This is a genomic window from Streptomyces sp. NRRL S-87, assembly GCF_000719335.1.
Taxonomy (GTDB): domain Bacteria; phylum Actinomycetota; class Actinomycetes; order Streptomycetales; family Streptomycetaceae; genus Streptomyces.
In genome coordinates, this window is record NZ_JOGB01000055.1 from 1 (window position 1) to 44966 (window position 44966).

Annotated in this window: 37 protein-coding genes and 2 pseudogenes; 15 read left to right on the forward strand and 24 right to left on the reverse strand. The window is 75.3% G+C overall.

What is annotated here, in order from left to right; genetic code table 11:
• Positions 1 to 138 precede the first annotated feature (138 nt).
• The 5 genes from IF43_RS0127890 to IF43_RS0127910 all read right to left on the reverse strand — a co-directional run bounded on the left by IF43_RS0127890 (position 139) and on the right by IF43_RS0127910 (position 6256).
• The gene (locus tag IF43_RS0127890) at positions 139 to 891 is read right to left on the reverse strand and encodes an N-acyl homoserine lactonase family protein (RefSeq protein ID WP_051796293.1); all 753 of its coding nucleotides are present in this window, start codon (positions 889 to 891) and stop codon (positions 139 to 141) included.
• Between the two features lie 202 nt (positions 892 to 1093).
• On the reverse strand, positions 1094 to 2116 hold the full coding sequence (locus IF43_RS41825; protein WP_051796295.1) for a hypothetical protein: 1023 nt from the start codon (positions 2114 to 2116) through the stop codon (positions 1094 to 1096).
• Positions 2117 to 2640: 524 nt separating this feature from the next.
• Complete coding sequence (locus IF43_RS0127900) at positions 2641 to 4968, reverse strand: FtsX-like permease family protein (protein ID WP_030206549.1); 2328 nt, start codon at positions 4966 to 4968, stop codon at positions 2641 to 2643.
• A gap of 2 nt (positions 4969 to 4970) precedes the next feature.
• Positions 4971 to 5753: an ABC transporter ATP-binding protein gene (locus IF43_RS0127905; RefSeq protein ID WP_030206552.1), complete on the reverse strand. Its 783-nt coding sequence runs from the start codon at positions 5751 to 5753 to the stop codon at positions 4971 to 4973.
• Positions 5750 to 6256: a PadR family transcriptional regulator gene (locus IF43_RS0127910; protein ID WP_030206556.1), complete on the reverse strand. Its 507-nt coding sequence runs from the start codon at positions 6254 to 6256 to the stop codon at positions 5750 to 5752. Before IF43_RS0127910 ends, IF43_RS0127905 begins: the two co-directional genes overlap by 4 nt.
• Before the next feature lie 168 nt (positions 6257 to 6424).
• Here IF43_RS0127910 and IF43_RS0127915 point away from each other — a divergent pair, with 168 nt between their 5' ends.
• The 5 genes from IF43_RS0127915 to IF43_RS0127935 all read left to right on the forward strand — a co-directional run bounded on the left by IF43_RS0127915 (position 6425) and on the right by IF43_RS0127935 (position 13375).
• Entirely contained in the window at positions 6425 to 7699 is a 1275-nt protein-coding gene (locus IF43_RS0127915; RefSeq protein WP_030206560.1) for an ABC transporter substrate-binding protein, read from the forward strand.
• A gap of 248 nt (positions 7700 to 7947) precedes the next feature.
• Positions 7948 to 9630: a glycoside hydrolase family 13 protein gene (locus IF43_RS0127920; protein ID WP_030206564.1), complete on the forward strand. Its 1683-nt coding sequence runs from the start codon at positions 7948 to 7950 to the stop codon at positions 9628 to 9630.
• Between the two features lie 109 nt (positions 9631 to 9739).
• Complete coding sequence (locus IF43_RS0127925; protein WP_051796298.1) at positions 9740 to 11071, forward strand: ABC transporter substrate-binding protein; 1332 nt, start codon at positions 9740 to 9742, stop codon at positions 11069 to 11071.
• 10 nt (positions 11072 to 11081) lie between these two features.
• Positions 11082 to 12440: an ABC transporter permease subunit gene (locus IF43_RS0127930; RefSeq protein ID WP_107048608.1), complete on the forward strand. Its 1359-nt coding sequence runs from the start codon at positions 11082 to 11084 to the stop codon at positions 12438 to 12440.
• Complete coding sequence (locus IF43_RS0127935) at positions 12437 to 13375, forward strand: carbohydrate ABC transporter permease (protein ID WP_078910514.1); 939 nt, start codon at positions 12437 to 12439, stop codon at positions 13373 to 13375. The genes IF43_RS0127930 and IF43_RS0127935 overlap by 4 nt, the downstream gene beginning before the upstream one ends.
• Positions 13376 to 13435: 60 nt before the next feature.
• Here the strand turns inward: IF43_RS0127935 and IF43_RS0127940 are convergent, their stop codons facing one another.
• Positions 13436 to 14257 (reverse strand): DUF1206 domain-containing protein, encoded by an 822-nt coding sequence (locus IF43_RS0127940; protein ID WP_030206576.1) that lies wholly within the window; start codon positions 14255 to 14257, stop codon positions 13436 to 13438.
• Between the two features lie 386 nt (positions 14258 to 14643).
• On the opposite strand from IF43_RS0127940, the gene IF43_RS0127945 reads away from it, so the two are divergent.
• Entirely contained in the window at positions 14644 to 14967 is a 324-nt protein-coding gene (locus IF43_RS0127945) for a hypothetical protein (RefSeq protein WP_158939524.1), read from the forward strand.
• A gap of 87 nt (positions 14968 to 15054) precedes the next feature.
• Here IF43_RS0127945 and IF43_RS0127950 read toward each other — a convergent pair whose 3' ends face one another.
• The 3 genes from IF43_RS0127950 to IF43_RS0127960 form a co-directional block, all read right to left on the reverse strand.
• On the reverse strand, positions 15055 to 15456 hold the full coding sequence (locus IF43_RS0127950) for an SHOCT domain-containing protein (protein WP_030206583.1): 402 nt from the start codon (positions 15454 to 15456) through the stop codon (positions 15055 to 15057).
• 200 nt (positions 15457 to 15656) lie between these two features.
• The gene (locus tag IF43_RS0127955; protein WP_063753406.1) at positions 15657 to 17486 is read right to left on the reverse strand and encodes a diacylglycerol kinase family protein; all 1830 of its coding nucleotides are present in this window, start codon (positions 17484 to 17486) and stop codon (positions 15657 to 15659) included.
• A 280-nt stretch (positions 17487 to 17766) separates the two neighbouring features.
• Positions 17767 to 19449, reverse strand: a complete 1683-nt coding sequence (locus tag IF43_RS0127960) for an alpha/beta hydrolase (RefSeq protein ID WP_199922798.1) — start codon at positions 19447 to 19449, stop codon at positions 17767 to 17769.
• Between the two features lie 111 nt (positions 19450 to 19560).
• Here IF43_RS0127960 and IF43_RS0127965 point away from each other — a divergent pair, with 111 nt between their 5' ends.
• Positions 19561 to 20367 (forward strand): arylamine N-acetyltransferase, encoded by an 807-nt coding sequence (locus IF43_RS0127965; RefSeq protein WP_234332560.1) that lies wholly within the window; start codon positions 19561 to 19563, stop codon positions 20365 to 20367.
• Between the two features lie 120 nt (positions 20368 to 20487).
• Here IF43_RS0127965 and gap read toward each other — a convergent pair whose 3' ends face one another.
• The gene (gap, locus tag IF43_RS0127970; protein WP_030206609.1) at positions 20488 to 21486 is read right to left on the reverse strand and encodes a type I glyceraldehyde-3-phosphate dehydrogenase; all 999 of its coding nucleotides are present in this window, start codon (positions 21484 to 21486) and stop codon (positions 20488 to 20490) included.
• A gap of 196 nt (positions 21487 to 21682) precedes the next feature.
• A complete protein-coding gene (locus IF43_RS0127975; RefSeq protein ID WP_030206615.1) occupies positions 21683 to 22639 on the reverse strand; it encodes a GlxA family transcriptional regulator in 957 nt (318 codons plus the stop codon).
• A gap of 278 nt (positions 22640 to 22917) precedes the next feature.
• Here IF43_RS0127975 and IF43_RS36990 point away from each other — a divergent pair.
• Positions 22918 to 24563, forward strand: a pseudogene (locus tag IF43_RS36990) (carbohydrate binding domain-containing protein).
• A 74-nt stretch (positions 24564 to 24637) separates the two neighbouring features.
• A pseudogene (locus tag IF43_RS41135) lies at positions 24638 to 24721 on the forward strand (DNA-binding response regulator); the annotation flags it as partial.
• 44 nt (positions 24722 to 24765) lie between these two features.
• Here IF43_RS41135 and IF43_RS0127985 read toward each other — a convergent pair.
• The 9 genes from IF43_RS0127985 to IF43_RS0128025 all read right to left on the reverse strand — a co-directional run bounded on the left by IF43_RS0127985 (position 24766) and on the right by IF43_RS0128025 (position 34890).
• Positions 24766 to 25416, reverse strand: coding sequence for a spherulation-specific family 4 protein (locus IF43_RS0127985; protein ID WP_030206616.1), 651 nt, complete (start codon positions 25414 to 25416; stop codon positions 24766 to 24768).
• A complete protein-coding gene (locus IF43_RS0127990) occupies positions 25413 to 26318 on the reverse strand; it encodes an NAD(P)-dependent oxidoreductase (protein ID WP_030206617.1) in 906 nt (301 codons plus the stop codon). Before IF43_RS0127990 ends, IF43_RS0127985 begins: the two co-directional genes overlap by 4 nt.
• Positions 26319 to 26325: 7 nt before the next feature.
• Positions 26326 to 27039, reverse strand: a complete 714-nt coding sequence (locus tag IF43_RS0127995) for a sugar phosphate nucleotidyltransferase (RefSeq protein ID WP_030206618.1) — start codon at positions 27037 to 27039, stop codon at positions 26326 to 26328.
• 85 nt (positions 27040 to 27124) lie between these two features.
• Positions 27125 to 28126 (reverse strand): GDP-mannose 4,6-dehydratase, encoded by a 1002-nt coding sequence (locus tag IF43_RS0128000; RefSeq protein WP_030206621.1) that lies wholly within the window; start codon positions 28124 to 28126, stop codon positions 27125 to 27127.
• A gap of 112 nt (positions 28127 to 28238) precedes the next feature.
• Positions 28239 to 29675: a hypothetical protein gene (locus IF43_RS0128005; RefSeq protein ID WP_030206632.1), complete on the reverse strand. Its 1437-nt coding sequence runs from the start codon at positions 29673 to 29675 to the stop codon at positions 28239 to 28241.
• Positions 29672 to 31348: a GT4 family glycosyltransferase PelF gene (gene pelF, locus IF43_RS0128010; protein WP_051796307.1), complete on the reverse strand. Its 1677-nt coding sequence runs from the start codon at positions 31346 to 31348 to the stop codon at positions 29672 to 29674. Before pelF ends, IF43_RS0128005 begins: the two co-directional genes overlap by 4 nt.
• 96 nt (positions 31349 to 31444) lie before the next feature.
• On the reverse strand, positions 31445 to 31759 hold the full coding sequence (locus tag IF43_RS0128015) for a hypothetical protein (protein WP_030206636.1): 315 nt from the start codon (positions 31757 to 31759) through the stop codon (positions 31445 to 31447).
• A gap of 574 nt (positions 31760 to 32333) precedes the next feature.
• Complete coding sequence (locus IF43_RS0128020; RefSeq protein ID WP_030206638.1) at positions 32334 to 33830, reverse strand: IMP dehydrogenase; 1497 nt, start codon at positions 33828 to 33830, stop codon at positions 32334 to 32336.
• Between the two features lie 418 nt (positions 33831 to 34248).
• Positions 34249 to 34890: a hypothetical protein gene (locus IF43_RS0128025; RefSeq protein WP_030206643.1), complete on the reverse strand. Its 642-nt coding sequence runs from the start codon at positions 34888 to 34890 to the stop codon at positions 34249 to 34251.
• Between the two features lie 259 nt (positions 34891 to 35149).
• Between IF43_RS0128025 and IF43_RS36995 the strand changes: the two genes are divergently transcribed.
• The 3 genes from IF43_RS36995 (at position 35150) to IF43_RS0128035 (ending at position 39180) form a co-directional block, all read left to right on the forward strand.
• On the forward strand, positions 35150 to 38155 hold the full coding sequence (locus IF43_RS36995) for a S8 family serine peptidase (RefSeq protein WP_324605134.1): 3006 nt from the start codon (positions 35150 to 35152) through the stop codon (positions 38153 to 38155).
• Positions 38152 to 38511 carry a hypothetical protein gene (locus IF43_RS43760; protein WP_324605135.1) on the forward strand — a complete coding sequence of 120 codons (360 nt, stop codon included), beginning with the start codon at positions 38152 to 38154 and terminating at the stop codon, positions 38509 to 38511. Before IF43_RS36995 ends, IF43_RS43760 begins: the two co-directional genes overlap by 4 nt.
• Positions 38512 to 38685: 174 nt before the next feature.
• The gene (locus IF43_RS0128035; protein ID WP_051796311.1) at positions 38686 to 39180 is read left to right on the forward strand and encodes a hypothetical protein; all 495 of its coding nucleotides are present in this window, start codon (positions 38686 to 38688) and stop codon (positions 39178 to 39180) included.
• Positions 39181 to 39360: 180 nt separating this feature from the next.
• On the opposite strand, the gene IF43_RS0128040 is transcribed toward IF43_RS0128035, so the two are convergent.
• Both IF43_RS0128040 and IF43_RS0128045 read right to left on the reverse strand, forming a co-directional pair.
• Positions 39361 to 39753, reverse strand: coding sequence for a hypothetical protein (locus tag IF43_RS0128040; RefSeq protein ID WP_030206649.1), 393 nt, complete (start codon positions 39751 to 39753; stop codon positions 39361 to 39363).
• Positions 39754 to 39869: 116 nt separating this feature from the next.
• A complete protein-coding gene (locus tag IF43_RS0128045; protein WP_030206653.1) occupies positions 39870 to 40514 on the reverse strand; it encodes a GAP family protein in 645 nt (214 codons plus the stop codon).
• Positions 40515 to 40830: 316 nt separating this feature from the next.
• Here IF43_RS0128045 and IF43_RS0128050 point away from each other — a divergent pair, with 316 nt between their 5' ends.
• Positions 40831 to 41730, forward strand: coding sequence for an NAD-dependent protein deacetylase (locus IF43_RS0128050; protein ID WP_030206657.1), 900 nt, complete (start codon positions 40831 to 40833; stop codon positions 41728 to 41730).
• Positions 41731 to 41900: 170 nt separating this feature from the next.
• Here IF43_RS0128050 and IF43_RS0128055 read toward each other — a convergent pair whose 3' ends face one another.
• Together IF43_RS0128055 and IF43_RS0128060 are read right to left on the reverse strand one after the other, a co-directional pair.
• Complete coding sequence (locus IF43_RS0128055; protein ID WP_030206662.1) at positions 41901 to 42182, reverse strand: WhiB family transcriptional regulator; 282 nt, start codon at positions 42180 to 42182, stop codon at positions 41901 to 41903.
• A gap of 101 nt (positions 42183 to 42283) precedes the next feature.
• Positions 42284 to 43336, reverse strand: a complete 1053-nt coding sequence (locus IF43_RS0128060; RefSeq protein ID WP_030206665.1) for a mechanosensitive ion channel family protein — start codon at positions 43334 to 43336, stop codon at positions 42284 to 42286.
• 274 nt (positions 43337 to 43610) lie between these two features.
• On the opposite strand from IF43_RS0128060, the gene IF43_RS0128065 reads away from it, so the two are divergent.
• Together IF43_RS0128065 and IF43_RS0128070 are read left to right on the forward strand one after the other, a co-directional pair.
• Entirely contained in the window at positions 43611 to 43823 is a 213-nt protein-coding gene (locus tag IF43_RS0128065) for a hypothetical protein (protein WP_030206667.1), read from the forward strand.
• 198 nt (positions 43824 to 44021) lie between these two features.
• Positions 44022 to 44846 (forward strand): class I SAM-dependent methyltransferase, encoded by an 825-nt coding sequence (locus tag IF43_RS0128070; RefSeq protein ID WP_030206669.1) that lies wholly within the window; start codon positions 44022 to 44024, stop codon positions 44844 to 44846.
• Positions 44847 to 44966: the final 120 nt, after the last annotated feature.

The window sequence follows — 44966 nt, forward strand, 5'->3', positions numbered from 1 at the left end:
GCGACGCCACCGGCACCGGCGGCACCGTCTCCAAGAAGGACATCAAGAAGCAGGTCAAGGCGGAAGTCAAGGCCAAGCTCGGCAAGTGAGCCGCGCCCAGCCGCCACCGCTTTCCCCCGGGGGCCGCGCCCGGTGACGTCACCGGGCGCGGCGGGCGCCGGAGAGGCCGTCGAGCCCCTCCGGCGCCCCGCCGCGCGCCGGCTCCCAGACCGAGCAGTCGTGGGCGAAGAGCACCCGGCGCGGATCGAAGTCCGCGAGCCGGTCCAGCCACGGCCGGTAGGGGGGCAGCGGCGGCTCCACCCCGTCGAGCGCCGCCCGGCGGGCCAGCTGGTCGGAGGCGAAGTCGGACGCGAAGTCGTGGGCCTGGCCGGCGAGGACGACCGTACCGTCGCCCCGCTCGAGGACCAGTGACTGGTGTCCCGCCGTGTGCCCCGGCGTCGGCACGATCCGGACGCCCGGCCAGATCTCGGCTTCGCCGTCCAGCTCCTCGTAGGTCGCGCCGGGGAAGTCGACGAGCTCCTCGAAGGTGTAGCCGGCACGGCGGGCGGCGGCCAGTTCGACGGCCTGCACCAGGACGGGCGTGCCGGCCAGGAGGGGGTTGCCTCCGCAGTGGTCGAAGTGCAGGTGGCAGTTCACGACCAGCGAGATGTCGTCCGGGGCGGCACCGGCCGCCGCGAGGGCGTCCCGCACGTCCCGGCGGTGCGGACGGTAGTGCGCTTCGGTCTCGGGAGAGGCGTAGCCGATGCCGGTGTCGAAGAGGATCGTTCCGTTGTCGTGGCGCACCAGGTAGGCGAGAACGGGCTCCACCCGCGGTTGTCGGCCGTCCGTCTCCGACGCCGGCCTGACGAAGTACCCCAGATCCAGTCGATGTACCGCAGCACTGTTCCCCATGCGGACATCCTCGCAGGCCGCGGTGCGATCACGTACTCAAGTCACCGCACGGGTCGAACTCGGGTGGGAGGGGCGGCGGTTCACCCGGCCCGGTGTCCGCTGCGGCCGGGACCGGCAGCGCGCCCGCCCCACGGACCCGGGGTCCGTGGGGCGGGCGGGCTTCGGTACTGCGCGCGGCGCTACGTCAGGTACGGTCCGGCGGTCACTTGGCCGGCTTGGCCACCCGGGTGCCGGTGAAGCCGCTCCTGAGGAGCACGGCCGGCGTCGGGGTGGTGTTCTGGGTCCAAGGCTCGTCCCAGATGAAGTTCTGGCCGTTGACGTCGCCGTGGGTCTGCCAGACGGTGCCGGACGTGGTCACGACCTTGACCCACGCGTCGTTGCCCTGGGAGTTGAAGGCGACACCGCACACGCCCTCGGGGTAGTTGGGGTTCGCCGGGTCGGTGGGGGTGCCGACCGCGTTGCTGAGGTCCTGCCAGACGATCGTCCCGCCCGGGGTCGCGGCCCGGCCGGCGTACGTCCGGCCGCCGGTGAGCACCGCCTGGAAGTCCTCGGTGTTGCTGGGGCTGTAGGCGTCGATGTCCGAGCACGGGCCCGCCGCGCCGGAAGCGCCCGTGGCACCCGTCGCGCCCGTCGCGCCGGTCGGACCCGTCGCGCCCGTCGGGCCGGCAGGACCCGTCGGGCCCGTGGCGCCGCCGCCGCCTCCGGCCGGACCCGTCGGACCCTGCGGACCGGTGGCGCCCGTGGCGCCGGTCGCACCCGCGGGACCCGTCGGGCCCGTGGCGCCGCCGCCGCCTCCGGCCGGACCCGTCGGGCCGGTCGGACCCGTCGCGCCGGGCGCGCCGGTCGCACCCGTGCCGCCGCCACCAGCAGGGCCGGTCGGGCCGGTCGGACCCGTGGGGCCGGTCGGGCCGGTGGCGCCCGTGCCGCCGCAGTGGTCGCCGTGGCCGTCCCCGTCGCCGCCGCCCAGGTAGCGGTCCAGCAGCTTCACGTGCAGCGGCTTGCCCTCGTGGTGGCGCGGCTCCTCCTTGCAGTCGTCCCCGTCGCCGCCGCCGGCCGGCCGCACCGCGGCCACGTCAGCTCCGGCCGCCTGCCCCGCCGCCACGGCGATGGGGCTGACGACGCCGACCAGCACGAGGGAGAGCGAGGCCAGAGCGCCGCCCGCCACCCACGTCCGGTGTCGGGGAAGGGGGCCGAGGGGGGCCTTGGTCTGGTGCTCACGACTCATGAAGCGCTCCTTTGGGAAGGTAAGGGCGCACCGGGACCGTCGACGTCCCGGTTGCGGGGACGAGCTTCCCGCGGCGATCACGCGTCATGGACGCAACGCCCCACCGATCGGCCTTCGTTGTCAACACATCGGCCTACACGGTGCCCGCCAATCGGGGCATCCGGTATGCCCGGAATCGTGCACCATTGCGTGAATCCCCTTGTGCGGGCCCCCGTTGAGTCAGCACCCGGGGCGCCGGCGGGCGTCGACGGAGCGTTCGCCGGCGCCCGTGGCAGTACGGCGCTCGGGCTCCCACGCGTCAGGGGCCCGCAACCGGTCCGCGCGGCCGACCCGTTGCGGCCCGGGGCCGGCCGGGTGAACCGCACCGGGACGGCGTGACCCCGGGGACGGCCGGTCGGTTGTTCCGGGCGTCCCGACCACGCCGACCCGCACCCGTCCGCCACCGCGGACGTCAATCCACCAGCTGCGGGGCGAAGTGGTCCCGCAGGCGGCCGATCCTCCCGTCGCGGACGCGGAAGATCTGCTCAGAGGGACTCGGTCAGGGAGTCCGCCAGGCGGCGGCGGGCCGTGCGCGTGGCCGGCAGGGCGGCGGCCGCGACCGCGCCGAGGACCGCCGCCGCGACGACCGTCAGCAGCACCGCGGGCGACGGGAGCCGGGCGATGCCTGCCCCGATCCCGCTCGAGGCGCCCTGAGCGTCCACCAGCCAGCGGCCGGCGAGCGCGCCGACGGTCGTGCCGGCCACCGCGGACACGAGGGCGGTCAGCGCGGCGGCCGTCATGATCATCGCACCGATCTGCCGGGGGGTCAGTCCGATCGCCTTCAGAGCGAGCAGGTCCCGGCCCCGGTCCCGTACGCGCGTGCCGACCAGCGTGAGCAGTTCGATCAGGCCGATCAGGGCGAGCACCCCGACCAGGGCGGCGACCACGGCGCGGGCCGGTTCGAGGCGGTCGGCCGGGTTGGGGGTCTCCCTGACCTCCACGGCACCGCCGGTCGCCGCCGCGACGGCGCCGCTCACCGTCCTCGGGTCCGCCCCCGCCCGCAGTACCAGGGCGTGGAAGCCGGGCCGCAGGTCCGGGTCGCCCTCCCGCAGGGTGTCCAGCGTCGTGGTGATCACGCGGCCGCCGGAGTCGGGTTCGATGGTGCGGCCGACGAGGTGGAGGACCTGCGGCCGTCCTTCGACGGTCATCCGTACCCAGTCGCCGACGTGCACCCCGAGGAGGTCGAGCAGCCCCTGCCCGGCGACCGCCTCGTCGGGGCCGCCGACCGGGCGGCCCGCCACGACCGCGGAGGGGTACGGGCGGGCCGCCGTGCCCAGCCCGCGCAGGGTGATGGTGCCGGTCTGGCCCGGGACGAGGGCCGCGGTCTCCGCGCCCGGGTGGACCGCGGCGACGCCCGGGAGCGCGGCCAGGGTCTTCTGCAGGGCGGTGTCCGCGGGGCCGGCGTGCTGCTCGGCCCGTACGGTCAGGGCCGCGGGCAGACCCACCCGGTCGGGGTGGCTGCGGAACTGGTCCAGCGTGGACCAGGCGACGAGCGCGACCGTGATCAGCGCCAGTGGCAGGGCGAGCCGGACCAGCGGCACGAGCGTCCGGCCGCGCCGCGGGAACGCCGCCCGCCACCCCAGGACCAGCGCGGGAGGCACCCGCAGGCCGAGGGCCCGCTTGCCGAGGGCGGTCAGGGGCGTGGCGGTGGGCAGCGCCGCGCGGGCCACCGGGACGGGGGGCACGCGTCCGGCCCGCCAGGCCGCGAGCCCGGTGGCGGCCGCGATCAGCAGCACCGCGCCGCAGGGGATGCCGATCATCAGGGCGGTGTGGCCGGGGAGCTCCTGCCACACCTTCGCCGCCTCCCCGATCCGGCCGGGTATGCGGGCGCCGAGCAGCGCGATCGTGGCCGTGCCGAGGGCCACGCCGAGGAGCGCGAAGGCGAGGTGCTGGACGAGGAAGCCGCGGACCACCTGGGCGGGGGTGAAGCCGATCGCCTTGAGGACGGCGATGTCCCGGAGCTGGCCGTGCACCCGCGCGGCGATGGCGCCGGACGCGGCGAGCGCCGCGGCGAGCAGGGCGCCCAGGCCGAAGACCGCGAACAGCTGGCCGAGGAGCCGTTCGTCGCCGCCGGCCTCGGCGCGCGCCTGCTGCCACTTGGTGACCTGCACCACGTGGTCGGCGCCGAGGACCGTCACGGCCCGCTGGACGATGAAGTCGGCGTCGTCGGGGTCCGCCAGGCGCAGGCCCACGCTCTGCCCCGGGTCCGTGTGCGCGATCGCTTCGAGCGTGCCGGCGAGGACCCAGCCGGTGCCCGGCGCCGCGCCCGGGCGGTAGCGGGGCTCGGCCGCTTCGGCCGTACCGCTCACCCGCAGCGCGTGCGTGGCGCCGTCCGGCCCGGTGACCTGCACCGTGTCGCCGGGTTCGGCCCACAGCGCGCGGGCGACCGAGGCCTCCAGTACGACGCTGCCGGGGCGACCGGGGGCGCGGTCGCCGGTGGCCGGCCAGCGGCCGGCGGTGACGAGGGGGCGTCCGACGGCCGGGGGCGCGGGCGGGGTGGCGCGCAGGGTCACCGCGGCCCGTACCCCGTGCGACTCGACGGTGGCGGTCGCGGTGCGGAAGGGCCCGGAGAGGGCGGTCACCCCGTCGACGCGGGACAGGGCGGCCAGGTCCGCGCCGCCCCGGGTGTGCAGCCAGACGTGTGCGCCCCTGGACTGGTTGAAGATCCGCTGCCAGGGGTTCGCGGCGTAGCCGAAGAGGGCGCCGGCCAGCAGGAGCGAGGCGATGATGCCGGCGCTGGCCAGGACGACGAAGAGGGCTTCGCCGCGGTGCGTGCGGACGTCGGCGTGCGCCCAGCGCAGGGTGGCCCGCACGGTCACTCCGACAGCTCGAGCGTGCGGGACACGCCGGCCGGGTCGCGGCGGGCGCCGCCGGGCGGCACTCCGTCGCCGAGCCGGGCGTCGTCGGCGATGCGCCCGTCGAAGAAGCTGATGACGCGGTCGGCGGCGCTGGCCATCCTGGCGTCGTGCGTCACCATCATGATCGTCTGGCCGCGCTGGTGGAACCGGGACAGCAGCCGCAGCACCTCGCGGGTGCCCTTGCTGTCGAGGCTGCCGGCCGGTTCGTCGGCGAGCAGCAGCGCGGGCTGGTTGACCAGGGCGCGGGCGAGTGCGACCCGCTGCTGTTCGCCGCCGGACAGCTCGCCGGGCATGGCCCGGCCGCGGGCTTCGAGGCCGAGTTCGGCGAGGAGTTCGGTGCGGGCGGCGCGGGCGGCCCTGGGGGTCGCGCCGGCGAGCAGGGCGGGCAGTTCGACGTTGTCCGCGACGTTGAGGTTGGAGACGAGGTTGAAGAACTGGAAGACGGTCCCGATGCTGCGGCGGCGCAGGACCGCCCAGCGGGCCTCGCGGTAGGCGTCCACGCGTTCGCCGCCGATCCACAGCTTCCCGCCGTCCGGGCGCTGGAGGCCGCCGATCAGGTGCAGCAGGGTGGACTTCCCGGCACCGGAGGGACCGGTCACGGCCACGAACTCGCCGGGCCGGACGCTCAGGTCCACTCCGCGCACGGCGTGGACGGGGGCGCCCTCGCCGTGGTGGGTCTTGGTCAGGCCTTCGGCACGGACGATGGGGACGGCAGGAGGGGCGGGGGACGCACCGCTCATTCCAGCTCCTCCTGACAGCGTTCCAGCCAGTCGAGGTCGGCCTGCAGGTGCAGCATCGCGCCCTCGATCAGCAGTTGGGAGATCTTGTTGTCGCGGTCCTCGGCGGCGGCCAGTTTCGACAGGTCCCGCATGGTGTTGAGGTACTGCCGGCGCTGCTTGTTGATCAGCGCGACGGGATCGGCCATCCCCGACCGCGGTGCGAGGGCGAGCTTCATGAAGAACTCGTCCCGCACCCGTGGTTCCTCGGCGGTGTCCTCGAACCAGGCCTGCACGGCCTCGCGCCCGGCGTCCGTCAGCCGGTAGGTGCGCTTGTTGGGTCGGCCCGCCTGCTCGACGTCCTCGCCTTCGATCAGACCGCTCTTCTCGAGCCGTCCGAGGGTGACGTAGATCTGGCCGACGTTGGGCTGAGGGTACGCGGCGCCCAGGAGCTTCTCAAGGTCCTGCTTGAGCTCGTAGCCATGGGCCGGGCCACGGGTGAGGAGCGCCAGGAGCGGCAGCCGCACTCGCTCCCCCTCCTTCTCGCTCCGTAGTCACCTGTTGACCCGGCAGTGGGCCGGTCGTCAGCAGCGCCCACCCCTCCTGCCTGGGCCTCTAGTATCGCGCATGCCTAACAGGTATACATAGGCCCCACTGGTCGGCGGTGCGGCCGGTTCGTGCACGGGGAGGAACCTATGCGGTGGATGCGTGCCGCGGGTAGGGCTCTCCTGGTCGTGACGGTGGTCCTGGCCGGGTACGCCGGTCTCGGCGTCCGTGCCGACGCGGGCGCGCACGACGGGGCCCGCGGTCCCGTGACGCTCGCGACGGCGGGCGACCTGACCCACTACCTCGCCCCGCTGCTCGAGGACTGGAACCGGGGGCATCCCGCCGAACGGGCCACCCTCGTCGAGCTCCCCGACTCGGCCGACGAGACCCGCGCCCAGATGATCAGCGAGCTGCGGTCGGGCGGCCGCCGTTTCGACGTGCTCAACATCGACGTCGCCTGGACCTCCGAGTTCGCCGCGGCCGGCTGGATCTCCCCGCTGGAGCGGCACCGCTTCCCGCTGGACGCGTTCCTGCGCCCGGTCGTCGACACAGCGACCTTCGACGGCCGGCTGTACGCGGTCCCGTACGTCACGAACGCGGGCCTGCTCTACTACCGCAAGGACGTCCTGGACCGGGAGGGCGAGCGGCCGCCGCGCACCTGGGCCGAGCTGGCCCGGCTGGCGCGCACCGTCGCGCCGAAGTACGGGCTGGGCGGCTACGCCGGCCAGTTCCTGCCGTACGAGGGGCTGACCGTCAACGTCACCGAGGCCGTGCACTCGGCGGGGGGTGCGGTCCTGCGCGACGACGGGGCGCGCGTGGCCGTCGACTCGGCCGCCGCGCGCACCGGGCTGCGGTTCCTGGCGGACGGGGTGCGGGAGGGCTGGATACCCCGCGAGGCGCTCGCGTACAAGGAGGAGGAGTCCCGGCGGGCGTTCCAGGACGGCCGGTTGCTGTTCCTGCGGAACTGGCCCTATGTGTACGCCGACGCGGGCGGCGCGGGGTCCCGGGTGGCCGGCAGGTTCGGCGTCGTCCCGCTGCCCGGACCGGACGGTCCCGGCACCGCGGTGCTGGGCGGGTCGAACCTGGCCGTCAGCAGCGGTGCCCGGCATCCCGCGTCGGCGGCCGACCTGATCTCCTTCCTCACCAGTGAACGGGTCCAGCGCAGGGTCCTCACCGAGGGCTCGCTGCCGCCGGTGCGCGCGGCGCTGTACGAGGATCCGGAGCTGGTGCGCACCCATCCGTACCTGCCGACCCTGCGGCAGAGCGTGCTGTCGGCGGTGCCGCGCCCCAAGAGTCCGCGGTACGACCAGGTCAGCCTCGCCGTGCAGGCGGTGGCACAGGACGCGATGGCGCTGCGCCAGACGCCCGAGCAGGCGGTGGCGCGGCTCGCGCGCGAGCTCGAGGCCCTCTCCCGCAAGGGCTGACCGCACCGCATCGTTCGCGCCTCTCTGGGAAACCCCCAAGGGCGGCTACTTACATGTTAAGTAGCCGCCCTTCGTCATGCGCGCCGAATTTTCTACACAAACCTCCTCATACCGCCGCTCCAGCTGGACACATCGTTGACACCTCGCGGTTGCTGCTACTTAACATGCATGCATAACAGCGCACCCGGTCAGACCGATCAGGGCGCTCTCGCATTCAGCGCATTTCATGCAGAACAGGTCGACGCGAGATGCTCAGCACCCTTCCGGCCGACATCGGCCTCCCCTCCCGCAGCCCCGCCGGACACGGCTCCTGGTGGCGCGACGCGGTGATCTACCAGGTCTACGTCCGCAGCTTCCTCGACAGCACCGGGGACGGCATCGGCGATCTGGCCGGCGTCCGCGCCGGACTGCCGTACCTGCGCAAGCTCGGTGTCGACGGCATCTGGCTCAGCCCCTTCTACCCGTCGCCGCAGCACGACCACGGCTACGACGTCGCCGACTACTGCGGCGTCGACCCGGTCTACGGCGACCTCGCGGAGTTCGACCGCCTGGTGGCCGACGCCCACCGGCTGGGGCTGCGGATCCTGCTCGACATCGTCCCCAACCACTGCTCGAGCGAGCACCCGTGGTTCCGCGACGCGGTCGCCGCCGGGCCCGGCGGCGCCGCCCGCACCCGCTTCCACTTCGCGCCGGGCCGCGGCCCGGACGGCGCCGAGCCGCCCAACAACTGGCGGGCCATGTTCGGCGGTCCGGCCTGGAGCCGGGTCACCGAGTCCGACGGCCGTCCCGGCGAGTGGTACCTGCACCTGTTCACACCCGAGCAGCCCGACCTGAACTGGCGCGACCGGACCGTGGGCGACGACTTCGAGCGGGTGCTGCGCTTCTGGCTCGACCGCGGCGTGGACGGGTTCCGCATCGACGTCGCGGCCGGCCTGTTCAAGCACCCCGACCTGCCCGATTCGGACGACCCCGGGGCCGACGAGCGGTCCCGCGACGCGGTGAACCAGCTGGCCTGGAACCGGCCCGAGGTCCACGACGTGTGGCGCCGCTGGCGTTCGGTGTGCGAGGAGTACACCGCACGCGACGGGCACGAGCGGCTCCTGGTCGGCGAGGTGTCCGTACCCACCGCGCGCGAGCACGCCGAGTACGTCCGCCCTGACGAGCTGCACCAGGCGTTCTTCTTCGACCTGCTCAGCGCGCCCTGGGACGCGGAGGCCTTCCGCCGGACGATCACCGAGGCGATGCGCGACATCGCCGGCACCGGCTCCACGGTCACCTGGGTCCTCAACAACCACGACCAGGTCCGGACGGTCACCCGCTACGCGGGCGAGCCCGGCGTGGAGGGGAGCGGACTGGGCGCCGCCCGCGCCCGCGCCGCCGCCCTGCTGATGCTCGCGCTGCCCGGCGCGGCCTACGTCTACCAGGGCGAGGAGCTCGGCCTCCCCGAGGTGCTCGACCTGCCGGACGAGGTCCTCACCGATCCGATCTTCCGCCGCACCGGTAGCCGCCGGCACGTCCGGGACGGCTGCCGCGTACCGCTGCCCTGGTCCGGGCACGCCTCCCCGTTCGGCTTCAGCCCGGCCGCGGCCGACGTCAGGACGTGGCTGCCGCAGCCCGCCTGGTTCGCCGAGCACGCCACCGACCGCGCCCTGGCCGACACCCGGTCCTTCTGGCACCTCTACCGCGACGGCCTGCAGCTGCGGCGCAGCCTCCCGCAGCTCGGCGACGGCACGCTGCGCTGGCTGGAGACGCCGCCGCAGGTGCTGGCGGTGGTCCGCGGTGACGGCCTGGTCTGCGCGGTCAACTTCGGGACCGAAGCGGTGCCCGCCCCCGTCGCCGGGACCCCGCTGCTCGCGAGCGGGCCCTGCCCCGACGGCGTGCTCCCCGCGGCCACCGCCGCCTGGTGGACCGGCGAGTTCCCGGCGCCGTAGTCGCGCGGCGCCCCCGGCCCACGGCCAGGGCGCCTCCCCCTTCTCCTCCCCTCCCCTCTCCCCCTCCCCTCCCTTCGCCTCCCCCTCCCCCTTCGCAAAGGAGCTCACCATGCGACGACCCAGCAGCGCGCCCCGGCGGATCGCGGCCACCACCTCGGCCGCCCTCGCCCTCGCCCTCGGCGCCACCGCGTGCGGCGGCACCACCGGACCCGCCTCCGGCGGTGAACTCAGCGGCCAGACCGTGACCGTGGCCGGCGTCTGGACCGGCAGCGAGCAGAAGAACTTCAAGAAGGTCCTCGACGCCTTCACCGCGAAGACCGGCGCCAAGACGGTCTTCGTCCCCTCCGGCGACAACGTCTCCACGTTCGTCGGAAGCAAGATCGAGGGCGGCAACGCCCCCGACGTGGTGATGGTCCCGCAGGTGGGCGTGCTCCGGCAGTTCGCGCAGAAGGGCTGGCTCCAGCCGCTGTCCGAGCGGGCCGCCGGCACGGCCGGCGCCTCCCTCGCCCCGGTGTGGAAGGACTACGGCACCGTGGACGGCACGTACTACGGGCTCTACTTCAAGGCCGCCCACAAGTCCACCGTCTGGTACGCCCCCGAGGCCTTCGCCCAGGCCGGCGTGAGCGAGCCGAAGAGCTACGCCGACCTGCTGAAGGCCGGCCACGCCCTCGCCGACTCCGGCCGCCCGGCCTTCGCCGTGGCGGGCGAGGACGGCTGGACCCTCACCGACTGGTTCGAGAACATCTACCTCTCCCAGGCCGGCCCGGAGAAGTACGACCGGCTCGCCCGGCACGAGCTGAAGTGGACCGACGCCAGCGTGGTGAGGGCCCTCACCACCCTGGCGGCGCTCTTCAAGGACCAGCAGCTCGTGGCCGGCGGCGCCCGGACCGCGCTGCGGACCGACTTCCCCACCTCCGTCGAGCGGGTCTTCGGCCCCGAGCCCGAGGCCGGCATGGTCTTCGAGGGCGACTTCGTCGGCGGGGTCGCCAAGGACCAGTTCGGCAAGAAGCCCGGCACGGACGCGAAGTTCTTCCCCTTCCCCGGCGTCGACGGGGGCAAGGCGCCGGTCGTCAGCGGCGGTGACGCGGCCGTCGTCCTCAAGCGGGCCAAGAACGGCGCGGCCGGCATGAAGCTCGTCGAGTTCCTGGCCGGGCCCGAGGCGGCCGAGGTGTGGGCAGGAGCGGGCGGCTTCCTCTCCCCGAACAGCAAGGTCGACCTCCAGGCGTACGGCGACGAGGTGTCCCGCAGCACCGCCGCATCGCTCGTCTCGGCGGGCGACACGGTCCGCTTCGACATGTCGGACCAGGCCCCGGCGGCGTTCGGCGGCACCAAGGGCGCCGGCGAGTGGAAGGTCCTGCAGGACTTCCTGCGCGACCCCCGGGACCCGCGGGGCACGGCCGCCACGCTCGAGGCCGAGGCCGCCAAGGCCTACGGGAACTGAGATGGCTCCCATGACCGACACCCCGGCGGCGCGCCCGGACACCGGTGCGCGCACCGCGCCCGACCCGCGGCGCCGGGCCCGGAGCCGGCAGCGCCGCCTCGCCGTCCTCTTCGTGCTGCCGGCCCTGCTGCTGCTCGGCGCCCTGGTCGTGTACCCGGTCGTCTTCTCGTTCGTCCGCAGCCTCTTCGACGCCAGCGGCGACCGGTTCGTCGGCGCCGCCAACTACGCGGCGATCGTCCACGACCCGGCCACCCTCAAGGCGATCCGGAACAGCACCATCTGGGTCGTCGTCGCGCCGACCGTGCTGACCGGACTCGGGCTGGTGCTCGCGGTACTCACCGAGAAGGTGCGCTGGGCGACCGCGTTCAAGCTGGTCCTCTTCCTGCCCATGGCCGTGTCGTTCCTCGCCGCGGGCATCATCTTCCGCCTCGCCTACGAGCAGGACCCCGACCGGGGCGTCCTCAACGCGGTGGCCGCCGGCGTCCACGACACCTTCCGGGACGCCGCCGCGTACCCCACGGCCCGCCCCCGCCCCGGCCACGGCCTGGCGGGCGGGGCGGGAGGCCCGTACAGCACCACGGATCCGGTGCGCCCGGGCACCCCGGTCGGCCTCGGCCTCGTCGGCGTGGCACCCGGTGCGGTACCCGCCTCGGCCAGGGCCGCGGCGGCGCCGGCCGCCGGTGCGGAGGCCGCGGGCACCCTCGCGGGCGTGGTCTACCTCGACTTCGCGCCCGGCGGGGCCGGTACCCCGGGCGCCGTCGATCCGGACGAGAAGGGCCTGCCCGGCATGACCGTCGAGGCGGTGCGCGACGGCCGGGTGGCCGCCACCGCCACCGCCGGGCCGGACGGGTCGTTCCGCTTCACCGGGCTGTCCCCGGGCGCGTACACCGTGCGACTGCCCGCGGCCAACTTCGCCGCCCCCTACGAGGGCCTGAACTGGCTGGGCCCGGCCCTGGTCACGCCGGCGATCATCGGCGCCTACCTGTGGGTGTGGACCGGCTTCGCGATGGTGCTCATCGGCGCCGGGCTCGCCGCCGTCCCGCGCGAGGCGCTGGAGGCCGCCCGGGTGGACGGCGCCACCGAGGGCCAGATCTTCCGCAAGATCACCGTACCGCTGCTCGCACCGGTGCTCACCGTGGTCTTCGTGACGCTGGTGATCAACGTGATGAAGGTCTTCGACCTCGTGTACGTCATCGCGCCCGGCCCCGTGCAGGAGGAGGCGAACGTGCTGGCCACCCGCATGTGGCTGGTCTCCTTCGGTGGCGGCGACGACCAGGGGCTCGGCAGCGCGCTCAGCATCGTGCTCCTGCTGCTGGTCGTGCCCGCGATGGTCTTCAACATCCGGCGGTTCCGAAGGAGTCGAGCATGAGCGGTCAGGGCACCATCGAACGTCGCCGACCGGGACGGGCGGCAGCGGCGCGGCCCGCGTCCGGCCGCGCGGCGTCGCCGCCCGGGGCTCGCCACGGGAGCCGGCTGTCGCGGCTGCTGGGCAGTTCGGCCGTGCAGGCCCTGCTGGTCCTCGTCGCCCTCGTCTGGATCACACCGCTGGCGGGCCTGCTCCTGTCCTCGCTGCGCTCCGAGCGGGACAACGCCGCGGGCGGCTGGTGGACCGCGCTCGCGGACCCGTCCCAGCTGTCCCTGGACAACTACGGCGCCCTGCTGGAGGACTCCGGCATCGCGGCGGCGTTCGGCAACACGGTCCTGATCTCGGTGCCCGCCACGGTCCTGGTGGTCGGCATCGCGGCCCTGGCCGGGTACGCCTTCGCGTGGCTGGACTTCCCGGGCCGGGACGGCATCTTCCTGGTGGTCGTCGGTCTGCTGGTGGTACCGGTGCAGGTCGGTCTGCTGCCGGTGGCCAAACTCTTCGGCGCCGTGGGGCTGTTCGGCACGATCGCGGGCGTGGTCCTCTTCCACGTGGCGTACGGTCTGCCGTTCGCGGTCTTCCTGCTCCGCAACTACTTCGCCGAGATCCCGCGCGAGATGCTGGAGGCCGCGCGGATGGACGGCGGGAGCGAGTGGCGGATCTTCTTCCGGCTGGTGCTGCCGCTCGGCCGGCCGGCGATCGCGAGCCTGGCCATCTTCCAGTTCCTGTGGGTCTGGAACGACATGCTCGTGGCGCTGCTCTTCGCGGACAGCGGCTCCCAGCCGCTGACGGTCGCGCTCCAGTCGCAGATCAGGCAGTTCGGCAGCAACATCGGGGTCCTGGCACCGGGTGCCTTCCTGTCGCTGGTGGTCCCCCTGGTCGTGTTCTTCGCCTTCCAGCGGCACTTCGTCCAGGGGGTGATGGCGGGGTCGGTGAAATGACGGCCGCGGCCGGGGGCCGGTGCCCCCGGCCGGCCAGGGCGCCGGCCGGGGGCACCGGCCTCACGTGCGCCGCCAGACGGCCATCGCGACGGAGAAGACCCCGAAGAGCATCAGCCCGCCGGCCACCGCGACCAGCAGCCAGGGTCCGGCCGGCGTCCCGGCGAACGAACGGAGCGTGTCGTCCACGCCCCTGGCCTTCCGCGGGTCGTAGGACACGGCCGCGTGGACGAGGAACGCGCCGGCGGCCGTGAACACGGCGCCGCGCGCGAGGCCGCCCGCGACGCCGAGCGCGTCGACGCTCCGGCGGACGCCTTCGGGCAGGTGTCCGGTGTCCATGTTCTCGCGGAAGGTGCGGCGGACCGCGCCCACCGCGATCACGACGCCGCCGATCGCGATCGCCAGGCCGGCCGCCGCCACCAGCCAGACTCCGGCGGGGAGGCCCAGCGCACCGGCCGTCGCGTCCCGTGACTGCTCGTCCCCGGAACGGCCGCCGCCGCGGCCGGCGGCGAAGGCCAGGACGGAGGCGGCCACCGCCGCGTAGAACACGGCCCGGGCCGCGGACGCGGCGCGCTTGGTGGCCTTCCTGCCGTCGGGGCCCGAGGCGCCGAGCACGGCCTCGGAGAGCCGCCAGAGGGCCATCGCGACGAGGCCGATGCCGATGGCCCAGACCAGTACGCGCCCGCAGGGGCGCCCCGCGAGCTCGGCCAGCGCTCCCGTGCGGTCGGCCTGCTCGCCGGTGTCCCCGAACGCGATCTGCACGGCGAGCAGGCCCACCAGCAGGTACAGCACTCCTCGCGTCACCAGGCCGCACCCGGCGGCCACGCCCACCGCCCCCTGGGCGGCCCGGCGCGGGGCCGTGCCGTCGCCGACGGGCTCCGCCATGCCTCTTCCCCGCCTCCCGCAGCCGGTCGCGCCCGCCTCCCGTGACGGGGCTCGTCCACCGCCCCTGCCCGCTCCCGGCCCGCGCCATGCGCCGCGCTCACCGGGGCGTGGGACCCACGCGGTCCCCACGGTTCGGCCCCGGCCGAAGAGCGGACGGACGGCCCGCGCCGCCCGCGGCGCATGGTCGGGACGTGCCCGGGCAGGCGCAGGTGACGGGCGTCCGCGGCGGGCGCCGTTCCCCGCCGGGCCCCGTCCCCCGCCGGGCTCCGGCGCCGGCGCCGCGCCGTGCCGTGTGCCCGTGGGAGTCCTCGGGAGTCCTCGGGAGTCCCCCATGACCTTCGTACACCAGACCAGGACCGCGGATCCGACCGGGGAACGTGGCGGCCGTGAGTGATCACGAGGCCGCGTTCCGGCAGGCGGTCCGCGCGGTCCTGGACGAGGCGGGGTTCCCCGAGAGCGCCGCGGGCGCGGAGGGTGTCCGCACGGTGCGGCACGCCCGCGGGATGATGGTCGGCTGGACGCCCCGGGACATTCCCCACCTCCGGGTCCTGCGCCGAGGGCTCCGACGCGCCCGCACCCCGGAACGGACCGACCTGCCGGGCCTGCGGCACGCCTTCGCCCTCGCCCTGGCCGCCGCGTTCCGCGACGCCGGCTTCGCCGTGGAGGCCCACGGCGACGAATGGCTCCTGGTCGTACGACCCGAGCCGTGACGCCGGCGGCCGCGGCGGCCGGGCGCCGGCACCCGCATCCGGTCGGACGCCCCGAGCGGTGCGGGTGCCGGGCGGTGCCGGCGGGAGCTACCGGAGGAGCTTCGCCTTGGCCCGCTCGTACTCCTCCGGGGTGATGTCCCCGCTGTCCTTGAGCTTGGACAGCCGGTCCAGCTGGTCGGCGGTGCTGGAGCCGGCGGTCGCGCGGATGTACTCGTCCATCGCCGCCTTCTGGTCCCGCACGTCCTCCATCTGGCGCCGGCTCATGCTCTTGCCGCGGGCGATGACGTAGATCAGGACGCCGAGGAAGGGGAGGACGATGATCAGGATCAGCCAGCCGGCCTTGGCCCATCCGCTGAGTCCGTGGTCGCGGAAGATGTCGACGATGATGTGGAACAGCAGGATGAACCACAGGACCCACAGGAAGATCCACATCACGGTCCAGAACGCCCCGAGCAGCGGGTAGTCGTACGCGAGGAACTGGGTCTCCATCGCACGTCTCCTTCCTTGCGCACAGCGGTGCGGGGGCGGGAGCGTGATCCCCGGCCCACCGTCTGCAGGATGGACGGGAGCCCAGGGGGCGGTCTTCACCCGCGGCGGGTGAACCCGCTCCGGAGGGGACGCGAGGGACGGGTGGCGCGGCGGCCCGGGAACAGGTCGTGTCGCCGCCGGTCGGCGGCGGGCCGGGCGGCTCAGTGGGACAGGGCCGTCTTCGCGGCCACGATGGCGGCCCCGAGCACCAGGTTGACCACGGCGGACAGGGCGACGAGCCGGCGTGGCGCACCCGCGCGCACGGCTCCGGCGACCGCCCAGCCGACCTGGCCGCAGAGTGCGACGGCCAGGGCCAGCCAGGCCGCCCCCGTGACGTCCAGGCCGAGCAGGGGGCTGATCGCCACGGCTGCGGCCGGTGGGACGGCGGCCTCGACGAGGGGTCGCTCGGTCGCGCACACCCTGCGCAACGCGCGCCAGCTGAAGGGCTCGTTGGCGAGGGAGGCACCGAACAGGTGGGCGTACACGTGGGCCGCCCAGAACACCACGCCCGTGCAGAGCAGCAGCGCGACCAGCTGCGCCCGCGGACGGCTCCCGACGGTACTCGCGCCCACCACGACCGACGCCGCCAGCATCGACCCGTAGACCGCCCCGGTGTAGTCCACGCGGATCCTGCTGCGCGGCCGCCGCCAGGGCCGGTCCCCCACGGCCATCGCCCCGGGGCCGCCCCGCGGCCCGGGGCGGGCGCCCAGCGCGGCCCGCCCCATCGACAGGGCCAGCCGGCGGACCCCGGTCCAGTCCATGGGGACGCCGGCTCGGTTGCCCGGCCTCTTGCGCGGCACCCGGACGCGCAGGACGCCCGGTTCCACCCGGCAGCGCACCGGGACCGGCAGTTCGACCGCCTCGCCGTCGATGCCCACGCTGACGACGGGTGCGTCGGCGTCCACGGACACCTCGCGGGCGGTGAGCGCGGTGAGGCCGCCGGAGCGGGTGCCGCGCAGGATGTCCACCGCCTGGGCGGCGCTGTCCACCTTCACGCCCAGCACGCCGAGGACGCCCGCGTCGAGCCGGGTCCGCATGCCCAGGCCGGCCACGTCGCCGCGGCCGTAGACGTTGTTGCTCACCAGGACCGCCTGCGGCCCCTCGATCACGGTGCCGTCCGCGTGCACCGTCAGGCGGGGGCCGGACTGGCGTGCGAGCAGGTCGGGCAGCAGGCGCAGGATCGTGCGCAGCTTGTCGTCGCGGTAGGCCGGGCTCTGGACGACTTCCGCGTACACGCCGAAGGAGGCGTTGTTGACGAAGGGGTGGTCACCGACGCGCCCGAGGTCCGTCCGCATCTCCACCCCGTCGGTGAGGGCGTCCAGGCAGGACGCCGGATCGCTCCGGTCGAGGCCGAGGTCCATGGCGAAGTGGTTGCGGGTGCCGGCGCAGATGACGAGGAAGGGGACCCCGCGCTCCGCCGCGACGCCGGCGACCAGCGCCTGCGTGCCGTCCCCGCCGGCGACCCCCAGCAGGTCCGCGCCCCGGTCCACGGCGCCGCGGGCGAGGGCGGCGACGTCCTGGGGGTGGTCGGCGTCGAGCATGACGACCTCCGCCCCGAGCGCCTCGGCCTTCTCCCGGATGCGGAAGGTGCCGACCTTGCCGCCGCCGGAGCGCGGGTTCAGGATGAGGAACGGTCGTACGGGCGCCGGCGTCGGGCGGCCCGGCATGCGGGCGCGGGCGTCGTCCGCCAGCGCCGCCCGGCCGCTCGACACCGCCAGCGCCCACAGGGCCAGCGAGCACAGCACCACCCACAGCAGGTCCGCCCGCGCGTACATGACCACCACGACGACGGGCACCGCCAGGGCGACGGCGACGGCGAACCACCGCAGGGGCCCGCGGTGGGCCAGGACGAGCCAGCCGGCGGCGGTGCCCACCACGGCCCCGGCCAGCGCCACTCCCAGCAGCAGGATGCTGCGGAACCCGGCGAAGACCACCAGGACGACGAGCGCGGCCGCGCTCGCCAGCAGCGCCACGCGGGCCTTGGCCTGCATGCTCACCGGGCCACCTCCAGCCGCCCCGCCCCGTCCGCAACCGGCCCCCCACCGTCCACCATCCCATTGGCGCCCCGAACCGGCCCGGTCGGCATCACCCGGATCGGGCGAGGGCCGGCGGGCGGCCGGGGGGCGGGGCACGGGCAGGGAGGCCCGGCGGGGACGGCCCGGGCGCGGCGGCGGTACGACCGCCGCCGCGCCCGGTGTGCCGCGGCCGCCGGCCGGTGGCCGGGCGGCCGCCGGTGTCCGGGCGGCCGCCGGTGTCCGGGCGGCCGCCGCGTCAGGCCGTCGGCACCGGGAAGGGGTCCAGGTCCGGCTTGAGGACCTGGCCGGGCTTCGGCGCGGTCCCGTCGACGAGGTACGAGGTCACCAGTGCGTTCAGCGCCTTGCTCCGGCCGACCGCGCAGTGCTCGATCATGTCGACCGTCACCAGCACCGCGTTGCCCAGCTGCCGCTGCATCCGCTGCGAGAACCGGTACTGGGTCGCCGGGTCGAAGGTGTTCCCGATGACCATCACCTTGTTCGCGGTGCGGCGGTTCCACGGCCCCGCGTACCGCTCGGCGGCACGCGCGGGCGCGGGCCAGGTGGCGCACGCCGGCGCGTCGAAGGCCTGGTATCGGCCGAAAGTAGGCGCACCCCGCTCCCAGGCGCGGGCCACGAGCGCGAACACCCCCGGGTTCGAGGGGTACGGCTTGTCCTGGCAGTTGACCCCGAAGTACGAGTCGTCCGACGTGTACGGGGAGTCCGCGGGGGCCTCGCGCAGTGCCGCCGGGACGACCTTGGCCAGCCGGTCCGCCGCACTCGCGGCCACCTTGCCGGCCCCCGGGGCCAGGCCCTGCTGGGGCGCCACCGTCTGGTACAGCGCCTGGAGCGAGACCGCGAGCGGCGCCAGCCGGCTCTGCGCGTACAGGGCGTTGGCCACCTGGCTGGTGAAGCTGCTCAGGGTGACCTGGACGCCGCTCGGGAGCGTCACCGGGGCGGCGCGCAGGTGGTCACGGATCGCGTCGAACTTCGCGCGGGTGTCGCCCTCGGCGAAGGCGCAGCGCGGCGCGCCGGCCGCCCCGCAGCGCCGGAGGAACTCGGCCAGGGCCACCTCGAAGCCGCCGGTGGCGCGCTGGCGGTCGTACTCCAGGCCGTTGTGCAGGCGCAGGTTGGGGTCGACGTTGCCGTCGACGATGATCGCGCGCACCTTGTCCGGGTACATGTTGGCGTAGGTGGAGCCGATCAGCGTGCCGTACGAGAACCCGGCGAAGGTCAGCTGCGCGTCGCCGACGGCCCGGCGCATCCGGTCGAGGTCGCGCACCACGTTGATCGTGGACATGTGGCGGACGAGGGGGCCGGCGTTGCGGGCGCAGGCGTCGGTGTAGTCCCGGGTGGCCGCCAGCGTGTCGTCGACCTCGGTGCGGGTGACGGGCACCCCGGTCATCCGGCCGAAGACGGCGTCGGCCTCCTCGTCGGTGGTGAAGCACCGCAGCGGGTTGCTGCGGGCGACGCCGCGGGGGTCGAAGCCGATCAGGTCGAAGCGTTCCTGGACCCGGGGCTCGAACCGGGCCGTGGTGGCCCACAGGTAGCCGCTGCCGCCGGGGCCACCGGGGTTCAGGAAGAGCGATCCGATGCGGTGGGCGGGGTCGCCGGCCCGGCGCCGCATCATCGCGATCCCGATCTGCTCGCCGGACGGGTCCGCGTAGTCCAGCGGGACCGGGTACACGGCGCAGTCGTAGATCCCGGGGTCGGGCTTGGACGGGTCCGGGTTGCAGGGCGTCCAGTCCACGGGGGCGACCGGCCCGCCGGGGGTGGCGGGGGCGCCCGGGGTGACGAGGGCGCCCGGGGTGGCCGGGGCGGTCGAGCCGGTGGGCGTCGCTCCGGCGGGCGCCGCGGGCGCCGCCGTGGCCGTGGCGGCGGCGCCGGCGGCCAGGGCCAATGCGCTGGTGAGCGCTAACGCCAGAGTGGATATGCGAGACAAGGAACCTCCTTCGGCTGCCCAAACCCGGCCAGCATGGCAGGAGTTGGGGTGCCGGTAAAGATCGCGTGCCGAGTCGGCCGAAGGTGTGTAATGGGCCGGGTGGATCATCATGTGAACCCTTCCGACCAGCTCGACGAGCACCGGATCGACGCCTACCTGGCGCGGATCGGGCTCCCGCGGCCCGAGCGTGCCGACGCGGAGGCGCTCGCCGCCCTCCAGGAGGCGCACCAGCGCGCGGTGCCGTTCGAGAATCTGAGCATCCATCTGGGCGAACCGATCGCGCTCCGGCCCGACGCCCTCTTCGAGAAGGTCGTCACCGGCGGGCGGGGCGGTTTCTGCTACGAACTCAACGGCCTGTTCGCCGCGCTGCTCGAGGGGCTCGGCTTCCGGGTCACCCGGCTCGCGGCCCGGGTGTTCGGGCCGGAGCGGCTCGGTCCCCCGTTCGACCACATGGCGCTGCGGGTGGACCTGGCGGAGCCGTGGCTGGCGGACGTCGGCTTCGGCCGCTTCAGCCAACGGCCCCTGCGGCTCGACGAGCGGAAGGACCAGGGCGACCCGGCCGGGACGTTCACCGTCACCCCGCACGGCGACCAGCTCGACGTGGCGCAGGACGGCAGTCCGCAGTACCGCCTGGACCCGCGGCGGTACGAGCTGGTCGACTTCGCGCCCACCTGCTGGTGGCAGGCCACCTCGCCGGACTCGCACTTCCGGCGCGCCCCCATGTGCTCCCGCCTCACGTCCGACGGCGGTCGCACGACGCTCAGCGGCACCCGTCTGATCCGCACCTCCCCCGCCGGGGAGCGCGAGGAGCGGGAGCTCGGCGGGGCGGAACTGCTCGCCGCCTACCGGACGGAGTTCGGCGTCGACCTCGAGCGGCTGCCGGGGCTCCCGGGCGCGGACGCGCAACGGCACGGGTAACGGCACGTAACGGCACGCACCACAGCCACGCCCCGGGCGGTCGGCCGCCGGGGCGTGGCTGCGGTGCGGCGAGGTGCCGGCCGGTCAGTGGCGGGCACCGCGCTCGGTGGCGCCGACCGGTCAGTGGCCGGCGATGAGCTCCAGCGTGTCGATCACGCGGTTCGAGAAGCCCCACTCGTTGTCGTACCACGCGACGACCTTGACGCGGCGGCCCTCGACGCGGGTGAGGGCCGAGTCGAAGATCGACGAGTGCGGGTTGCCGACGATGTCGGACGACACCAGCGGGTCCTCCGAGTACTCCAGGACACCGGCGAGCGGGCCCTGCGCGGCGGCGCGGTAGGCCGCCAGCACGTCCTCGAGCGTCACGTCGCGGGCGACGGTGGTGTTCAGCTCGACGATCGAGCCGACCGGGACCGGGACGCGGATGGAGTCGCCCGACAGCTTGCCGTCCAGGTTCGGCAGCACGAGGCCGATCGCCTTGGCGGCGCCCGTGGTGGTCGGGACGATGTTGACGCCGGCGGCGCGGGCGCGGCGCGGGTCGCGGTGCGGGCCGTCCTGCAGGTTCTGCTCCTGCGTGTAGGCGTGCACCGTCGTCATGAAGCCGTGCTCGATGCCCGCGAGGTCGTCGAGGACCGCGGCCAGCGGGGCGAGCGCGTTGGTGGTGCACGACGCGTTGGAGACGATCGTGTGCAGCTCCGCGTCGTACGCGTCGGTGTTGACGCCGTACGCGAGGGTGACGTCGGCCCCGTCGGCCGGCGCACTGACCAGGACCTTCGAGGCACCGGCGGTGAGGTGGGCGCGGGCGGCGTCCGCCGAGGTGAAGCGGCCGGTGGACTCGAGGACGACGTCCACGCCGAGCTCGCCCCACGGCAGCTGCGCCGGCTCGCGCTCGGCGAGCACCTTGATGCGGCGGCCGTCGACGACGAGGACGTCGCCGTCGACGGTCACCGGGCGGCCCAGCCGGCCGGACGTGCTGTCGTAGGCGAGCAGCCGCGCCAGGGTGGCGGGCTCGGTGAGGTCGTTGACGGCGACGACCTCGAGCTTGCTGTCGCGTTCGAGCAGTGCGCGCAGGACGTTGCGCCCGATACGGCCGAATCCGTTGATGGCGATGCGAGTCATGGTGTGTCCCTCCGGTTCGACCCCAGACTCGCCTGTGCCGGACGGCCGTGACAGCGGCGCGATTGCCACGGTTCGCAAGGATCGCGCCACACGTGGATCACGCCACGCACAGCTGCCGCCCGCCCGTGGTGTGCGGGGGAGGCGCTTGAGGCGTCGTGGCCGTGGGGGGCTTGTGGCGGCCGGGGTCCGGAGGCGGTCACTCGCCCCGGGTGAAGGTGCGTCGGTATTCGCTGGGGGTGGTGCGCAGGATGTGCTGGAAGTGCAGCCTGAGGTTCGAGCCGGTCCCCAGGCCCACGTCCGCTGCGATCTGCTCGACGCTGCGTTCCGAACGTTCCAGCAGCTCGCGGGCCATGTCGATGCGGGCCCGCATCACCCACTGCATCGGCGTGTAGCCGGTGTCCTCGGCGAAGCGCCGCGAGAACGTGCGCGGGGACACCGCCGCGTGGCGGGCGAGCGCGTCCAGCGTGAGGGGTTCGCCGAGCCGGTGCAGGGCCCACTCCCGGGTGGCGGCGAACCGCTCGCCGAGCGGTTCGGGGACGCTGCGCGGTACGTACTGCGCCTGGCCGCCGCTGCGGTAGGGGGCCGCGACCAGCCGCCGGGCCGCGTGGTTCGAGGCGGCGATGCCGAGGTCGCGGCGCAGGACGTGCAGGCACAGGTCGATGCCGGAGGCGGCGCCGGCCGAGGTCAGGACGCTGCCCTCGTCGACGAACAGGACGTTCTCGTCCACGCGGACCAGCGGCCGCTTCTCGGCGAGGGCGCGGGTGTAGTGCCAGTGCGTGGTGGCGCGCTTGCCGTCGAGCAGGCCGGTGGCGGCGAGCGCGAAGGCCCCGGTGGAGATGCCCGCCAGGCGCGCACCCCGGTCGTGCGCGGCGACCAGCGCGTCGAGGACGGCGCGCGGCGGGTCCTCCCGGTCCGGGAACCGGTAACCCGGGACGAAGACCGTGTCGGCCCATTCCAGGGCCTCCAGGCCGTGGGCGACCGCGTACGACAGGCCGTCGCCGCCGGTCACCAGCCCGGGTTCGGCGCCGCACACCCGCACCTCGTAGGGCATGCTCGCGCGGGTCGTGAACACCTGCGCGGGGATGCCGACGTCGAGGGGCTTGGCGCCGTCGAGGACGAGGACGGCGACGCGGTGGTGGCGGGAGGCTGGCACGCAGGAGAGGGTACGCGTTCCGGCCACTCCGCCCGACTCGGCGAATTATTGGTCCAGACCTGTTGACGGTCCTGTCGGCGGCGGAATAGGTTCCCGGACACGAAGCGACGGCGACGCCAACTCCCCACCGGCCACCGGGCGTTCCCCTCCCCCCACCGCATCGGTCCCGTCGGCCCCGGGGCCTCGCTGCGCGCTTCGCGCCGTCCCCCCATTCCCCTGGAGGCACCCCCTTGCGCACCCCCACCCCCACCCCCACCCGGACCCGGACGCGGACGCGGCTGGCCTGCGGCCTCGGCGCCACCCTGCTCGGCGCGGCCGCGGTGCTGAGCTCCCCCGGCGCCGCCTTCGGCGCCAACCTGCTCTCGAACGGCGACTTCGAGGCCGGCACGGCCGGCTGGAACTGCTCCGGCGGCCTGGGCTCCGCGGTCGGCTCACCCGTCCACGGCGGGAGCAGGGCGCTCGCCGGAGCGGCGAGCGCGAGCGACAACGCCACGTGCACGCAGAGGGTCGCCGTGCGGCCGAACACGACGTACACCCTCTCCGCCTGGGTCCGCGGCAGCTACGTCTACCTCGGCGTGACCGGCGGGGCCTCGACCTGGACCACGTCGGCCGGCGCGTACTCCAGACTGACCGTCAGCTTCACCACGGGCGCCGCCCAGACGAGCGCCGAGGTCTACCTCCACGGCTGGTACGGGCAGGGCACCTACTACGCCGACGACGTCGCGCTGGACGGCCCCGGAGGCGGCACCGACACCCAGGCCCCGACCGCGCCCGGGAGCCTCACCGCCTCCGGCAAGAGCGCCACCAGCGTCTCCCTGTCCTGGACCGCGTCCACCGACGACGTCGGGGTGACCGGCTACGACGTCTACCAGGGCGGCACCCGGGTCGCCGGCTCGACCGGCACGAGCACGACCGTCACGGGACTGACCCCCCGCACGGCCTATTCCTTCACCGTCCGCGCCCGCGACGCCGCCGGGAACACCTCTCCCGCCTCCAACAGGGTCGACGTCACCACCGACGACGGGACCACGCCGCCCACCGGCTTCAAGCAGGCGGCGCCCTACTACTACCTCGGCTGGGGCAACCCGCCGAGCGCGGCCGCCGTGATGAACGCGACGGCGTGAAGTGGTTCACCATGGCCTTCATCCTCTCCTCCGGCGGCTGCAACCCGTCCTGGGACGGCCAGCGCCCGTTGACCGGCGGGGTGGACCAGAGCACGATCGCCTCGATCCGCGCGGCGGGCGGTGACATCGTGCCCTCCGTCGGCGGCTGGCAGGGCAACAAGCTCGGCCCCAACTGCACGACTCCCGAGGCCCTGGCCGGCGCCTACCAGAAGGTCATCGACGCCTACGGCCTCAAGGCGATCGACGTGGACATCGAGAACACCGACGAGTTCGAGAACGCCGTCGTCCAGGACCGCATCCTCGGCGCGCTCAAGATCGTCAAGCAGAACAACCCCGGCCTGCGGACCATCCTGACCTTCGGCACCGCCACCTCCGGCCCGACCAGCTGGGGCAACCGCCTGATCGACCAGGCGAAGGCGCTGAACGCCGGCATCGACGTCTTCACCATCATGCCGTTCGACTTCGGCAACGCCTCGACGGACATGTACGCGTCCAGCGTCAGCGCGACCGAGGGCCTCAAGGCCAAGCTCAAGTCCGCCTTCGGCTGGGACGACACCACCGCCTACGCCCACATCGGCATCTCCGGCATGAACGGGATCAGCGACACCCAGGAGACCACCACCGTCCAGAACTGGACCGACATCCGCAACTGGGCCAACTCCCACCACCTCGCCCGGCTGGCCTTCTGGTCGGTCAACCGCGACCGCGGTTGCCCCGGCGGCGGCCTGCAGGAGACCTGCTCCGGCATCGCCCAGAGCGACTGGCAGTTCACCTCCGTCACGGCCGGCTTCACCGGCTGACCGCGCCGGCACCGCCCACCGCGCGCACGCGCCACGCGCCACGCGCCGCCGAGCACCCGGCCGGCGCCGGGGCGGCCCAGCACGTGGAGCGGCTGTACGCCCGCGAGCTGCTGGCCGACGGCTCCGGTGGCGTCGGCTACCTGCTCAAGGAGAGCGTTCCCCCGGCAGGTGACGGGGGCCGGCTCCGGCTCGGTCCGGGGGTTCAGGTGAGGGCGGTGGTCAGGGTGCCCCAGGGGTTGGGGAGTTCGCCGGTGACGGGGCCGCTGACGGCGGCGCCCCGGGCGGTCGCGGTGCGCACGGCGAGCGGGACGAGCGCCTCGGGCACCCCGTAGACGAGGTGGCAGAAGCGTTCGGGCGGGTAGCGGGCGGTCCAGGCCGGCCGGCTGAACGCGGTGGCGTACGTCGACCAGTGGCCCTCGAAGGTGACCACGAGGTCGGCGAACCGGAGGTAGCCGGGGGCCGGGTGGACGCCGGGGTTGAGGACGACCGTGGCGGCTCCCTGCCGGCGCAGGGAGCGCACGAGCCGCCGGCAGGCGCCGGCGCCCTGCGGGGTCGGGGTGACCCGGTCCAGGAAGCAGCCGTGGACCCCGTACCACTGCTGGTGGCGGCGCAGTTCGTCGGTGGTCTCGGCCCGGTCGCGGGCCCCGTAGGCGGTGTCGACGTAGCCGAGCAGCCGGGCGCCGGCGCCTCGCAGGGCGTCGGCCGCCGCCACGAAGGCGGGGTCGGGCCGCGGGCCCGGACCGTCCGCGGGGTTGAGCACCACCGCGTAGGTACGGGCCGCGGCTGCGATCAGCCGGTGCCAGGCCCCCGGATCCTCGGCCGGGTGGACGTAGAGGGGGACCAGCAGGGTCATCGTCCGGCGCCGACCTCCGCGGCCGTCGCCCGCCACAGGGCGGCGACCATGTGGGTCAGGCCGCTCCGCGGACGCCAGTCGAGCGCGCGGTCGGCCGCGGAGACGTCCGAGCACTGCCAGCCGGCCGCGGAGCGGGCCGAGCCGGCGCCGTCCTCCTCGATCCGGCCGCGGAATCCGGCCCGTTCGGCGAGGGCGTGCACGAGCTCGCGCACCGCCACGGCGTGCCCGGCGCCGATGTTGAGCACCGGGGGCAGCGTTCCGGGCGCCGTGACCGCCAGCTCGACGGCGCGGGCGACGTCGCGGGCGTCCACGAAGTCGCGGTACGCCGACAGGTCGCCCAGCCGCAGCACCGCCCCCGGGTCGCCGCCGGCCGCGCGGAGCAGGCCCGCGACCCGGCCGGGCAGGCCGGCGGCGGGGGCTCCCGGCCCCACCGGGTTGGTCACCCTGAGGACCACGGCGTCCAGTCCGGAGGCCGTCACCGCGAGGGTGCCCGCGAGCTTGGTGGCGCCGTAGGGGGTGGTGGGGCAGGCGGCGGCCGACTCCGCCACGCGGCTGCCGGGCGTGCCCGGTCCGTACTCCGCGGCGGAACCGAGGTGGACCAGGCGGGCCGACGGGGCCGCCTGCCGCAGCGCCGCGCACAGCGCGGCGGGGCCGCGGGCGTTGACCTCGGCGAGGGTGACCGGGTCGCCGCCGGTGGCGCCGGCGCAGTTGACGACGGCGTCGGGGGCGGCCGCCGCGAGGGTCTTGACCAGCTGTTCGGGGTGGTCGGCGGCCAGGTCCAGCGGGTGGTCCGCCCCGGCTGCCCGGCCGCCGTCGAGGAGACGGGCGCCGGGCAGTGCGTCGAACCGCTCGGCCACGTGGCGGCCGAGGTAGCCGGTCCTGCCCAACACGAGGATGCGCATGGTGTGCTCAGGCTCCCTTGAGCAGGAGGGACTTGCGGCTGGTGAACTCGGCGTTGGCCCGGTCGTAGTCGTCGGGGCGGCCGATGTCGAGCCAGTAGCCGTCGAACTCGTAGGCGTGCGGCGGGTTCTGGGCGTCGAGGAGGTCCAGGACCAGTTCGTCGAAGCCGAGCGGGAGGCCGGGGGTGTAGCCCGCGAGGGTGTCCCGGCTGAGGCCGTAGATGCCCATGGAGACGCGGTAGTCCATGCTGGGCTTCTCGGTGAAGGCGACCACGCGGCTGTCGTCGGTGGTGAGCACGCCGAAGTCGATGTGCACCTTGCGGGGGTAGGTGGCGATGGTCAGCGGTGCGTGCGAGGCCTCGTGACGGCGCAGCAGGTCGGCGTAGTCGAGGTCGGTGAGCACGTCGCCGTTCATCACCAGGAACGTCTCGGGGAGCCGCTCGCGCAGGCCGAGGAGCGGTCCCATGGTGCCCAGCGGGCTCTCCTCGGTGGCGTAGTCGATGCTCATGCCCCACTGGGAGCCGTCGCCGACGTAGGCGCGGATGATCTCGCCGAGGTGGCCGATGGCTATGGTGCAGCGGGTGAAGCCGGCCGCGGAGAGCTGGCGCAGCACGATCTCCAGGATCGCGTGCTGGTCTCCGATGGGGACCAGCGGCTTGGGGAGCGCGGTGGTGTAGGGCCGCAGCCTAACGCCCTTGCCGCCCGCCAGGATGACTGCGTACACGGGTTTCCTCCTTCGTCGGGTGAGGGGCGTGGGGGGATGGTGAGGGGCGTGGGGGGATGTGTGGGGTGGGTCGGCGCGGGGCCGGTCAGATGTTGTAGATGCCGGTCTTGTAGCGGGCCAGGTGGGCCGGGTCGCGGAAGAACTCCACGGTGCGGGCCAGGCCTTCTTCCAGGCTGTGGCCGGGGGTCCAGCCGGTCGCGGCGGTGAGCCGGCTGGCGTCCGCGACCAGGCGCATGACCTCGGAGGCCGGCGGGCGCAGCCGCGCGTCGTCCTCGCGGACGTCGATCGGAGTGTCCATCACCTTGCCGATGAGGGCGACGAGGTCGCCGACGGAGATCTCGGTGCCGGTGCCCGCGTTGAAGGTGCGGCCGACGACCGCCTCGGCCGGTGCGGTGCCGACGGCGAGGAAGGCGGCGGCGGTGTCCGCGGCGAACGTGAAGTCGCGGGTGGGGCGCAGGTCGCCCAGGGTGATGGTGCGCTCCCCTGCGGCCACCTGGCCGATGACGGTGGGGATGACGGCGCGCATGGACTGCCGCGGGCCGTAGGTGTTGAACGGGCGCAAGGTGACGACGGGGGTCTCGAAGCTGGCGTGGTAGCTGTCGGCCAGCCGGTCGCCGCCGGCCTTGGACGCGGCGTACGGGGACTGGGTGTTGATCGGGTGGTCCTCGGTGATCGGCACGGTTTGCGCGGTGCCGTAGGTCTCGCTGGTGGAGGTGTGCACCAGGCGGGGGGTGCCCAGGGCGCGGACGGCCTCGAGGACGTTGAGGGTGCCGGTGACGTTGGTGTCCACGTAGCTGTGCGGGGCCTGGTAGGAGTACGGGATCGCGATGAGCGCGGCCAGGTGGTACGCGCACTCGGCGCCGTCGAGGAGGCCGCGCACGGAGCCGGGGTCGCGGACGTCGCCGAGGACCACGTCCACCTGGTCGAGGACGTCGGGCGAGAGGGTCTCCAGCCAGCCGTAGGAGGAGAAGGAGTTGTACTGGGCCATGGCGCGGACCCGGTAGCCGCGGGCGACGAGGGCCTCGGTCAGGTGCGAGCCGATGAAGCCCTCGGCGCCGGTGACGGCTGCGAGCGGGGTGGCGGTCAACGGGGTGGTCCCTTCGGTGGGTCACGGGTGGAGCGGAAGGTGGCGGACGGGAGACGGCGAACGGGAGACGGCGGACGGGAGACGGCGGACGGGAGACGGGGAGGGTGGCCGATCAGGTGTGCGGGGCGGGCCGGCCGAGGAGCCGCAGGGCGAAGCCGGCGAGGCACAGCGCGGCGGCCCCGCAGTACGCCGGCAGCGCCACCGGGCCGGGCGCCAGGCCCAGCAGGTCCGCGAGGGCGGCGCCGGCCGCGGCCGTCAGGCAGAGCAGGGCCGGGGGCCAGGCGGCCCCGAAGGCCTGGAGCAGCAGGGCGGTCCACAGGGTGGCCGCGAGCAGCGGCAGCGCCGCCGGTCCGCCCCCGGTGAGCAGGGCCGCGGGCACCAGCGGCAGGGTGTAGGCGAGCAGGCACACGGCCAGCACGCAGGCGCAGCGCAGCAGGAACCCGGCCGGGGTGGCGCTCCTGCCGAGGGCGGCCAGGGCCAGGCCGCGGAAGCGGTGGAGCAGCCATTCGGCGGGGCCCATGCTGAGGGTCAGGACGACCACCGCGTACGGTTCGCGCCGGCCCTCGACGAGGACCAGCACCGCGGCGCCCAGCCCGAACAGCCCGTAGGGCAGCGAGCGCAGCAGCGCGGGACGGGTGTCCTGGTCCGCCGGTGCCGGCGGGGCGGTGAGGCCGGCGCGCAGTGCCCGGCCGGCCGCGGCGAGCGCGCCGGCCAGGGCAAGGGCGGGCAGTCCGGTGCGCAGCAGGGGGCCCGGCTCGTACCAGGGCAGGGCGGCGGCGCCCGCGCACAGCGGGCCGAGGGCGGCCAGGAGCAGCCACTCGCGGCCCAGGACGAGCAGGACGCCCGCGGCGGCCAGGTACAGCGACTGGGCGGCGGCGGCCCGGACGAGCGGTCCGGCTCCGGCGCTGCCGGCGAGGGCCGTGCCGGCGGCGGCCGCGGTGGCCAGGGCCGCGCCCAGGGGGGCGCCGTACAGGAGCGTGCGGGCGGCCTCGCGGACGCCCACCGCCATCCGCAGGTAGGCGCGGTGGCCCAGGGCCTGCCCCCAGGCCCAGGACAGGATGCCGGCGACGACCAGGGGGGCCGCGTCCCGGCCGGGGTTCCACAGCGGGGCGGTGAGGAGGTAGGCGAGGGCGGGCAGGGCGAAGAGCACGCCGCGCAGCAGGCAGCGGACGGTGTCGGGGCGCCAGGGGTCAGGGGTGCGGGGCGGCTCGGGGAAGACCCGTGGCACCCGCTCGTAGAGGGCGGCGGCGAGCGAGAAGATGTCGGGGTGTCCGTACCGGCGCCGGATGGCGTCGGCGGACAGGCCGTCGGCCTCCAGTAGTGCGGCCACCTCGTAGGGATGGACGGCCGGGCCCACGCGGTCCGCGAGCTCGGCGGCGAGCAGGCTGACCGCCGCCTCGTCGGGGCCGTGTCCGGGCAGCCGCAGCGTGAGGGTCGAGGCGTCGGCCACGTGGCGGCGCGGGGTCCGGGCGACGGGGGCCGCCAAGCGGAGCGCCAGGGTGTCGTGTTGGCCGCCGGTGCGGGGCTCCAGGTCCATCGGCCCGCTCATCCGGCGAGGCTTCCGGTGTCGAGGCCGGCGGGGGCGCCGGTGGGCGCGGGGGCGGTCGGTCCGCCGGCGTACGGGTCCGCCGCGGCCGGGACGGGGGCGACGGCCGGGCCGGGCACGAGCGCGGGGGCGGATGCGGGCACGGACACGGGTGCGGGCAGGGGAGCCGGTGCTCGTACGGCGCCCGCGGCGGCGGAGCCCTCCGCCGGCAGGTACGGCAGGCCGCCGGGGCGGGCCGGGGACGACAGGTCGAGGTAGATCCCGCGGAAGGTGTCGATGGTCTGGCGCAGGGTGAACTGCTCGATCACCCGCAGCCGGGCCGCCGCTCCCATCGCGGCGCGGCGCGGGGCGTCGCCGAGGAGTTCCAGGGCTGCGGCGGCCATGGCCTCCGGGTCGCGCGGGGGGACCACCAGGCCGGCCTCGCCGACGGCCTCGCGGACCCCGCCCACGTCGGTGGAGACGGTGGCGCGGCCGCAGGACATGGCCTCGATCAGCGTGAACGGGAAGCCCTCGCTGATGCTGGAGAGCATCACGACCTTGCCCGCCGCGTAGGCGTCCTTGATGTCGTCGACCCGGCCCTCGAAGGCCACCGCGTCGGCGTGGCCGAGTTCGGCGGCCAGGGCCTCGCAGCGTTCGCGGTAGGCCTCGCCGCCGCGCGGGGTGCCGCCGAAGAGTCTGAGCCGGGCCTCCGGCACCTGACGTCTGACCAGGTCGAAGGCGCGGACCAGGGTTTCCAGGTCCTTGATCGGGTCGACCCGGCCGGCCCAGCTGAGCGTGGGCGCCGCCGGTTCGGGGCCGGCGGGCGGGAAGGCGGCCGGGTCCACGCCGTTGTAGACGGTCCGGATCGCGTCGGGGCGCGCGCCGCCCTGCTCCTCCCACAGCCGGTTGTAGCGGTTGCCCGGGGTGATGAGCGCGGCCCGCCGGTAGCTCTCCTCCGCCAGCAGCCGGAAGAAGCCGAGGACGACCGCCTTGACGGGCCATCGGTAGGGGGCGGTGCGGTAGCCGAGGTAGCGCTCGCGCAGGTAGACCCCGTGCTCGGTGAGGAGCAGCGGTACGTCGTGCCGGTCCAGCCCGGCGAGCCCCGGCAGGACGGCCACGCCGCCGCTGACCGCATGGGCGACGCCGTGCCGGGGCGGTTCGGCCGCCAGCGGGCGCAGCGCGTGCTCGAGCAGGGAGGTGGCGGTCAGTGCGTCGCGCAGGGTGGGGCGGGCCTCCCGGACGGCGAGGCCCGGCCGGTTCCACACGGCCGCCAGGACCGCGATGGCCCGGTCGCCGCGCAGGAAGGCGCTGAGCCCGCCGTCCGGCGCGGCGTGCGCCATCGTGTAGAGGGCGGGCGGGAACCCGGCCTCGGCGCACGGGTCGAGCAGCGCGGTCAGGAAGCGCTCGTAGGCGTCGGCCAGCCGGCGCAGGGCGCGGCCCCGCGGTGCCCGGCCTTCGGGCGGCGCCCCCCACATGGGGACCGACCGGACGTCCAGGACGTGGCCCGGCAGGTCCCAGGCCAGGGGTTCGCGGCCGGTGCCGGTCACCGCGACGACGTCGAAGTCGATGTCGGGCATGCCCTGGACGAGCTGGTCGCACCAGACGCTGACTCCGCCGTGGCTGTGGGGGTAGGTGCCTTCGGTGAGCAGGGTGACGCGCGCCGCGCCGGGGCGTCGCGCGCCGTGGTGAACGTGCATGGATGTGCTCCACGGCGGAAGAGCGGGGACGTGGGGTCGGGCGTCGGGCAGGGCGTACCGGCCGCACGGGGGCGGCCGGGACGCCCGGGGCGCGGGTCAGCCCAGGGCGGCGGTGGAGCGGGGTTCGCGCACGGCCTCGGGGATCCGGGTGCGCGGCGCCGGTGAGACGTTCACCGGGTGGCGGGCGACGGTGGCGGGCCCGATGACGCGCTGCTCGGGGTCGCGGGAGTTGTCCGAGGCCGGCCATCGCTCCGCCGCGACGGCGTCGGTGGCCGGGCCGCCGTCCCCGACCAGGAGCACCTTCAGGTCGGTGCGGGGTGCGGGGTCGGCGTGGGCGGCCCCGGCCGGCAGGCCGGGAGCAGCGATAAGCGCGCCCACCGTGGGTGCGGTGGTGCGTACGGTCCGCTTCATGCGGTGAAGTCCCCTCCCAGGCAGGGGTGAGCACGGCTCGCACGGAGCGGACGCACCCCCTTGCGCGACGCCGGCGCCCCCTCAGAAGCCAGTCGTCACGCATCCGTCGCGTCACAGTGTGATGGGCGTGTGTAGCTTCTGTGGTGATGCCGGGAGAACCGGCGAAAAAGTGCACGTGCACAACTAGGTGTAGTTTCAAGGGAGTTGACCCGTTTAGGGCCTGCGCCGGAGGCCCGGCCGCGCCCTTGGGGGCCGTGCGCGCTGGTCCGGGCCGACAGCCGCGAGCCGGCGGACCCCGCGGGTCCACCGGCTCGTCTCCCTGTGGTCCAGACCACACCGAAGGTATGTTCTAGGGCGTTTTTCGGCCAACCGGGGCGCGGTGACCGGACGGCAGCGTCAGGCGGTCAGGCGCACAGGACGCGCGTCTCGGGCGTGAAGACAGGGCCGCCGCTGGTATTGGTGCTGTCGCTGAACTCGGCGTAGGAGTACGAGTAGACGGCCCCGGACCCCCGACCGCCCGCCCCGGCGGGCGCGGCGGGCGGTCCGGACGGGCGCGGCGTCGCGTCGCGTCGCGTCAGGAGACCGTCGCCGGGGTGTCCCGCAGGGTGACGTTCGCGTGGCTCTCCTGGAAGCTCTGGTCCGAGACCAGGGTGAGCCGGGCCGAGGACTGGAACTCCGGCAGCGTCCGCGAGCCGCAGGAGACCATCGTGGTCTTCAGCTTGGCGACGGTCAGCGCGAGCCCCTCCTCGAGGTCACCCGCGTAGGGCACGTAGCCGTCGACGCCCTCCTCGAAGAGCAGCCCCTGGCCGCCCTGGCCGTAGCGCTGCCAGTTGCGGGCCCGGTTCGAGCCCTCGCCCCAGTACTCCTTGACGAAGCCGTCGCGGGTGGGCAGCTTCGCGCCGGCCGCCTGGTCGAAGCGGGCGAAGTAGCGCCCCATCATGACGAAGTCGGCCCCCATCGCCAGCGCCAGGGCCACGTGGTAGTCGTGCACCAGCCCGCCGTCGGAGCAGATCGGCACGTACTCCCCGGTGCGTTCCCGGAAGGCGTCCCGGGCCGCGGCGACGTCGAGGACGGCACTCGCCTGGCCGCGGCCGATGCCCTTCTGGTCCCGGGTGATGCAGATGGAGCCGCCGCCGACCCCGACCTTCACGAAGTCCGCGCCGGCCTCCGCGAGGAAGGTGAACGCCTCGCCGTCCACCACGTTGCCGCCGCCGACCGGGACCTCGGGGTGGTGCTTCTTCACCCAGGCCAGCGCCTGCGCCTGCCAGTCGCTGTAGCCGTCGGAGGAGTCGAAGCACAGTGCGTCGGCGCCCGCCTCCAGCAGGGCGGGGACGCGCTCCTGGTAGTCGTGGGTGTTGATGCCCGCGCCCACGCGCAGGCGCTTGGCGGCGTCCACGAGCTGGTTCGGGAACCGCTTGTTGTCCGCGTAGTCCGAGCGGAACACCAGGTGCTGCAAGTGGCCCTCGGCGGTCAGGACCGGGAGGCAGTCCAGCCGTTCGTCCCACAGCCGCGCGTTCGCCTCGGACAGCGTGATCTCGGGCCCGGCGTGGGCCAGGTCCGCGACGGCGGTCATCCGGCCGCTGACCGGTCCGGCCAGGTCGTGCCGCTGCGGGTGGAAGTCCCGGGAGGTCACCAGGCCGAGCAGGCGGCCGGTCGCCGTCCCGTCGTGGGTGACGGCGGCGGTGCTGTGGCCGGTGCCGCGCATGACGTCGACCAGGTGGCCCAGGCTGTCGTCGGGCCGGACGTTGGTGTCGCTGGTGACGAAGCCGGCCTTGAAGTTCTTCACCTGGCGGACCGCGGCCGCCTGGTCCTGGACCGGCTGGTTGTGGTGCAGGAAGCTGAGACCGCCGCTGCGGGCGAGCGCGATGGCCAGCTCCGGCGTGCTGACGGCCTGCATGATCGCGGACGTGAACGGGGACTGCAGCTCGATCGCCGGCGCTTCGCCCACGACGTGCCGTACCAGGGGCGCGCGCAGTTCCACGGTCGCGGCCGTGGTGTCCGTCCGGGTCCGGTTCGGCAGGAGCAGGAACTCGTTGAACGTCCGCGAGACCTCGGCGATGATCTGTGCCACTCATTCCTCCTGACCTGGCGGCCGGGGCCGGGTGCCCCGCCGCGCGGATCGCCCCCGTCGACCGGGCCCGGGCAGGCGGAGAACGGCACACCGGCCGTGGAGGTGCCACCGGCCGTGGCGGAGCCTGACCGGCCCGAGGATCACCGGGGTGCGGTCGTGACCAGGCACTTTAGCGGCCGATCGGTCGTGACACGAATCGGGGTGCGGCAACGGAGGCCGCCGGGCGGGCAGTTGTCGCACCGGCCGGCCGGGGCGGCCCGCTCCGGCGGTGGGCGGCCGGCACCGTGTCAGGTGTCGGCCGGGCGGCGCCGCGCCGGGTGCCGGCCGGGCTACGCCGGGCCAGGTGCCGGGCGGCCTACGCCGGGCCAGGTGCCGGGCGGGCATACGGCGGAGAGGCGGCGGGCGGGCGCGCGGCGGATCAGGCGGCGGGCGGGCGCATGGAGCGTTCGACGGTGGAGACGACGCGGACGAGCGCCGGCGCGGCGGGGGCCGAGGCGAAGCCGAACCGGACGGGCGGGAGGACCGCGGCGAGCGGCCCGAGGTCGGTTCCCCCGAAGGACGCGACGGCGCCGGTGATCGGGAGGAGGTCGCGGGCCGCGTACCACTGCCGGCAGCCGGGGCGGGAGCTGCCGCGGGTCCGTACGCCGGGCAGGGCGCGGGCGGGGAGGTCGGCCAGGGCGGCCCAGGCCGGCCGGCGGGCGAGGGCCCCCGGGACGGCCCGCAGGGCCAGGCCGAGCGCGCCGCGCCGGCCGACGGCGAAGCCCAGGGCCAGCGGGCCGGCCGAGACCTCCCACCCCGGGCCCTGCGTGCGCACCGTCACCGGGCCGGTGCACAGCTCGTCGAAGTGGTAGACGCCCGCGATCCACCGCGTCGTGGGGGCCGTGGGGGCGTACAGGACGCGGTGCCCGTCGGCCCGCTCGAGCATCACGTCGTCGAAGGCGCCGAACGGGGAGCGCAGCCAGTGGCCGACGACCACGCGGGTGCCGGAACCGGTGCCGACGGCGGCGATCCAGCCGTCGAAGGCCAGGCGCTCGCGCCGTCCGCGTCGTGCAGCTGCCACACGGAGGACATGCCCCGGATCCGGCCGCCGGGAAACATCCTCCGGAGCACCGCGGGAAGGCCGTCCACGTGCGGCGACGGCTCCGTTCGGGAGACGCTCCGGCGCCGCGCCGGCCGCCCCTGCCGGGGTGGTCATGCTCCGGTCGCCGTTCCGTTGCGGATCGGTCATTGAACGGCCGTCAGATCGCCGGTGATACTGCGAGTCCCGCGGTGTCACGTTCTTCCCGCGGGCAATCGCATGTGTTTCAGGGGGAATTGACGTGCGCACATTTCGCAATCGGCGGACGGGGGCGGCCTCGGCCGCCGTCCTCGCCCTCGCGGCGGGCCTGGCGACACCGGTCGCGGCCGCGCCCGCACCCGGCGCCGTCGGCGCCCCGGGTCCGCAGGCCGCCCGGCCGGGGTACGCGGGGGTGACCCTGGTCACCGGCGACCGGGTGACCGTGGACGCCCAGGGCCGACCGGTCGGCTTCGTGCCGGCCCGAGGCCGCGAGCGGATACCCGTCTCGGTCCGCCGCGCCGGCGGCCGTACCAGCGTCGTCCCGCTCGACGCCCAGGGTCTGATCGCCGCCGGCCGGCTCGACGCCCGGCTCTTCGACCTGACCGGGCTCACCGCGCCCGCCTACCGCCGGGCCCGCGGTGACCGGCTGCAACTGATCGTCCGCTACGAGGGCGCCGCCGGGGCCGCCAGGTCCGCCCGGTCCGCCGTGCACGCCGCCGACGGGCTGCGCGTGGACCGTACGTACGGACTGCTGAACGCCGATGCCGTCACCGCGACCCCGGCGACGTCCGCCGCGCTCTGGGCGGCTCTCACCGACCGGCCGCGCGGCGGCACCGCACGGGCCACCGCGGCCGGCGTCGCCGGGATCTGGCTCGACGGCGTCCGCAGCGCCACCCTCGACAGGAGCACCCGGCAGATCGGCGCCGACAAGGCGTGGGCCGCCGGGTACGACGGCAAGGGTGTGAAGATCGCGGTGCTCGACACCGGGATCGACGCCACGCATCCCGACCTCAAGGGCAAGGTGGTCGCCGCCCGGGACTTCTCCCGCTCCGGCAGCACCGCGGACCGCTTCGGTCACGGCACCCACGTCGCGTCCATCGCCGCGGGTACGGGCGCCGCGTCGGGCGGCAGGTTCAAGGGCGTCGCACCGGGCGCCACGCTGCTCAACGGCAAGGTGCTCGACGACAGCGGCTCCGGTGACGACTCCGGCATCCTGGCCGGCATGGAGTGGGCCGTCGCCCAGGGCGCCCGGATCGTCAACCTCAGCCTCGGCGCCCCGGACTCGCCCGGGACGGACCCGGTCGAAGCCGCCGTGAACGAGCTCTCCGCCGCCAAGGGCGTCCTGTTCGCCGTCGCCGCCGGCAACGACGGGCTGTCCGGGCCCGGCTCCGTCGACTCCCCCGGCAGCGCCGACGCCGCCCTCACCGTGGGCGCCGTCGACGGCGCGGACCGCCTGGCCGACTTCTCCGGCACCGGCCCCCGCGCCGGCGACGGGGCGGTCAAGCCCGACGTCACCGCCCCGGGCGTGGACATCACCGCGGCCGCCGCCCCGGGCAGCGCCCTCGCACGCCGGTACGGCCAGAAGCCGGCCGGCTACCTGACGCTCTCCGGCACCTCGATGGCCACCCCCCACGCCGCCGGCGCCGCCGCCCTGCTGCAGCAGAAGCACCCGAAATGGACGGGCGCCCAGCTCAAGGGCATCCTCGTCGGCTCCGCGGAGCCCGGCCCCTACCACGCCTTCCAGCAGGGCGGCGGCCGGATCGCGGTCGACCGGGCGCTCGGCCGGTCCGTGGTCGCCGAACCGGTCTCGCTGGCCCTGTCCGGCGGGCAGTGGCCGCACGGCGACGACGCCCCCGTGACCCGCAGGGTCACCTACCGCAACCTGGGCACCACCCCGGTCACCCTGAACCTGTCCGTCGCCGCCGAGGGCCCGGACGGCAAGGCCGCCCCGGCCGGCTTCCTGGCCTTCGCCAAGCCCCGCCTGACCGTCCCCGCCGGCGGCGCCGCCTCGGTGGACCTCACCCTGAACACCCGGCTCGGCGGGGCCGTGAACGGCCGGTACACCGCCCGGGCGCTGGCGACCGGGGCCGGGCAGAGCGTCGGCACGGCCGTGGTCGCCGACCGCGAGGTCGAGTCGTACGCGCTGACCCTGCGCCACGTCGGCCGCGACGGCAGGCACGCCACCGCCTACTACAGCGCTGTCCAGGGCGTGGGCGGGCTCGCCGCCGGCCGGTTCTTCGAGAACCACGAGAACTCCCGCTCGGAGACCGTACGCGTCCCCAAGGGCCGCTACGCCGTCGACTCGCGCCTGTCGGTCGACCCGGCGGACCCCGCGGGCGGCCTCGACTGGATCTCCCAGCCCCGCCTCGACGTCACCCGCGACACCACGGTCACCGTCGACGCCCGCACCACCAGGCCGGTGGACATCACGGTGCCCGCCGCCTCCGCCGTGCAGGCGTTCGTCACCCCCGGCTACGAGCTGCGGGTCGGCGGCACGACGTACGCCTCCGGCTGGTGGCTGCCCTCCTACGACCGCCTGCGCACGCGCGGCCAGGGGCCCGGACCGGCTGCGGGCAGCACCCTGTTCCAGCGGTGGGACACCCACTGGACCGACGGCGACGACGAGTACCACGCCACGCTCGGCGGCCCGGTGCGCCGTACCGCCACCGGCTACACCCGGCACCTGAAGGCCGCCGACCTGGCCACCGTCCTCGTCGAGCAGGGCGCCTCGGCCCCCGGCAAGCAGGGCGTCGTGCAGGCCGTCGGCCGGCTCCCCGGGAGCGCCCCCGGCAGCTCGCTCACCTCCTGGCGGGAGGTGCCGACCACGGTGAGGCTGTTCCTGTCCGCGCTCGACGGCGCGACCTGGGAACTGTCCGCGACCCAGTACGGCACGGCCGGGGAGGGCTACCGGGAGGAGACCGCGCACGCCGGCGTGCGCGCCTACCCGGGTGGCCGCACCCTCACGGAGCGCTTCGGCGGCGCCGTCGTCGGCCCGCGTCGGACACCGCGGCGGGCCTCGGCCTGTACCGGAAGGGCGACACGGTGTGGGGGACGCTGCCGCTGCTCGCGGACGGCGCCGGCCACGACGGGGGCGACGCCCTCGCCAAGGGGAAGACGGTGCTCTACGTCAACGGGGTCGTCGCCGGCACCCGGTCCGCCCAGCTCCGCGACGCGAAGCCGTTCACCGTGCCGTCCCGCGAGGCCTCCTACAAGCTGGTGGCCTCCGCCACCCAGCCGGCGGCCGTCACCCGCACTTCGTCCAAGGTGACCGCCACCTGGTGGTTCCGCTCCGGCGCCACCCGGGCGGGGGCCACGACGCGCCTCCCGGCCTCGGTCGTGCGCTTCGCGCCCACCGTCCGCATGGAGGGCACGGTCAACGGCGGCCACCCGCTGCGCGTCCCGGTCACGGTCCAGGGTCCCGCGGCGGGCCGGGGGCTGAGGTCCCTGGCGGTGGCCGTCTCGTACGACGACGGCCGTACCTGGACGGCCCTGCCGGTCCGGGACGGCGCGGTCACCGTGCAGGGCCCGGCAGCGGGCGGGCACGTGTCGCTGCGCGGCACGGTGGTCGACACCGCGGGCAACAGGTCCGAGGTCACCGTCCTGCGCGCGTACCTCACCGACTGAGCCGCCCCCGCACGCCGGCGGCCCCGGAGGCGTCGCCTCCGGGGCCGCCGGCGTGCGCCCCGCGCAGGTCGCCTGACCGGCCGGCCCGCTCGCCTCCCGATGCACCGGCAGGGCGCCGGGTAGGGAATCATGGCCTGCCGGAACCATGCGAGTCGGGAAGCGGGGCGGGCGGCGTTGGCCAAGTCGGAGTTGGAGGGGGTCGCCCTCACAGGCCTCGTACAGGACGGCGCGCAGGAGCAGAGCGGCGCCCTGTGGCGGCTGCGCCGCCGTACCCGCCAGCTCGACGCGAACGTGGTCCGCTTCCCGGCCGGCGGCACCGTGGCCGCCCACACGGAGGCCGAGGTGGACGTCCTGGTACTGGTGGTCGCCGGGGGCGGCACCCTCACCGTGGCCGGCACCGCCCGCGACCTGGCCCCCGGCGCCGTGGTGCTGGTGCCGCGGGGGGACGCCCGCGCCATCGAGGCCGGCCCGGGCGGGCTGGTGCTCCTGACCGCGCACCGGCGGCGGACCGGCCTGCGGATCGGCCGGCGCACCCCGGTGCGGGCGGGCGCCGCGCAGTGCGCCGTGCACCTGGTGTGCACCAACTGCCGCCGGCACGCCATCGAGGCCGACGCCCGCTTCTGCAGTGCGTGCGGTACGCCGCTTCCGGAGCGCGCCGCGCCCCGTTGACGGGCCGCCCGCGGCGGCCGTACCGCGGGTGCGGTCTCATCAGACGGCCGGAACCGGCGCGCCGGGGTCCCCGTCCTCGGGCATCAGGCGGCCGGAACCGGCGCCCGGGGTCCCCGTCCCTGGGGCATCGGCCGGTGGCGTCACGACGACCACGTGGTCCATCCGTCCACCGGCACCCCGTCACAGCCGCGCGTACGTGCCCCCGCCGGAGTCGACGTGCACGACGTGCCGGCCGACCCGCACCACGTGGTAGCCGGGGCCGCTCCAGGAACCGGATTCCCCGTCGGCGGCGGGCAGCGGGGTCCAGACCTCCAGGAACGTGCTGCCGTCGGTGTTGGTGCCCCACTCGACGAGGTTCGGGCCCTCCGACCGGAGGCTGCCCGTGTCCTCGCCGGGCTCGCCCGTCAGGTGGTGGAAGTGCACGCGGGACCCGTCGTACGACGTGACGCCGGCGAAGCCGCGGCTGTCGGCGAAGTACGGGCCGGCCTGCAGCCACACGACCTCGCTGTCCTCCACCAGGGGCCCGCCGTTGCGGCTGATCCCGCGCCGCAGCCATGCGGCCGGCTCGGGCACCGGGATCCCGGGCCCGCCCGCTGCGGGAACGCGTCCTGGAGAGGCTGCCGGCCCGGGCGTCGTCATGCGTCCAGCCTATCCGTGGGACGAGGGGACCCCGCCCGGCCGGGGGGCGGTCAGATGCTGGTGAGGCCCTCGACCAGCACGAGGACGCCGATGGCGATGATGGCGACGGCCATCACGGCGGCGGCGTTGCCCTCCAGGGCGGTCCGGGTCCGGCCGAGCGGGCCCACGACCCGGTCCCCGAGCGCGAAGCGGAGCAGCACGGGAAGGATGACGGTGCTGGCGGCGCAGGCCGTGAACAGCACCACGCCCAGCACCGCGCCGGCGGCGGTCGGGTCCCCCGCCGCGATCGCGACGCCGGCCGCGGCGGAGACGAGGAAGATCTTCGGGTTGGCCAGCGAGAGCACCAGCCCGAGCCGGACCGCCTTGGCCGGCGTGGCGTCCGCGAGCAGCCGCATCCACCGGGGCGGTCCCTTGCCGTGCCGGTCCAGCCAGTGCTCGATGCCCAGGCCGATCAGGAGCACGCCCAGTCCGACGCGCACCCAGGCGGTCCAGGAGGGGCCGCCCGCCCCCTTGTGCAGGAGCTCGGCCAGCGCCACGGTGAGCGAGGCCGGGATGGCGACCCCGACCAGCCAGCCCGCCATGAAGGCGCTGCCGACCTGCCGGGCACGCGGGGCGAACTGCATGAACAGAGCGGGGATGAGGGTGAACGGCGACAGGGCGATCACCAGGGAGAGGAGCACGACCTCCGCGGTCACCAGGGGCCTCCGCGGGCGTGGCGCCGCACCGCCGGTGTGTCCATGGGATACGCCCCTTCTGCCGGTGGGGGTCGCCTCGCGCGGTCGGCCGACGGCACGTTCCGCGCCGCGGCGCCCCGTTTCTCAGCCTAGGCAACCGACGCCGCCGGGGCGGGCCGGGCTCGGCCGTGTGGCGGTCCCTCCGGACGGGTGGCGGGCGGTTCCGGCCGCCGGACCGCGGCCTCCGCCCGTCCGTCGGCGGGTGGGGGTCGCGGCTCGGCCGTCCGGGGGATCGCGGCGCTGTCCCCGCCTCCGGCCGGTTCCGTACGCTGGCGGCATGCGCACGCGCCCCACTCTGAGCTGGACGCCCCCCGAGGACCTGCCGCCGGGCACCACGGACCTGGAGCCGGTCGCCGGTGCGCTGGGGGCCGGGGGCGTGCTGGTGCTCAGCGGCGCCGGCCTCTCCACGGAGTCGGGCATCCCCGACTACCGGGGCGAGGGCGGCAGCCTGCGCCGGCACACCCCGATGACGTACCAGGACTTCACCGCCAGTGCCCGCAACCGGCGCCGGTACTGGGCGCGCAGCCACCTCGGCTGGCGGACGTTCGGCCGCGCCCGGCCCAATGCCGGCCACCGGGCCGTGGCCGCGTTCGAGCGGCACGGCCTGCTCGCGGGCGTGATCACCCAGAACGTGGACGGGCTGCACCAGGCCGCCGGCAGCGCGGGCGTCGTGGAGCTCCACGGCAGCCTGGACCGGGTCGTCTGCCTGTCCTGCGGCGCCTTCAGCCCCCGCCGCGAGCTGGCCCGGCGCCTGGCGGAGGCCAACCCCGGCTTCGCGCCGGTGTCCGCCGCCCTGAACCCGGACGGGGACGCCGACCTCACCGACGAGCAGGTCGGGGACTTCCGCGTGGTGCCCTGCGCGGGCTGCGGCGGCGTCCTCAAACCGGACGTGGTGTTCTTCGGCGAGGCCGTGCCGCCGCCGCGGGTCGAGCACTGCCGCGACCTGGTCGGCGGGGCGGCCGCGCTGCTGGTCCTGGGCTCGTCGCTCACGGTGATGTCCGGGCTGCGGTTCGTCCGGCAGGCGGCCGGGGCCGGCACGCCCGTCCTGATCGTCAACCGGGACCCGACCCGGGGCGACCGGCACGCCGTCACGCGGGTCGCGCTCCCGCTGGGCACGGCCCTCGGGGCGGTGGCCGACCGGCTGGGCATCTCCGTCGACGGGCGGGCGGCGGACTGAGCCGGGCGGACGTTCCGGCTCCCGCCCCGGGCACCGGCCGCACCTCCGTCCCGGCCGCCGCGCACCACGCTACCGCCCGGGCCCGCCGTCACACCGCCCGTCGGCGGGGAACGCCGGTCCGACCGGGACGGCGGCCGGCCGTCGCCGGGCCGGCCCGTCGGCGGCGGCCGTCAGCAGGCGTCGCGCGCGTAGAGGGCGCGGCGTTCCTCCTCCGTCAGCCCGCCCCAGACCCCGTAGGGCTCCTGGACGCGCAGGGCGTGGCGCAGGCACTCCACCTGGACCGGGCAGAGCGCGCAGACCTCCCTGGCCGCCTCGTCGCGGACCGCACGGTCCTCGCCGCGCTCGCCCGCGGGGTGGAAGAACCGGTCCGTGCCGAGATCGCGGCAGGCGGCGCGCTCCTGCCACGTCCAGTGGTGTTCCGCCGTGCCCGGCAGTCGTGTCACGTTCGTCATCCGTCGACTCCTCTCACGTGGGTTCGGTCCCCGTACGTCAGTCCCTCGTCTGGCCGGAGCAGGCGCGTCGAAACCCGCGCCTGCGCACGCGTCGCGGGCCGTCACCGGTCGCCCGGAGCCGGCGCGGCCGGGGACGTCGCCACGCGGGGCAGGGCGTAGGGGTGCTTCTCGGCGAGCCAGGCCACCAGTTGCTCGCGCACCGTGCAGCGGACGGTCCACAGGTCGTCCGGGTCCTTGGCGGTGACGATCGCGCGCAGGACGACGGTGGTGGGGGTGGTGTCGGTCACGGCGAGGTCCCAGCCGCGGCCGTCCCACGCCTCGCAGCCGTCGAGCACCTCCCGCAGCCGCTCGCGGATCAGCGGGACGGGGGCGCTGTGGTCGCAGTGCAGGAACACCGTGCCGGTCATCTGGGCGCCGCCGCGGGACCAGTTCTCGAAGGGTTTGCCGGTGAAGTAGGAGACCGGCATGGTGATGCGCCGCTCGTCCCAGGTGCGCACGGCCAGGAGGGTGAGCGTGATGTCCTCGACCACGCCCCACTCGCCGTCGACCACGACGGTGTCGCCGATGCGCACCATGTCGCCGAAGGCGATCTGGAACCCGGCGAAGAGGTTGCCGAGCGTCGACTGCGCGGCCACGCCGGCGACGATGCCGATGATGCCGGCGGAGGCCAGCACCGAGGTTCCGACGGCCCGGAAGTCGGGGAAGGTGAGCAGCATCGCGGCCGCGGCCACCACCGCGACGACCGCGGTGACGATCCGCATGACGAGGCTCACCTGCGTACGGACGCGACGCACCCGGGACGGGTCGCGGGTGCCGGTGGCGTACCGGGCGTAGGACGACTCGACCACCGCGGAGGTGAAGTGGACGACGAACCACGCCGCGGCGCCGATCAGCAGCAGGGACAGCACCCGGCCGACCGCCACCCGGTGCTCCACGAGCGGCCGCCACTCCACCTGGAGGTACGTCCCGCGGAGCAGGGCGGCCAGCAGGAGGAGGCGTACCGACCGTCCGCAGCGGCGCAGCAGGCTCCACAGCGGGGTCTCGGGGTGCCGGGCGTCCGCTCGGCGCAGCAGCAGGTCGGCGAGCCAGCCGAGGGCGGCGGTCAGCAGGACGGAGCCGCCGATGACGACGAGCAGGCGGAGAACGCTGTTCATGGCTCCTCGTGGGGTGTCGGGGTGCGGGGGAACGGGACGCGAGCGCGTGGATCCGCGCGTGCCCGGTCGTCCTGCGGTCAAAACGCCCCGCCGCGCGTCCCCCGGGGTACGCCACCCGGGCACGTCCGGGGCGAGGCGCGCGCGCCGGCCACCGGTCCGGCCCGCCCCAACACCGTTGCCCACGGCGGGGTTTCGTCGGGCGCACCGTTTCCGGCCCGGCTTCCCGGGTAGCCGCGCGTCAGAAGACGACAGTGCCGACGAGGAGGTAACACCCATGGCCGGCATAGGCGGTTGCATCGCCCTGATCGTGGTGGGGGCGATCCTCACCTTCGCAAGCGACTGGCATATGGACAGCGTCAACCTCGACGTGGTGGGGCTGATCATGATGGGCGCCGGGCTCCTCGGCCTCGGCGTCTACGGCAGCGTGCTGCGCCGCCGCCGCGTCACCGCCCTCCCGGTGGTCGACGAGACCCGCGACCGCATCTGAGGCATGGTCTTCGACGAGTGGGCACGGGCTCTTGAGCCGTTCGGCCCAGGCGCGGGCGCGCCTGCACGGTGCGCGCGGGCACGGGTGGAGGATCGGGGTGCGGCAGCCAGGGAACGCGCCGCGCCACCCCCGCGCGTGAGGAGGTCCGGCCATGACGTCGTCGTACGCACCGCCGCCGCCCGCGTTCCGGTCCCGCTCGTGAACGGCGTGCCGCACGGCGGGGCACCGGCGGGCGGCCGGTACGGCGAGGCCGTGTTCCCGCCCGAGCGGGCGGGCGAGGGCGAGCGCATCGACTACGGCGCCCTGGCGTACGACGGGTTCAGCATGGCGCGGCTGCGGGCACTCGGCGTCGGTCCGGGCTGGAACTGCCTCGACGTGGGCGCCGGTACGGGCACGATCGCCCGTCGGCTGCTGGACGAGGCCGGGGTCGCCGGCGTGCTCGCCGTCGACCGCGACGTGCGCTTCCTCCCCCGACGGCCCGGACTCGACGTCCTGGCGGCCGACGTGACCGCCCCGGACTTCGCCCCCGGCACCTTCCGGCTCGTCCACGCGCGCTTCGTGCTGATGCACCTGGCCGAGCGCGAACGCCTGGTCTCCTCGCTCGCGGAACTCGTCGCGCCCGGCGGGGTGCTGGTGCTCAGCGACGCCGTCGACCTGACGAGCGACCGCACGCCCGACACCCCGTACACCGTGGCGATGCGGGCGATGTGGCAGGGGCTGCGGGCCACCATCGGCACCGACGTCTCCGTCGTGCCGACGTACCCGCACCTGCTGCACGGGGCCGGCCTCGGGCGCGTGGCCGCCGAGATCCACGTGCCGCCCCTCCTGCCCGGCAGTCCCATCAGCCGCTTCTGGGCCGAGACATGGGACCGCAGCCGAGCGGCGATGCTCGCGACGGGTTCGGTCGACGACGCGGCCGTCGACGAGGCCGTCCGCTACCTGGACTCCGCCGCGTGCGCCGCCCTGTCGGCCGGCATGCTCACCGCCTGGGGCTGGAAGCCCGACGACCACTCCGCGCGCTGACGGCGATCCCGAAGCGAGAGCGTCCCGTGGTGTGTGGGGGAGGCGCTTGACAGGGGTGGCAGGCTGGTCCGGAGGCAGGCCCGGGCCAGGGGTGGCCGCAGGCCAGGGCGAAGCCCCTTG

Coding starts and splice junctions, on each gene's coding strand:
- IF43_RS0127990 (WP_030206617.1), bottom strand. CDS start 26,318: ATGCGCATCCTCGTGTTGGGCAGGACCGGCTACCTCGGCCGCCACGTG.
- IF43_RS0128050 (WP_030206657.1), top strand. CDS start 40,831: ATGCGCACGCGCCCCACTCTGAGCTGGACGCCCCCCGAGGACCTGCCG.
- IF43_RS0127890 (WP_051796293.1), bottom strand. CDS start 891: ATGGGGAACAGTGCTGCGGTACATCGACTGGATCTGGGGTACTTCGTC.
- IF43_RS0127930 (WP_107048608.1), top strand. CDS start 11,082: ATGACCGACACCCCGGCGGCGCGCCCGGACACCGGTGCGCGCACCGCG.
- IF43_RS0127940 (WP_030206576.1), bottom strand. CDS start 14,257: ATGGCGGAGCCCGTCGGCGACGGCACGGCCCCGCGCCGGGCCGCCCAG.
- IF43_RS0128065 (WP_030206667.1), top strand. CDS start 43,611: ATGGCCGGCATAGGCGGTTGCATCGCCCTGATCGTGGTGGGGGCGATC.
- IF43_RS0128060 (WP_030206665.1), bottom strand. CDS start 43,336: ATGAACAGCGTTCTCCGCCTGCTCGTCGTCATCGGCGGCTCCGTCCTG.
- pelF (WP_051796307.1), bottom strand. CDS start 31,348: ATGCACGTTCACCACGGCGCGCGACGCCCCGGCGCGGCGCGCGTCACC.
- IF43_RS0128015 (WP_030206636.1), bottom strand. CDS start 31,759: ATGAAGCGGACCGTACGCACCACCGCACCCACGGTGGGCGCGCTTATC.
- gap (WP_030206609.1), bottom strand. CDS start 21,486: ATGACTCGCATCGCCATCAACGGATTCGGCCGTATCGGGCGCAACGTC.
- IF43_RS0127935 (WP_078910514.1), top strand. CDS start 12,437: ATGAGCGGTCAGGGCACCATCGAACGTCGCCGACCGGGACGGGCGGCA.
- IF43_RS0128055 (WP_030206662.1), bottom strand. CDS start 42,182: ATGACGAACGTGACACGACTGCCGGGCACGGCGGAACACCACTGGACG.
- IF43_RS0127985 (WP_030206616.1), bottom strand. CDS start 25,416: ATGACCCTGCTGGTCCCCCTCTACGTCCACCCGGCCGAGGATCCGGGG.
- IF43_RS0127915 (WP_030206560.1), top strand. CDS start 6,425: ATGCGGTGGATGCGTGCCGCGGGTAGGGCTCTCCTGGTCGTGACGGTG.
- IF43_RS0128005 (WP_030206632.1), bottom strand. CDS start 29,675: ATGAGCGGGCCGATGGACCTGGAGCCCCGCACCGGCGGCCAACACGAC.
- IF43_RS0127920 (WP_030206564.1), top strand. CDS start 7,948: ATGCTCAGCACCCTTCCGGCCGACATCGGCCTCCCCTCCCGCAGCCCC.
- IF43_RS0127925 (WP_051796298.1), top strand. CDS start 9,740: ATGCGACGACCCAGCAGCGCGCCCCGGCGGATCGCGGCCACCACCTCG.
- IF43_RS0127955 (WP_063753406.1), bottom strand. CDS start 17,486: ATGCAGGCCAAGGCCCGCGTGGCGCTGCTGGCGAGCGCGGCCGCGCTC.
- IF43_RS41825 (WP_051796295.1), bottom strand. CDS start 2,116: ATGAGTCGTGAGCACCAGACCAAGGCCCCCCTCGGCCCCCTTCCCCGA.
- IF43_RS0127905 (WP_030206552.1), bottom strand. CDS start 5,753: ATGAGCGGTGCGTCCCCCGCCCCTCCTGCCGTCCCCATCGTCCGTGCC.
- IF43_RS0127950 (WP_030206583.1), bottom strand. CDS start 15,456: ATGGAGACCCAGTTCCTCGCGTACGACTACCCGCTGCTCGGGGCGTTC.